Origin of the sequence: Pseudomonas sp. CFBP 8771, assembly GCF_014841695.1 — a bacterium.
GTDB classification, from domain to species: domain Bacteria; phylum Pseudomonadota; class Gammaproteobacteria; order Pseudomonadales; family Pseudomonadaceae; genus Aquipseudomonas; species Aquipseudomonas baltica.
In genome coordinates this window covers 54607-111381 of the sequence record NZ_JACYUJ010000007.1, presented here as the reverse complement: position 1 = coordinate 111381, position 56775 = coordinate 54607, and the positions used below count along the sequence as shown (strand labels likewise).

General features: G+C 62.7%; 60 protein-coding genes and 1 pseudogene (2 of these 61 cut by a window edge). 57 read left to right on the top strand and 4 right to left on the bottom strand.

Features of this window, described 5'->3' with window-relative positions; genetic code table 11:
- On the top strand, positions 1-421 hold the final stretch of the coding sequence (locus tag IFT80_RS17155; RefSeq protein ID WP_185794497.1) for an MFS transporter. Its footprint begins 872 nt before the window's first position; only the last 421 of its 1293 coding nucleotides appear in the window; the start codon falls outside the window, past its left edge; its stop codon occupies positions 419-421.
- A gap of 36 nt (positions 422-457) precedes the next feature.
- Here IFT80_RS17155 and IFT80_RS17150 read toward each other — a convergent pair whose 3' ends face one another.
- From IFT80_RS17150 to flgA, 4 genes are all read right to left on the bottom strand, one after another.
- Positions 458-1204, bottom strand: coding sequence for a flagellar brake protein (locus IFT80_RS17150; protein ID WP_192137939.1), 747 nt, complete (start codon positions 1202-1204; stop codon positions 458-460).
- Positions 1205-1233: 29 nt separating this feature from the next.
- Positions 1234-1701 carry a flagella synthesis protein FlgN gene (locus IFT80_RS17145; protein ID WP_192137938.1) on the bottom strand — a complete coding sequence of 156 codons (468 nt, stop codon included), beginning with the start codon at positions 1699-1701 and terminating at the stop codon, positions 1234-1236.
- A gap of 49 nt (positions 1702-1750) precedes the next feature.
- Complete coding sequence (flgM, locus tag IFT80_RS17140; RefSeq protein WP_122475953.1) at positions 1751-2056, bottom strand: flagellar biosynthesis anti-sigma factor FlgM; 306 nt, start codon at positions 2054-2056, stop codon at positions 1751-1753.
- A gap of 149 nt (positions 2057-2205) precedes the next feature.
- Entirely contained in the window at positions 2206-2958 is a 753-nt protein-coding gene (flgA, locus tag IFT80_RS17135) for a flagellar basal body P-ring formation chaperone FlgA (RefSeq protein WP_185794498.1), read from the bottom strand.
- Between the two features lie 58 nt (positions 2959-3016).
- Between flgA and IFT80_RS17130 the strand changes: the two genes are divergently transcribed.
- From IFT80_RS17130 to IFT80_RS16860, 56 genes and pseudogenes are all read left to right on the top strand, one after another.
- Positions 3017-3943 (top strand): chemotaxis protein CheV, encoded by a 927-nt coding sequence (locus IFT80_RS17130; protein WP_122475949.1) that lies wholly within the window; start codon positions 3017-3019, stop codon positions 3941-3943.
- Between the two features lie 48 nt (positions 3944-3991).
- Positions 3992-4819, top strand: coding sequence for a protein-glutamate O-methyltransferase CheR (gene cheR, locus IFT80_RS17125; protein WP_122476757.1), 828 nt, complete (start codon positions 3992-3994; stop codon positions 4817-4819).
- Positions 4820-5054: 235 nt separating this feature from the next.
- Positions 5055-5462, top strand: a complete 408-nt coding sequence (gene flgB, locus IFT80_RS17120; protein WP_122475947.1) for a flagellar basal body rod protein FlgB — start codon at positions 5055-5057, stop codon at positions 5460-5462.
- A gap of 3 nt (positions 5463-5465) precedes the next feature.
- Entirely contained in the window at positions 5466-5909 is a 444-nt protein-coding gene (gene flgC, locus IFT80_RS17115; RefSeq protein ID WP_192137937.1) for a flagellar basal body rod protein FlgC, read from the top strand.
- A gap of 15 nt (positions 5910-5924) precedes the next feature.
- On the top strand, positions 5925-6626 hold the full coding sequence (flgD, locus tag IFT80_RS17110; protein ID WP_122475944.1) for a flagellar hook assembly protein FlgD: 702 nt from the start codon (positions 5925-5927) through the stop codon (positions 6624-6626).
- Positions 6627-6654: 28 nt separating this feature from the next.
- A complete protein-coding gene (gene flgE, locus IFT80_RS17105) occupies positions 6655-7965 on the top strand; it encodes a flagellar hook protein FlgE (protein WP_192137936.1) in 1311 nt (436 codons plus the stop codon).
- 13 nt (positions 7966-7978) lie between these two features.
- Positions 7979-8164: a hypothetical protein gene (locus IFT80_RS17100; protein WP_122475940.1), complete on the top strand. Its 186-nt coding sequence runs from the start codon at positions 7979-7981 to the stop codon at positions 8162-8164.
- 233 nt (positions 8165-8397) lie between these two features.
- The gene (locus tag IFT80_RS17095) at positions 8398-9135 is read left to right on the top strand and encodes a flagellar basal body rod protein FlgF (protein ID WP_122475939.1); all 738 of its coding nucleotides are present in this window, start codon (positions 8398-8400) and stop codon (positions 9133-9135) included.
- Between the two features lie 49 nt (positions 9136-9184).
- The gene (gene flgG, locus IFT80_RS17090) at positions 9185-9970 is read left to right on the top strand and encodes a flagellar basal-body rod protein FlgG (protein WP_043186004.1); all 786 of its coding nucleotides are present in this window, start codon (positions 9185-9187) and stop codon (positions 9968-9970) included.
- 70 nt (positions 9971-10040) lie between these two features.
- Entirely contained in the window at positions 10041-10736 is a 696-nt protein-coding gene (gene flgH / locus IFT80_RS17085; protein WP_043186005.1) for a flagellar basal body L-ring protein FlgH, read from the top strand.
- Positions 10737-10748: 12 nt separating this feature from the next.
- A complete protein-coding gene (locus IFT80_RS17080) occupies positions 10749-11858 on the top strand; it encodes a flagellar basal body P-ring protein FlgI (protein ID WP_122475937.1) in 1110 nt (369 codons plus the stop codon).
- A gap of 11 nt (positions 11859-11869) precedes the next feature.
- Positions 11870-12400 (top strand): annotated as a pseudogene (locus tag IFT80_RS21920) (rod-binding protein); the annotation flags it as partial.
- Entirely contained in the window at positions 12380-13072 is a 693-nt protein-coding gene (gene flgJ / locus IFT80_RS21915) for a flagellar assembly peptidoglycan hydrolase FlgJ (protein WP_446731002.1), read from the top strand. The pseudogene IFT80_RS21920 and the gene flgJ, both read left to right, overlap by 21 nt.
- 11 nt (positions 13073-13083) lie before the next feature.
- Positions 13084-15126 carry a flagellar hook-associated protein FlgK gene (gene flgK, locus IFT80_RS17070; RefSeq protein ID WP_122475934.1) on the top strand — a complete coding sequence of 681 codons (2043 nt, stop codon included), beginning with the start codon at positions 13084-13086 and terminating at the stop codon, positions 15124-15126.
- A gap of 13 nt (positions 15127-15139) precedes the next feature.
- Positions 15140-16723, top strand: coding sequence for a flagellar hook-associated protein 3 (locus IFT80_RS17065; RefSeq protein WP_192137934.1), 1584 nt, complete (start codon positions 15140-15142; stop codon positions 16721-16723).
- Between the two features lie 270 nt (positions 16724-16993).
- Entirely contained in the window at positions 16994-17920 is a 927-nt protein-coding gene (locus IFT80_RS17060) for a ketoacyl-ACP synthase III (protein WP_122475930.1), read from the top strand.
- Positions 17921-18450: 530 nt separating this feature from the next.
- Positions 18451-19908: a flagellin gene (locus IFT80_RS17055; RefSeq protein ID WP_122475929.1), complete on the top strand. Its 1458-nt coding sequence runs from the start codon at positions 18451-18453 to the stop codon at positions 19906-19908.
- A 72-nt stretch (positions 19909-19980) separates the two neighbouring features.
- Positions 19981-20325, top strand: coding sequence for a flagellar protein FlaG (locus tag IFT80_RS17050; protein ID WP_122475927.1), 345 nt, complete (start codon positions 19981-19983; stop codon positions 20323-20325).
- Between the two features lie 80 nt (positions 20326-20405).
- On the top strand, positions 20406-21860 hold the full coding sequence (fliD, locus tag IFT80_RS17045) for a flagellar filament capping protein FliD (protein WP_192137933.1): 1455 nt from the start codon (positions 20406-20408) through the stop codon (positions 21858-21860).
- A gap of 206 nt (positions 21861-22066) precedes the next feature.
- Positions 22067-22474 (top strand): flagellar export chaperone FliS, encoded by a 408-nt coding sequence (fliS, locus tag IFT80_RS17040; protein WP_122475924.1) that lies wholly within the window; start codon positions 22067-22069, stop codon positions 22472-22474.
- Positions 22475-22484: 10 nt separating this feature from the next.
- Positions 22485-22778, top strand: coding sequence for a flagellar protein FliT (locus tag IFT80_RS17035; protein ID WP_122475922.1), 294 nt, complete (start codon positions 22485-22487; stop codon positions 22776-22778).
- 151 nt (positions 22779-22929) lie between these two features.
- The gene (locus IFT80_RS17030) at positions 22930-24411 is read left to right on the top strand and encodes a sigma-54 dependent transcriptional regulator (protein ID WP_122475920.1); all 1482 of its coding nucleotides are present in this window, start codon (positions 22930-22932) and stop codon (positions 24409-24411) included.
- Positions 24412-24669: 258 nt separating this feature from the next.
- On the top strand, positions 24670-25854 hold the full coding sequence (locus IFT80_RS17025; protein ID WP_244652478.1) for a sensor histidine kinase: 1185 nt from the start codon (positions 24670-24672) through the stop codon (positions 25852-25854).
- Positions 25851-27260, top strand: a complete 1410-nt coding sequence (locus IFT80_RS17020; protein ID WP_192137931.1) for a sigma-54-dependent transcriptional regulator — start codon at positions 25851-25853, stop codon at positions 27258-27260. The genes IFT80_RS17025 and IFT80_RS17020 overlap by 4 nt, the downstream gene beginning before the upstream one ends.
- Positions 27261-27411: 151 nt before the next feature.
- Positions 27412-27738, top strand: a complete 327-nt coding sequence (gene fliE, locus IFT80_RS17015) for a flagellar hook-basal body complex protein FliE (RefSeq protein ID WP_122713706.1) — start codon at positions 27412-27414, stop codon at positions 27736-27738.
- A gap of 14 nt (positions 27739-27752) precedes the next feature.
- The gene (fliF, locus tag IFT80_RS17010; RefSeq protein WP_192137930.1) at positions 27753-29540 is read left to right on the top strand and encodes a flagellar basal-body MS-ring/collar protein FliF; all 1788 of its coding nucleotides are present in this window, start codon (positions 27753-27755) and stop codon (positions 29538-29540) included.
- The gene (gene fliG / locus IFT80_RS17005) at positions 29533-30552 is read left to right on the top strand and encodes a flagellar motor switch protein FliG (protein ID WP_043193255.1); all 1020 of its coding nucleotides are present in this window, start codon (positions 29533-29535) and stop codon (positions 30550-30552) included. The genes fliF and fliG overlap by 8 nt, the downstream gene beginning before the upstream one ends.
- A 99-nt stretch (positions 30553-30651) precedes the next feature.
- Complete coding sequence (gene fliH / locus IFT80_RS17000; RefSeq protein ID WP_122475912.1) at positions 30652-31419, top strand: flagellar assembly protein FliH; 768 nt, start codon at positions 30652-30654, stop codon at positions 31417-31419.
- Positions 31409-32767: a flagellar protein export ATPase FliI gene (fliI, locus tag IFT80_RS16995; RefSeq protein ID WP_122475911.1), complete on the top strand. Its 1359-nt coding sequence runs from the start codon at positions 31409-31411 to the stop codon at positions 32765-32767. Before fliH ends, fliI begins: the two co-directional genes overlap by 11 nt.
- 6 nt (positions 32768-32773) lie before the next feature.
- Complete coding sequence (fliJ, locus tag IFT80_RS16990; protein ID WP_122475909.1) at positions 32774-33223, top strand: flagellar export protein FliJ; 450 nt, start codon at positions 32774-32776, stop codon at positions 33221-33223.
- An 84-nt stretch (positions 33224-33307) separates the two neighbouring features.
- Positions 33308-33631, top strand: a complete 324-nt coding sequence (locus IFT80_RS16985; RefSeq protein WP_122475908.1) for an STAS domain-containing protein — start codon at positions 33308-33310, stop codon at positions 33629-33631.
- Positions 33631-35340, top strand: coding sequence for an ATP-binding SpoIIE family protein phosphatase (locus tag IFT80_RS16980; RefSeq protein ID WP_185794508.1), 1710 nt, complete (start codon positions 33631-33633; stop codon positions 35338-35340). The genes IFT80_RS16985 and IFT80_RS16980 overlap by 1 nt, the downstream gene beginning before the upstream one ends.
- A gap of 66 nt (positions 35341-35406) precedes the next feature.
- On the top strand, positions 35407-35751 hold the full coding sequence (locus IFT80_RS16975; protein ID WP_185794565.1) for an Hpt domain-containing protein: 345 nt from the start codon (positions 35407-35409) through the stop codon (positions 35749-35751).
- Positions 35752-35841: 90 nt separating this feature from the next.
- The gene (locus IFT80_RS16970; protein WP_192137929.1) at positions 35842-37185 is read left to right on the top strand and encodes a flagellar hook-length control protein FliK; all 1344 of its coding nucleotides are present in this window, start codon (positions 35842-35844) and stop codon (positions 37183-37185) included.
- Between the two features lie 118 nt (positions 37186-37303).
- Complete coding sequence (fliL, locus tag IFT80_RS16965) at positions 37304-37813, top strand: flagellar basal body-associated protein FliL (protein ID WP_122475903.1); 510 nt, start codon at positions 37304-37306, stop codon at positions 37811-37813.
- A 9-nt stretch (positions 37814-37822) separates the two neighbouring features.
- The gene (gene fliM / locus IFT80_RS16960; RefSeq protein ID WP_043186057.1) at positions 37823-38791 is read left to right on the top strand and encodes a flagellar motor switch protein FliM; all 969 of its coding nucleotides are present in this window, start codon (positions 37823-37825) and stop codon (positions 38789-38791) included.
- 42 nt (positions 38792-38833) lie between these two features.
- On the top strand, positions 38834-39304 hold the full coding sequence (fliN, locus tag IFT80_RS16955; RefSeq protein ID WP_122475901.1) for a flagellar motor switch protein FliN: 471 nt from the start codon (positions 38834-38836) through the stop codon (positions 39302-39304).
- Entirely contained in the window at positions 39304-39747 is a 444-nt protein-coding gene (gene fliO, locus IFT80_RS16950) for a flagellar biosynthetic protein FliO (RefSeq protein ID WP_192137928.1), read from the top strand. Before fliN ends, fliO begins: the two co-directional genes overlap by 1 nt.
- A complete protein-coding gene (fliP, locus tag IFT80_RS16945; protein ID WP_192137927.1) occupies positions 39747-40499 on the top strand; it encodes a flagellar type III secretion system pore protein FliP in 753 nt (250 codons plus the stop codon). The genes fliO and fliP overlap by 1 nt, the downstream gene beginning before the upstream one ends.
- 27 nt (positions 40500-40526) lie before the next feature.
- Positions 40527-40796, top strand: a complete 270-nt coding sequence (gene fliQ, locus IFT80_RS16940; protein ID WP_043186065.1) for a flagellar biosynthesis protein FliQ — start codon at positions 40527-40529, stop codon at positions 40794-40796.
- Positions 40796-41581 (top strand): flagellar biosynthetic protein FliR, encoded by a 786-nt coding sequence (gene fliR, locus IFT80_RS16935; protein ID WP_122475893.1) that lies wholly within the window; start codon positions 40796-40798, stop codon positions 41579-41581. The genes fliQ and fliR overlap by 1 nt, the downstream gene beginning before the upstream one ends.
- Before the next feature lie 3 nt (positions 41582-41584).
- The gene (gene flhB / locus IFT80_RS16930) at positions 41585-42721 is read left to right on the top strand and encodes a flagellar biosynthesis protein FlhB (RefSeq protein WP_122713695.1); all 1137 of its coding nucleotides are present in this window, start codon (positions 41585-41587) and stop codon (positions 42719-42721) included.
- Between the two features lie 193 nt (positions 42722-42914).
- Positions 42915-45044 (top strand): flagellar biosynthesis protein FlhA, encoded by a 2130-nt coding sequence (gene flhA, locus IFT80_RS16925; protein WP_122476754.1) that lies wholly within the window; start codon positions 42915-42917, stop codon positions 45042-45044.
- Between the two features lie 11 nt (positions 45045-45055).
- On the top strand, positions 45056-46375 hold the full coding sequence (gene flhF, locus IFT80_RS16920; RefSeq protein WP_192053342.1) for a flagellar biosynthesis protein FlhF: 1320 nt from the start codon (positions 45056-45058) through the stop codon (positions 46373-46375).
- A gap of 118 nt (positions 46376-46493) precedes the next feature.
- The gene (gene fleN, locus IFT80_RS16915; RefSeq protein WP_122475888.1) at positions 46494-47327 is read left to right on the top strand and encodes a flagellar synthesis regulator FleN; all 834 of its coding nucleotides are present in this window, start codon (positions 46494-46496) and stop codon (positions 47325-47327) included.
- Positions 47321-48067, top strand: a complete 747-nt coding sequence (fliA, locus tag IFT80_RS16910) for an RNA polymerase sigma factor FliA (protein WP_240998692.1) — start codon at positions 47321-47323, stop codon at positions 48065-48067. Before fleN ends, fliA begins: the two co-directional genes overlap by 7 nt.
- Before the next feature lie 213 nt (positions 48068-48280).
- A complete protein-coding gene (locus IFT80_RS16905) occupies positions 48281-48655 on the top strand; it encodes a chemotaxis response regulator CheY (protein WP_090362272.1) in 375 nt (124 codons plus the stop codon).
- Positions 48656-48674: 19 nt separating this feature from the next.
- A complete protein-coding gene (locus IFT80_RS16900) occupies positions 48675-49463 on the top strand; it encodes a protein phosphatase CheZ (protein WP_192137926.1) in 789 nt (262 codons plus the stop codon).
- 58 nt (positions 49464-49521) lie between these two features.
- A complete protein-coding gene (locus tag IFT80_RS16895; RefSeq protein ID WP_192137925.1) occupies positions 49522-51696 on the top strand; it encodes a chemotaxis protein CheA in 2175 nt (724 codons plus the stop codon).
- Positions 51697-51712: 16 nt separating this feature from the next.
- Positions 51713-52837 carry a protein-glutamate methylesterase/protein-glutamine glutaminase gene (locus tag IFT80_RS16890; RefSeq protein WP_122475881.1) on the top strand — a complete coding sequence of 375 codons (1125 nt, stop codon included), beginning with the start codon at positions 51713-51715 and terminating at the stop codon, positions 52835-52837.
- A complete protein-coding gene (locus tag IFT80_RS16885) occupies positions 52837-53577 on the top strand; it encodes a flagellar motor protein (protein WP_122475880.1) in 741 nt (246 codons plus the stop codon). The genes IFT80_RS16890 and IFT80_RS16885 overlap by 1 nt, the downstream gene beginning before the upstream one ends.
- A gap of 11 nt (positions 53578-53588) precedes the next feature.
- Entirely contained in the window at positions 53589-54473 is an 885-nt protein-coding gene (gene motD / locus IFT80_RS16880; RefSeq protein WP_185794517.1) for a flagellar motor protein MotD, read from the top strand.
- A gap of 55 nt (positions 54474-54528) precedes the next feature.
- Complete coding sequence (locus tag IFT80_RS16875) at positions 54529-55317, top strand: ParA family protein (protein ID WP_122475877.1); 789 nt, start codon at positions 54529-54531, stop codon at positions 55315-55317.
- Positions 55317-56186 carry a CheW domain-containing protein gene (locus IFT80_RS16870; RefSeq protein ID WP_192137924.1) on the top strand — a complete coding sequence of 290 codons (870 nt, stop codon included), beginning with the start codon at positions 55317-55319 and terminating at the stop codon, positions 56184-56186. Before IFT80_RS16875 ends, IFT80_RS16870 begins: the two co-directional genes overlap by 1 nt.
- A gap of 40 nt (positions 56187-56226) precedes the next feature.
- The gene (locus tag IFT80_RS16865; RefSeq protein ID WP_043186096.1) at positions 56227-56706 is read left to right on the top strand and encodes a chemotaxis protein CheW; all 480 of its coding nucleotides are present in this window, start codon (positions 56227-56229) and stop codon (positions 56704-56706) included.
- Positions 56707-56775, top strand: the 5' portion of a protein-coding gene (locus IFT80_RS16860; protein ID WP_049858773.1) for a DUF2802 domain-containing protein. 324 nt of this gene lie beyond the right edge of the window; the window shows 69 of its 393 coding nt (coding positions 1-69); the start codon lies at positions 56707-56709; the stop codon falls past the right edge of the window.

The following is a 56775-nucleotide window of genomic DNA, read 5'->3' as shown; positions in this document are numbered from 1 at the left end:
GTTCGCCGCCGGCTTTCTGGTGTCGCTGCTGCAGTTCTCGCTGTACCCGTTGGCCGTGGCGTTTTCCAACGACCATGTGGAGGCCGATCGGCGTGTTTCGCTGACCGCCATGCTGTTGGTGACCTACGGTGTGGGCGCCTGTATCGGCCCACTGGTGGCAGGGGTGCTGATGAAGCAGTTCGGCAGCCAGATGCTGTATGCCTTTTTCAGCTTTTTCGCCGTGGTGCTGGTATGGCGGATCAGGCCGAAGGCAGTGACCAACCTGCACGTCGTGGACGACGCACCGTTGCATCACGTGGCCATGCCGGCCGCCAACTCGCCGTTGGCCGCAGCGTTGGACCCGCGGGTGGATGAGCACATGGTGCAGGAACAGATGCAGAACACCGAACCTGCCGAAGAAGAGCCGGTCAAGGCTGGCTAGGGTGCCGCCGGGCCGCACTCGAGGCGCGGCCCGGGTTTAGAAATCGTCCCGGTCGAAGCGCTGTGCGTCGCGCTGCAACTGATGCACGAAGCGCTCGAGCTGCCGCTGCATCAGCCCCGGGATATTGTGGAAGCGCACGCCCACGAAAGTGGTGTCGATGCGCTCCTCGAAATGCAGATGGCGCAGCTCGACCGCCGTATTCATGGCGCCGAAGGGAAGGCCGGCGCTGAAGCGCTCGTAGATCTGCCCCAGCTGTAACCGCTCGGCGATGTCGCCCTCGAAGCGCAGCTTGCAGCCATGGGCCGAGATGTCCAGCAGCTTGCCCACCAGGGTGCTCTTCAGCCGACTGCCAGCGATTTCCACGTCGACCAGTTGCGACAACTTGAGTGCGGCACGAAAGGCATTGCGGCGCTGGTGGTAGACCACCTGGCCAGGCAGCGCGCCGACATAGCAGCGGCTGCCCTGCTTCTGGGTGATGGTCCAGTTGCCATGGCTTTCCCAGGCAACGCGTACGCCGTCATGAAAGCCTTCGACCTTGAACCCTTCACCTGCTTCCAGGTATTTCTCGCCTTCGCGGGGAATCATTTCATCAAGGACTATGCGCAGGTTGTCCCGGTCCACTTCCACCAGAAAGCTCTGGCAGCGCAGGGTGCGCTCGTGAAAAGTGATGATCAGGGGGTCGTGGCTTTCCTGGAGCATGCGCAGGTTGGCGGCGACTTCCAGGGGTGTGGCAAGCACCTTGGGCGGTTGCGGTGCGTCTTCCACGTTCGATGCGTTTGACACGTTCTGGTCTACTCCGGGGAACACACAGGTCAGGCCTGGCTGAGGGCGCGGTAGGTGGCCATTCGCGCAGTCGAGCCACGGCTGTTGTAGAGCGACGGTGGCTCGGCGCCAGTAAGTATGCGGATCTGGTTGGCGGTCGCCACCTGCTGGCGCACGATGCCTTGGCCCACCTCTGCATTGATGGCCTGGCACTGTGCGAGCAACTGACTCAACGCATCGCCCCGGGCCAGCAACGCATCGCCCAGGTGCGACTGGCGTGCCAGTGCCTGCAGGCCGTCGCGATCGGCGGACAGGCCGAGCTGCATGAGCAGGTGGCTGCGCCGGCGTCCGTTCTGCTCGAGCAACACGATCAACGACTGCTTCTGCGCCAGAATCGTTTCCAGAAGCTCCATGTCGCGGCTTTGCAACGCCAGCGACTCGTCGCGCAGCAGCTCGAGCAGCTGCCCTGCGTACGGGAGGTCTTCTTCAATCAGCTGCAACAGCGTTTGATCGTGCATGGTGAGCCCTGGCGTTGACGCGTCCAGAAACCCCGGCGCCTAGACTGGGCTAGCGCTGGGCTTCGAAATTGAGCATTTTGCTGGCAACGCGCTCGCTGTCGACTTTATAGCTGCCCTCGGCGATAGCCTGCTTGAGCTCGGCGACGCGGGCGCTGTTGACAGTGGGCTGATCGCTCAGCTTGTCGGTGATTTTCTGCATTTGCTGGGCCTGATCGCTCAAGGTGACCGGTTCCCCGCTCTTCACGGCGGGCGTGCTTGGCACGGCCGTGTCGGCGGCCACTTCCTTGGCAGGGCTGGTACGCGAAGTACCCTGCACTGACGGCGAGTTGCCCACTCGGTTGAAGTCGATAACCATTGTTCTGAACCTCTGGGTATTTGGACGCTTGCCTTGTTTTCGGCCAAATCCCGATTAACTTTAGGCGCTGTTTCGCAAATGCCCGATGCCGCGGCTACGGGCCCGTGTAGGCCCCTAGTGTAGGAAAACTCCGGTTCGCCGGCCAGCTTTTACATCGCCACTTCCACTTGTCCAGGCCCGGTGACGCGCGCCTTGACCACCCGTTTGGAGTTCAGGTTGCGTACGCGTATCTGCTCGCTCATGCCGCCCTGCGCCAGCGCTTCGCCCGGCATGCGGACCGCCAGGGTGCCGCTGCGGGCAATGATCACCACCTGATCACCCTTGAGCACCAGGGCCTGTTGTTCGAGGAATACCGGCGTGAGCACCTGGTCGATCACCGTCGGTCGGATCAGCTTCATGCCCACGGCCTCGTCCAGCGAGACCAGGAAGCCTTGACCCATCGCGCCGACGTCGCGTTCGCGCAACGCCACGTCGGCCTCCGTCAACACGCTGTCGCGCTTCAACGGCCGAGTGGTGGTCACCACCTCGCGAAACAGCCGGACCTGCGCCGGAACGAATACCGTCCACGGCGCAGCGCCTTCGCAGCGCACTCGCACGGTCACCCGGCCCATGGGTTGCGCCGGGCTTTCCAGGCTGGCCGACAGTTGCCGGTCGCAACCGGGCATGCGCAGACGCGGGTCGAGATTGTTCACTTCGATCTCGTAGCGGCCCTGGATTTGCGAGGTCGCCAGATAATCTTCAACAGTGAACTCAAGAAAACCCTGGGTGACACCGATAAGCTGTTCGGGCAATGTGACATTGTCGGCGCGCGCCGCACTGCCGAGCACCGCGCCACCCACCGTGGCAACGGCCCAGAATAAATACGCGGCGATGTGTCGAGAAACTGTCGTTTTTGCGTTCATGCAGTGCTAATAGCAAGGCCCGTGCCGATATCGAGCGGGTCGCAAGAGGAGTTTGGGCATGGCGGGTGTAATGGATTCGGTGAACCAGCGCACGCAGCTGGTTGGGCAGAATCGCCTGGAGCTGTTGTTGTTTCGCCTCAATGGCAAGCAGCTCTACGGGATCAACGTCTTCAAGGTCAGGGAGGTGCTGCAATGCCCCAAACTGACGGTATTGCCGAAGTCCAACCCGGTGGTTCGCGGCGTGGCCAACATCCGTGGCGCGACCATCCCGATCCTCGATCTGGACATGGCCACGGGTGCTGCGGGCCTTGTCGCATCGACCGATACCTTCGTCATCATCACCGAGTACAACACCAAGATTCAGGGCTTTCTGGTGCATTCGGTGGAACGTATCGTCAACATGAACTGGGAAGAGATCCATCCGCCACCCAGGGGCACCGGCCGCGATCACTACCTGACGGCCGTCACCCGCGTGGATAACCAGTTGGTGGAGATCATCGACGTCGAGAAAATCCTCGCCGAAGTAGCGCCGACCTCCGAAGCGATCTCGGTTGGCGTGGTCGACGAGGAGACGCACAGCAAGGCCGTTTCCCTGCGCGTGTTGACCGTCGACGATTCATCGGTGGCACGCAAGCAGGTGACCCGTTGCCTGCAGACCGTGGGGGTAGAAGTGGTGGCCTTGAACGACGGCCGCCAGGCGCTGGAATACCTGCGCAAGATGGTCGACGAGGGCAAGCGTCCAGAGGAGGAATTCCTCATGCTGATCTCCGACATCGAGATGCCGGAGATGGACGGCTACACGCTGACCGCCGAGATCCGCAGCGACCCACGCATGCAGAAGCTGCACATCATTCTGCATACGTCGTTGTCAGGGGTGTTCAACCAGGCCATGGTCAAGAAGGTCGGCGCCGACGATTTCCTTGCCAAGTTCCGCCCCGACGACCTGGCGGCACGGGTCGTCGATCGCATCAAGGCAGCAGTATGAATGCCGGGCGCCAGCGCCCGGCCTACCGAACCAGCAAGAGGCGGCACCGTGTCTACGGGTAATTTGGATTTTGATCAGTTCCGGGTCTTCCTGGAAAAAGCCTGTGGCATTCTCTTGGGCGAGAACAAGCAGTACCTCGTTGCCAGCCGCCTGAACAAGCTGATGGAGCAGCAGGGCATCAAGTCCCTGGGCGAACTGGTGCAGCGTATCCAGACCCAGCCGCGCAGCGGTCTGCGCGAGCAGGTGGTGGACGCCATGACCACCAACGAAACCCTGTGGTTTCGCGACACCTATCCCTTCGAAGTGATGAAGAACAAGGTTTTGCCCGAAAGCATCAAGGCCAGCCCCGGCGCACGCCTGCGTATCTGGTCGGCGGCGTGCTCGTCCGGCCAGGAACCCTATTCGCTGTCGATGACCATCGACGAGTTCGAGCGCAGCAACCTGGGACAGCTGAAATCGGGCGTGCAGATCGTTGCCACCGACCTGTCCGGCAGCATGCTGACCAACTGCAAGAGTGGTGAGTACGACAGCCTGGCGATCGGCCGCGGCCTTTCCCAGGAGCGCCTGCAGCGCTATTTCGATCCCAAGACGCCAGGGCGCTGGGCGGTCAAGGCGCCCATCCGCAGTCGCGTCGAGTTTCGTGCGTTCAACCTGCTCGACAGCTATGCGGCGTTGGGCAAGTTCGACATCGTGTTCTGCCGCAACGTGCTGATCTACTTTTCCGCACAGGTCAAGAAAGACATCCTCACCCGTATCCATGGCACCCTCAAGCCGGGCGGCTACCTGTTCCTGGGTGCATCCGAAGCCTTGAACGGCTTGCCCGAGCTGTATCAGATGGTGCAGTGCAGCCCCGGCATCATCTACCAGGCCAAGTGACCTTGCGCCTGGCGCGCCTCCTTCACCCAGGCGTGCGAACAAGGCGCACGGGCGGCAATTTTTCTGGCGCCAGCGTTGCCGCTTTTCCCCTCCAGCGGAAATTTCTTGCCGCTTTTCTGGCATCACCCAACGCCTGATAGGCCCGCAACCCGCATGGGACGGGCTTTTTGAGACTTGGCACACTGATTGCTATCTATCCTGCACGAACCATCTGGTCTGCCGCATAGGTACCAACATGAGCATCAGTTTCGACAAAGCGCTGGGCATTCACGAGCAGGCCTTGGGCTTTCGCGCCAAGCGCGCCGAAGTGCTGGCCAACAACATCGCCAACGCCGACACGCCCAACTACAAAGCTCGGGACCTGGACTTCGCCTCGGTGCTGGCAGCGCAGAACGAGCAGAACGGCAAAGGTGCCTTCGGCCTGCAGACCACCAGCAGCAAGCACATCGCCGCCCAGGGCTTCAGCTCGGGCGACGAGACCTTGCAGTACCGCATTTCCACGCAGCCTTCGCTGGACCAGAACACCGTCGATGCGCAGATCGAGCAGTCGAACTACGCCGAGAACTCGGTCAACTTCCAGGCCAGTTTCACCCTGCTCAACAGCAAGTTCAAAGGGCTGGTATCGGCCCTTCGCGGAGATTAAGCCATGTCCCTTGCCAGCGTCTTCAACATTGCCGGTAGCGGCATGAGTGCGCAGACCACGCGCCTGAACACCGTGGCGAGCAACATCGCCAACGCCGAAACCGTGTCGTCCAGCATCGACCAGACCTACCGCGCACGGCATCCGGTGTTCGCCACCATGCTTCAGGGCCAGCAGGCCGGCGACAGCGGTTCGCTGTTCCAGGAGCAGGATTCGGCGGGGCAGGGTGTGCAGGTCACCGGCGTGGTCGAGGACCAGAGCGATCTGGAAGCGCGCTACGAGCCCAATCACCCGGCGGCGAACAAGGATGGCTACGTCTACTACCCGAACGTCAACGTGGTCGAGGAAATGGCCGACATGATCTCGGCCAGTCGTTCCTTCCAGACCAACGCCGAACTGATGAATACCGCAAAGACCATGATGCAGAAGGTGCTGACCCTGGGTCAGTGATAGAGGCGAGCGCAGATGACGACTACCAGCATTAACAATGGCGTGAGCGCCTCGGTCCTGGACTCATTGCAGAAGACCACCAGCAGCACCGACAGCTCGACCGGCACCGCCGGCAGTGCGTTGGGCAAGGACGCGTTCCTGCAGCTGCTGGTGACCCAGATGCAGAACCAGAACCCCCTCGATCCCCAGGACAATGGCGAGTTCGTCGCTCAGCTGGCGCAGTTCAGCAGCCTGGAAAGCATGCAGAGCCTGAATGCGTCGGTGGGCACCATCGTCAACAACTACCAATCGTCCCAGGCGCTGCAGGCCTCGTCGCTGGTCGGCCGCTCGGTCATCGCCCAGACCGATACCGCCGTGGTCGACCCCACCAAGGGCCTCACCGGCTCGGTGGCGCTGACCTCGTCGAGCAGCAACACCACGGTCGGCGTCTACGACGCCAAAGGTGACCTTGTGCGCAATATCGATCTGGGTAGCCAGTCCGCCGGCAACGCCGCCTTCACCTGGGATGGCAAGGACAGCAACGGCGCGGTTGCCGCTGCCGGCACCTACACCTTCAAGGCTGCAGCCACCGTCGACGGTACCGCCACGGCCATGAGCACCTACCTTCCAGCCACGGTGAACAGCGTCACCATGGGCACCAACGGCGGTGAATTGACCCTCAACCTCGCTGGACTGGGTAGCGTTGCGCTGTCGAAAGTCCAAACCATCGGAATTTGAGCCGCTTCGTCCGGCGCAGGAGTACAGCATGACTTTCAATATCGGCCTCAGCGGTCTTTCGGCAGCTAACAAGGCGCTCAACGTCACCGGCAACAACATTGCCAACGTCGCGACCACCGGCTTCAAATCCTCGCGCGCGGAATTCGCCGACCAGTACGCCGCGTCCATTCGCGCCACGGCCGGCAAGACCAGCGTGGGCAGCGGTGTGACCACCGCTGCCGTGTCGCAGCAGTTCACCCAGGGCAACATCGCCTCGACCGGGCAGAGCCTCGACCTGGCGATCAACGGCAACGGCTTCTTCGTGCTCAACGATGGTGGCCAGAAGCTCTACACCCGTGCCGGTGCCTTCTACAGCGACAAGGACGGCAACGTCGTCGACGTGAGCGGCAACAACCTGCAGGGCTACAACGCCCAGGACGGCGTAGTGCAGACGGGCGTCTTGACCAACCTGAAAATCGACTCCGCGAACCTGCAGCCCAAGGCGACCTCGAAAATCGCCGAAACGGTCAATCTCAACTCCAGCGCGCCGCAGGCGACCATTACCCCGTTCGACCCGGGCAACGTCAAAAGCTACAACTACACCTTCAACACCGATGTGTACGACAGCCTGGGCAACGCCCACCAGATGAACCAGTACTTCGTCAAGGATGCCACGGCCAACAGCTGGACCATGCACACCACCATCGACGGTCGCAATCCGTCCGATCCGACGGCCACCACGCCGTTGGTTAATACCTTGAGCTTCAAGTCCGACGGCAGCCTCATCGTGCCCGCTCAGGGTAACGTGCCTGGTGGCCTGGGCATCAACGCCGACAAGAGCTTCAACCTCGCCGGCTGGGTGCCTTCCACCCGTGGCGCCGATGGAACCTGGACACCCAACGGCGCGACGGCCAATGCCGGTGGCGTGGCGTTGGACATGCTGGCGACCACGCAATACAACTCGGCATCGGCCACCTCGGCCAAGACCCAGGACGGCTACGCCACGGGTGAGCTGACCGGTCTGTCGGTGGACGGCACGGGCAACATGTTCGCCAACTTCACCAACGGCCAGAACAAGGTCATCGGTCAGGTGGCCATGGCCAGCTTCGCCAACATGCAAGGCCTGGCGCCCAATGGCGGCACCAACTGGAAGGAGTCGTTCGCTTCCGGTACCGCCGTGATCGGTACGCCCGATACCGGTGTCATGGGCAACCTGCAGTCCCAGGCGCTGGAAGACTCCAACGTCGACCTGACGGCCGAGCTGGTGAACCTGATCAAGGCGCAAAGCAACTACCAGGCGAACGCCAAGACCATTTCCACCGAAAGCACCGTGATGCAGACCATCATCCAGATGACCTGATGAGGGCAGGGCAGTGATCCGGTGTCTGTGTGCAGCCCTGGCCATCGCCGCAACCTGCGCGATGGCCGTGGCGGCGCCCGCGCCCTGGTACACCTACCAGAGCCTGGCGAGCGGCCGCTACCTGTGCAGTCAGGTCGACCCTGGCCCGCATTACCGTCGCTTCGCCGGGCCGTTCAGCAACGCCGGCTGCCGTCGTTGAACACGGCGCCGTCGAGCCTCGCCCTGATGTCGCGACGTAAATCCATTCTCCCGTTGCCGCTAGCGGCAATCCGGCGCCGACTTTTCGGCGTCAAGCTTTCAGTCCGCTTCGGCCGCACCGCTGCAACCCCCGTCCTAGAGGGGCTGTAGCCGTATTGGCAAAGTTGGCCCGCATATTGCTCTACCTCTCTCAGTACAGCAGTAGACGGCATTCGCCCGTCGAGGGAGACAACTGTGGACAAGATGCTCTATGTGGCAATGACCGGTGCCAGCCAGAACGCGCTGGCGCAGAAGGCGCATGCCAACAACCTGGCCAACATTTCCACCACCGGCTTCAAGCGTGACCTCGAACAGGCGCGTTCCATGCCGGTGTTCGGCGATACCTTTCCTTCGCGGGCCTATGCCCTGACCGAACGTCCGGCCACCGATTTCAGTGGCGGCGCGCTGCAGGAAACCGGCCGGGACCTGGACGTCGCGGTGGGCGGCAACGGCTTCATCGCCGTACAGACACCCGACGGCGGCGAAGCCTACGTCCGCACCGCCAGCATGAACGTCGACGCGCTCGGTGTGCTGCGCGCCGGCAATGGTTTGCCGGTCATGGGCAACGGCGGTCCGATCGCCGTGCCGCCCGACGAGAAAATCGAAATCGGCATGGACGGCACCATCAGTATTCGTGGTCTGGGGCAGGCCCCCAACGTCATGGCCCAGGTCGACCGCATCAAGCTGGTCAATCCGGACGTGAAAACCCTGACCAAGGGCCTGGACGGTCTGATCCACACCTCCAGCGGCCAACCGGCACCTGCCGACGCTGCGGTCCGCGTCGAGTCCGGCTTCCTGGAAGCGAGCAACGTCAATGCGGTCGAGGAAATGACCTCCGTGCTGGCGCTCTCCAAGCAGTTCGAACTGCACATCAAGATGATGAGCACCGCCAAAGAAGGCGACGAGGCCATGGCCCGGGTCTTGCAAATCTAATTCCAGCGTAGCGATCGCGCCGTAAACCAGGCGCTCCAGGAGAAGACACATGCTTCCAGCACTATGGGTCAGCAAGACCGGCCTCCAGGCTCAGGACACCAACCTGACCACGATTTCCAACAACCTGGCGAACGTGTCGACCACGGGTTTCAAGCGCGATCGCGCCGAATTCCAGGACCTGCTCTACCAGATCAAACGTCAGCCCGGTGCCCAGTCGACCCAGGACAGCGAACTGCCGTCGGGCCTGCAGGTCGGTACCGGTGTGCGCATTGTCGGCACCCAGAAGAACTTCACCGCCGGCAGCCTGCAGACCACCGACCAGCCGCTCGACATGGCTATCAACGGTCGCGGCTTCTTTCAGGTGATGCAGCCTGACGGCACCGTTTCCTACACGCGTGACGGTACCTTCCACCTGAACTCCGACGGCCAGATCGTCACCGCCCAGGGCCTGGCGCTGGAACCTGCCATCGTCGTTCCCAACGAAGCGCAGACTTTCACTGTAGGAACCGACGGCACCGTGTCCATCACCACCGCCGGCAACGCCGCTTCGCAGGTGATCGGCAACCTGCAGACCGCCGACTTCATCAACCCGGCCGGCCTGCAGGCCATCGGTGGCAACCTGTTCCTGGAAACCGCCTCCAGCGGCGCGCCGCAAGTGGCAACGCCCGGCCTGAACGGCGCCGGTACGGTACTGCAGAACACCCTGGAAAACTCCAACGTGAGCACTGTGGAAGAGCTGGTCAACATGATCACCACCCAGCGTGCCTACGAGATGAACTCCAAGGTCATCTCCACTGCCGACCAGATGCTGCAGAACCTGACCCAGAACCTGTAATTCGGGTCCATCCGTAATCCCCAAGCTACCTGGGCGCCGCGTGCGCCGGCTACACCGTGAGGTCTGTGTCATGCGTCGTGTCTCGATTGTTCTTGCCCTGAGTGGAATGGCCTTGCTGACCGGTTGCGTCGCGCCGCCGGCCAAGCCCAACGACCCGTACTACGCCCCGGTGCTGCCGCGCACTCCGATGCCTGCCGCCGCCAACAATGGCTCGATCTACCAGGCCGGCTTCGAGCAGAACCTGTACAGCGACCGCAAGGCGTTCCGCGTGGGCGATATCATCACCATCACCCTCAACGAGCGGACCAGTGCCAGCAAGAGCGCCAACTCCAAGGTCGGCAAGGACAGCAACAACAGCCTGGGCCTGACCTCGCTGTTCGGAGCGGGTGTGAACACCAACAACCCGCTGGGCAGTGGCGACCTGAGCCTCAATGCAGGCTACAGCGGCACTCGCGCCACCAACGGCACCGCGGCGGCAGCGCAGAACAACAGCCTGACCGGTTCGGTCACGGTCACGGTGGCCGACGTGCTGCCCAACGGCATCATCTCGGTTCGCGGGGAGAAGTGGATGACGCTCAACACCGGCGAAGAGCTGGTGCGCATTTCCGGTCTGGTCCGCGCCGATGACATCGCCACCGACAACACCGTGTCCTCGACGCGGGTAGCCGATGCGCGCATCACCTATTCGGGCACCGGTTCGTTTGCCGAGGCCAGTCAGCCGGGTTGGTTCGACCGGTTCTTTGCCAGTCCACTGTTTCCTTTCTGAGTGCGCCCGTCCATGCTCAACTTCAAACACCTGATCGCCGCTGCCCTGCTGTTGTCCGCCGCGTTCGGCGTTCAGGCCGAGCGCCTCAAGGACATCGCCAGCATTTCCGGCGTGCGCACCAACCAGCTGATCGGCTATGGCCTGGTCGTGGGCCTCAATGGCACCGGCGACCAGACCACGCAGACGCCATTCACCCTGCAGACCTTCAACAACATGCTCTCCCAGTTCGGCATCAAGGTGCCGCCGGGCTCGGGCAACGTGCAGCTCAAGAACGTTGCCGCCGTGTCGATCCATGCCGACCTGCCGGCGTTCGCCAAGCCGGGACAGGTGGTCGATATCACCGTGTCGTCCATCGGCAACTCGAAAAGCCTGCGCGGTGGCAGCCTGTTGATGACCCCGCTCAAGGGTATCGATGGCAACGTCTATGCCATCGCCCAAGGCAACCTGGTCGTCGGTGGTTTTGACGCCGAAGGCCGCGACGGGTCGAAAATCACCGTCAATGTGCCGTCGGCAGGACGGATTCCTGGCGGTGCCAGCGTCGAGCGTGCCGTGCCCAGTGGCTTCAATCAGGGCAACAGCCTGACGCTGAACCTCAACCGCTCGGACTTCACGACCGCCAAGCACATCGTCGACAAGATCAACGAGCTTCTTGGCCCGGGAGTTGCACAGGCTATTGACGGGGGCTCGGTGCGCGTCACTGCTCCGGTCGACCCCAGCCAGCGCGTGGACTACCTGTCGATCCTCGAGAACCTCGATGTCGACGTAGGGCAGGCGGTGGCCAAGGTGATCATCAATTCGCGCACCGGCACCATCGTGATTGGCCAGAACGTCAAGGTATCGCCTGCGGCAGTGACCCACGGCAGCCTGACGGTGACCATTACCGAAGACCCGATCGTCAGCCAGCCAGGGCCTTTGTCCGGTGGCGAAACGGCGGTGGTGCCACGTTCGCGGGTCAGCGCCCAGCAGGAAGCCAAACCGATGTTCAAGTTTGGCCCTGGCACCACGCTCGACGAGATCGTCCGCGCGGTCAACCAGGTGGGGGCAGCGCCCGGTGACTTGATGGCCATTCTCGAAGCCCTGAAACAGGCCGGCGCATTGCAGGCCGACCTGATCGTGATTTGAGGTAACAGCTGATGGAAATGCCGAATGGTGGAGTATCGGGAACACGGGATTCGGGGGCTTACACAGACCTCAATCGCCTGAGCTCGTTGAAAGTCGGGGATCGCGACAGCGAGGCCAACCTGCGCAAGGTGGCCCAGGAATTCGAGTCGCTGTTCCTCGGTGAAATGCTCAAGTCCATGCGTTCGGCAAATGACGTGTTGGCCAAGGACAACCCGCTGAACACCGAAACCACCAAGCAGTACCAGTCGATGTACGACCAGCAGCTGTCCGTGACCCTCTCCAAGGAAGGTGGCGGTATCGGCCTGCAGGACGTGCTCATGCGCCAGTTGTCCAAGACCAAGGGCGTGGCCCGTGCCGGCGCGAACCCGTTCGCCCATGCCGACAACAGCTTGAACAAGCCGCTGGGTGCCACTCGCGACGCCTCGGCCGATGCCAAGGCCGCCGGCAGCGTCGGCCACAACGACATGGCCTTGCTCAACCAGCGTCGGCTGTCGTTGCCCAGCAAGCTTGCCGACCGTCTGGTGGCCGGCATCGTGCCGTCGGCGGCCACCGAAGCAGGGGCAGCCAGCGGCAGCAAGAACCTCATCAACGTTGCGGCCGATGCACCGCTCAACAGCCTGGCCAAGACCGTGCGCAGTGGCGCTGCGGTCGAGGGCAGCAGCCTGGCGAAGAGCGTCGCCCAGCCGCCCCTGGCCCCGGCCAAGCGCGCGTTCGCCTCGTCCGACGAGTTCATCGCGACCATGCTGCCGATGGCCGAAAAAGCCGCTGCTCGCATCGGTGTCGACCCCAAGGTGCTGGTCGCCCAGGCGGCGCTGGAAACCGGCTGGGGCAAATCGATCATGCGCGCCGACGACGGCAGCAGCAGCCACAACCTGTTCGGCATCAAGGCCACCGGCAACTGGAAAGGCGAGAACGCCCGCGCGATCACCAGCGAATTCCGCGACGGCCAGATGGTCAAGGAAACCGCCGATTTCCGCTCATACACCTCGTACGAAGACAGCTTCCACGACCTGGTCAGCCTGTTACAGAACAACGATCGCTACCAGGGCGTGGTCAAGTCCGCGGACAACCCCGAACAATTCGTCAAGGAACTGCAGAAGGCCGGCTACGCCACCGACCCGAACTACGCCAGCAAGATCTCTTCCATCGCCAAGCAGATGCAAGGCTATGAGAACTACGCTCGCAGCAGCACCAGCGCTACCACGAATCTATAAGGTTTGAACCCATGTCGAATCTGATCTCCATTGGGCTGTCCGGTCTGGCGTCCAGCCAGGCATCCCTGGCGACCACCGGTAACAACATCGCCAACGTCGCGACTGCGGGCTATTCCCGGCAGTCGGTGGTGAACACTGCCAGTGGCTTGCAGAACATCGGCGTGGGCTATCTGGGCACCGGCACCACGATCTCCGACGTGCGCCGTATCTACAGCAGCTATATGGATACCCAACTGCAGACCAGCACTGCGTTGAGCAACGACGCGAGCGCGTACAGCACCCAGATCAACAGCATCGACAAACTGCTGTCCGATGGCAGCACGGGTATCAGCGCCGTGCTCAGCAGCTTCTTTTCCGCCGTGCAGACCGCAGCGGCGAACCCGAGCGATACCTCGTCGCGGCAACTGCTGCTGACCCAGGCGCAAACCCTGAGCAATCGCTTCAATTCGATTTCGTCGCAGTTCAGCCAGCAGAACGACAGCATCAATGCGTCGTTGACCACCCTGACCGGCCAGGTCAACAAGCTGAGTGGCAACATCGCCGAACTCAACCGGCAGATCACCGAGATGTCGGGCACCGGTTCCACGCCCAACAGCCTGCTCGATGCGCGCAACGAAAACGTTCGCCAGCTCAACGAGCTGGTCGGTGTGAGCGTGCAGCAGCGTGACGGCAACTACGACGTCTACCTGGGCTCGGGGCAGTCGCTGGTGACCGGCAGCTCGGCCAATTCGCTGGTGGCCACACCCGGTGTGGCCGACAAGAGCCAGTATGGCCTGACCATCCAGTATCAGGGCTACAGCACCGACGTGACTTCGGTCACCACCGGCGGCGAGATCGGCGGCCTGCTGCGCTTTCGCAGCGATGCGCTGAACCCGGCAATCAACGAGCTGGGGCGCACCGCCATTGTCGTGAGCGACACCTTGAACGGCCAGTTGGGCAAGGGTATCGACCTCAACGGTGACTTCGGTTCGTCGGTATTCGCCAGCATCAACAGCGCCACCGCCACGGCCAACCGCAGCCTGGCGGCGTCCACCAACAGCGCAGGTTCGGGCAACCTGAGCGTTACCGTTGCCGACTCCAGCAAGCTGAGCATCTACGACTACAACGTCAAGTTCAGCAGCACCACCGCCTACAGCGTGACCCGTTCGGACGGCACCTCGATGGGCAGCTTCGACCTGGGCAGCAATCCTGCACCCGTGATCGACGGTGTCACCCTGGGCCTGAACGGCAAGGTTGCCAGCGGCGACAGCTTCGTCGTCACACCGACGCGCAGCGGCGCGAGCGCTATCACCACCACACTCACCGATTCGAACAAGCTGGCTTTTGCCGCGCCGCTCACCGGCACGGCGACCGTCGGCAACTCGGGCACCGGCACCTTCACCCAGCCGGTGCTGGGCAGCAAGCTGGACATCTACAGTGGCACGGCCCTGAGCCAGTTGCAGAGCGGCATCGAAACCTCGTCGCCGGTCAAGCTGGTGTTCGGCAAGACCACCGACGGTGCGCAGAGCTACAGTCTGTTCAACGCGTCAGGCACCAGTATTGGCAGCGGTACCATCGTGCCTGGCCAGAGCAACAACCTGAGCCTGACCGTGCCGGTGGTAGGTGCCGACGGCAAGCCCGTCAACGGCGCCGACGGCAAGCAGCTCACCTTCAGTTTCGACACCACCGTGGGCGGCACCCCTGCGGTCAACGACAGCTACACCGTGTCGTTCAACGCCGATGGCAAGTCCGACAACCGCAATGCCACGCAATTGCTGGCGTTGCAGACCAAGGCCACGGTTGGCGCCACGGCGGGCAACCCCGGCATGAGCTTCACCAGTGCCTACGCATCGCTTGTGGAGCGGGTTGGCGCCAAGGCCAGCCAGGCCACCGTCGACACCAAGGCCACCGGTGCGGTGCTGACCCAGGCCAAGACCAACCGCGACTCGGTATCGGGTGTCAATCTGGACGACGAAGCCGCCTCCCTGGTGAAGTTCCAGCAGTACTACACGGCGTCCTCGCAGATCATCAAGGCTGCGCAGGAAACATTCAGCGTCCTGATCAACGCCCTCTAAGGAATAGTCGACCATGCGAATTTCCACTTCTCAGTATTTCGAGACCAGCGCGACCGGCTATTCCAAGAATTTCTCGGACACCGCCAAGACCCAGGCGCAGATCAGCTCGGGCAATCGCATCCAGAGTGCCGGAGACGACCCGGTCGGTGCCGCCAAACTGTTGCAACTGCAGCAGCAGAGCAGCTTGCTGACCCAGTACAGCGGCAACATGACCAGCGTTACCAACTCGCTGACCCAGGAAGAGAGTGTGCTCGACAGCATCACTACGGCCTTGCAGCGGGCCCAGGAATTGACGATTCAGGCCGGTAACGGCGGCCTGAGCGATGCCGACCGCACCTCGATTGCCAGCGAAATCGGCGAGATCGAGAAAAACGTCCTTGGCCTGCTCAACACCAAGGATGCCAACGGCCAGTACATGTTCTCCGGATCCAAGACCAGCACGCCGCCTTATGTGCAGAACAGCGACGGCAGCTATACCTACCAGGGCGACCAGACCCAGCTCAGCCTGCAGGTGTCCGATACCCTGCAACTGGCGACCAACGACACCGGTTACGGCATCCTGGAAACAGCGGTGAACACCAGCCGTACGCAAACCACCATGACCGCACCGGTGGTGGACGACGGCCTGCTGACCGTGTCCGATGGCCGCCTCGAATCGCTGACCACCTACAACAAGGCGTTCACCGACGGCCAGCCGTACAAGCTGACGTTCACCAGCAGCACCCAGTTCACCCTCACCAACAGCAAGAACCAGGATGTGACCTCGCAGGTCACTGGCAACGGCACCTTTGACCCGAAGGCCGACGGTGGTACCACTATCAGCCTGTACGGTGTGGAGTTCGACATCGACGTGGCGGCCAAGCAGAGCGCGCTGGGCACCGTTGCCGATGCCGACATGGCAGGGCGCACGTTCAGCCTGGGCAGCAAGCCGGACAGCATCAGTTCGACGCGCAACGCGGCCAACACCTCCACGGCGCAGCTGACCAGCGCGAACGTGACCGATGCCGATCGCTATTCCGCAGCTTTCCCGGCTGGCGGGGCGGTGATCAAGTTCACCAGCGACAGCGAGTACGAGGTCTACGCCCAACCACTGACCGATTCCAGCCAAGCCATCGGCAAGGGTGCAGTGGTTGTCGGTGCCGCTGGCAGCTCGATCACGGCGGCGGGGGTGACCTTCAATGTTTCGGGCCAGGCTGGCGCGGGCGACAGCTTCAGTGTCAACGCGAACAGCCACAAGACCCAGAACGTGCTGGATACGCTGCATCAGCTCAAGTCAGCCCTTGAGCTACCGGTGACCGACGCCAGATCCGCGCTGGCATTGAAGAACGCCACCGACTCGGCGTTGGGCAACCTGGCCAGCGCCAACGAGAACATCGACATCTCTCGTGGGCAGATCGGTGCGCGGCTCAACTCGCTGGCTATCCAGAACGACGAGAACGTCAGCCTGGCGTTGGCCAACAAGAGCACGCAGTCGGCGATTTCCGACACCGACTTTGCCACCGCATCGGTGACCTTGAGTCTGCAACAGACCATGCTGCAGGCTTCGCAGCTGGCCTTCGCGAAGATCTCCCAGCTGAGTCTGTTCAACAAACTCTGATCTGCGGGGCGCAGGCCCCGTCTCGCACGACCCCACCGCGCGCCATTTCCTACCGCCTATGGCACAATACCTGTGTGACCAATGGGTCGAATCGTGCATCTTCACACTTATGTATTGCCGGGCCGCTGAATCAGCGGCCTGCAGCTGCTTCGTTTCTGGCAGCAGTGGCGCCGTCTTACCTGGGCCGACGCCGCCTGACACCCTTTTCGATGGCATTGCGCAAACGCTCCGCGTAATGGCCTCCAGCTACCTTTGTATTGGGAAGCCACAATGATTGGCATAAAAAGCATCGCGAGTTACGTGCCTGCCGAAGGCCTGGACAACTACGCCCAAGGTGCCAAATTCGCCAAGGATGAAGATTTCATCATCGGCAAGATCGGTTCGGCCTTCCTGCCGCGCAAGTCCGACGACCAGGAAACCTCCGACCTCTGCGTGGAAGCGGCCAACGCCTTGTTCGCCAGCAATCCGCAGCTGTCCCGCGAGTCCATCGACGCCTTGATCGTCGTCACCCAGAACGGGGACGAGGAGGGCCTGCCACACACCGCAGCTATCGTTCAGGACAAGCTCGGCCTGTCGACCAACGTTGCGGCGTTCGACATCAGCCTGGGTTGCTCGGGCTATGTGTACGGCATCTATGCGCTCAAGGGCTTCATGGAAGCGGCTGGCTTGAAGAACGGCCTGCTGATCACCGCCGACCCGTACTCCAAGATCGTCGACCCCGAGGATCGCAACACCACCATGCTGTTCGGCGACGCGGCCACCGCCACCTGGATGGGCGAGGACGCGCCCTGGCAGCTGGGCAAGGCCAAGTTCGGTACCGATGGTTCCGGCGCCCCACACCTGAAGGTCACCGATGGCGTGTTTTTCATGAACGGTCGGCAGGTGTTCAACTTCGCTCTGCTGAAAGTCCCGGCGCATCTGCACGAATTGCTCGATGAGTCGGGCCTGACCAGCGCCGACGTCGACGCCTACTGCATCCACCAGGGCAGTGCGGCGATCGTCGATGCGGTAGCCCGGCGTTTCGAGGAAGAGCCGGAGAAGTTCATCAAGGACATGGTCGAAACCGGCAACACGGTGTCCAGCAGTATCCCGCTACTGCTGGAAAAGCACATTCTCGACTCCGCCTGGAAGCGCGTTGCCCTGAGCGGCTTCGGTGTCGGCCTGTCCTGGGGCTCGGCGCTCATCTACCGCCCCTGATCCACCGCGTTGCCCCCAGACGCGGCTTGCGCCGCTGCTACAAATGCGGCGTTGTCCGTTGACGCGGCTTGAGCTGCTGCTGCGGATACCACGTTGCCCGCCGACGCGGCTTGCGCCGCTGCTAAAAATGCGGCGTTGCCCGCCGACGCGGCTTGCGCCGCTGCTACAGATACCGCAATCCCCTGTAGCAGCGGCGCAAGCCGCGTCCGGGCTCGCCGCGCTCTTGCATGCACACGGCGGCAACCGTGACGCGATTCGGGTCACTGCTACCGTTGATCCGTTGACGCCAGAAATTCGCGCTATCGCTGTCCATTCCCCTCAAGTTCCCCCTTCCTCGGACGAAACAGTTATCAAGAGAGATCAAGCCAACGCTTGCTTTTTCCGGCTACAGCGGCTTGAAGGCGAAAAAACATTGCAATCGCCCTCAAGCAAAGCGCTGAACCGACGATAACTACTACGAAGGTTCTCTAGGCCACACCCGGCGCTCGCCAGGGCCGGAAGCCACAGCTAACAACCCCGAGGAATTTGTCATGGCCTTATCCGTAAACACCAACACCGCTTCCTTGACCGTTCAGAAAAACCTGAACAAGGCTTCCGATGCGCTGAGCACCTCGATGACCCGTCTTTCCTCGGGCCTGAAAATCAACAGCGCCAAGGACGACGCCGCCGGCCTGCAGATCTCCAACCGTCTGACCAGCCAGATCAACGGCCTGTCGGTCGCAGTGAAGAACGCCAACGACGGTATCTCCATCGCCCAGACCGCTGAAGGCGCGATGCAGGAATCCACCAACATCCTGCAGCGTATGCGTGAACTGGCCCTGCAGTCGGCGAACGGTTCGAACAGCGGCGATGACCGGACTTCGCTGCAGTCCGAGTACACCCAGCTGACTTCCGAGCTGACCCGTATCGCCAACACCACCACCTTTGGTGGTCGCAACCTGGTCGACGGCTCGTTCGGTTCCACCGCCTTCCAGATCGGCGCCAATGCCAACGAAACCATCAACGTCACGTTGGGCGATGTGTCTGCCAACGCTATCGGTTCGCAGCAGGTCAAGAGTATCGGTGTAGCCGTGTCGGCTGCCGGGGTTGCAGGTGGTGCAGTCAAGGTTACAGGCGGGGGTGAGACCAAAGATGTGACCATCGACGCCAAAGCGTCAGCCAAGACTATCGCCAGCCAGCTTAACGGTTCAGTACCCGGTCTGACCGCCAAGGCAAGCACCGAGGCATCTTTCGTCGTAGGCGCAGGTGCCGCAGCCGCTCCGGCAACCTTCACTATGAAGGTCGGCAGCAGCGAAACCGTCAGCATGGTTGGCGTGACCGATACCGCCTCGCTTGCCGATCAGTTGAACTCGAACGCGGCGAAACTGGGTATCAGTGTCAACTACGACAGCAAGGCAGGCACGCTGTCGGTCAAATCCGACACCGGTGAAAATATCGTGTTCGGCGTTGATACCACCGTCACCGGTGCCGCCGCCGCTGCTGCGAACGTGACGGTAGCTACCAAAGACGCTAGCGGTACTCCAGGCACTGCGGTAGGCGTTGCAGACACCTTCATCGCCACCGGTGCTGTCTCGCTTGATTCGTCCAAAGGCTACTCGGTCGCTGGTGTAGGTGTTACCGGCCTGTTCGCCACCGGTACTGCCGGTGCTTCGTCCAGCAAGGCCTCCGAGCTCACCTCGGTCAGCGAAACCGACATCACCACTGCATTCAACGCTCAGAACGCAATCGCTGCACTGGACAAGGCCATCTCCAACATCGACGCCCAGCGCGCCGACCTGGGTGCGGTGCAAAACCGTTTCGACAGCACTGTGTCGAACCTGCAGAGCATCTCCGAGAACTCGTCGGCCGCTCGTAGCCGTATCCAGGACGCCGACTTCGCTTCGGAAACCGCCGAGCTGACCAAGCAGCAAACCCTGCAGCAGGCATCCACCGCGATCCTGTCCCAGGCCAACCAGCTGCCATCGTCCGTACTGAAGCTGCTTCAGTAATACGGCCCCTGGCTGACTGACGGAAGGGTGCCCACGCGCCCTTCCGTTTTTTGATTTTCGGGGTGATCAAACATGGACATGAGCGTTACTGCAAGATTGCCTCTTGCCGCCACGTCAGCGCCAGCGAGCGCCGCCTCCCTGCCTGCCCGGCAGGTCAAGCAGGATGAACCCGCGGTCGAGTCGGTGACTCCCGAGCGGGCCGAATTGGAACAAGCGGTGAAGGACCTCCAGGCGCATGTGAATACCGCACAGCGCAACCTGGAATTCTCCATCGACGACTCGACGCATGCCGTCGTGGTCAAGGTCATCGCTACGGACAGCGGTGAAATCATTCGTCAGTTGCCAACCGAGGCCGCGCTCAAGTTGGCGCAGAGCCTGGCAGACGGTCGCAGCGGTCTGCTCGACGCGACCATCTGAGCTGGCACGAAAAATGTAGCTGGGTGTGCTTGGGGCGGTATCCGTCAAAAACACGCCTGACTCGATTCTAGGAGATACCGATGGCTACTGTTTCCTCCACTACCGGCACCACCGCCGCCACCACGACTGCCAGTACTTCAAGCACCACCACCTCAAGCACCAGCGGCGCGATCAAGTCCAGCGGCGTGGGCACGGGTATCGATACCGATGCCATCGTCAAGGCCCTGGTGAATGCCGAGAAAGCGCCCAAGCAAAAGCAGATCGATACCCAGACGCTGACCACCACCACCACCTTGACCGCCGTTGGCACCGTCAAGAGCTCGCTGGAAACCTATCGGGCCGCCGTCGCGGCAATGAACAAGGCCTCGGCGTTCAGCGGCTTGACCGGTGCCTCGTCCAACGACAAGGCGGCTTCGGTGACCGTGACCGATTCCGCCTCCGACGGTACGTACTCGCTTGAAGTAACGACCCTGGCGACTTCCTCGAAGATTTCTTCCGGCGTCTACGCCGACAAGAGCGCAGCCGTGGTCAATGCTACGTCTTCCGCCCAGACCTTGACGATCACTCAGTCATTCAAAGACAGCAAGATCAGCATTCCGGCGGGTGCGACGTTGGCGCAGACCCGCGATCTCATCAACACCCAGCTGGTCGGTCGCGGTATCAGTGCCAACATCCTGACCGACGCCAGTGGCTCGCGCCTGGTCCTGAGTTCGTCGACCACCGGGAAGGGTACCGAGATTTCCATGACCGCCGATGCGGGCAGCGGCCTCGACAAGCTGACTGCCTCCACCACTGTGAACGAGCCCACCAATGCGACGTACAAGATCGACGGCATCGAGATGGAGTCGTCGACCAATACGGTCGCCGCGGCTATCAGCGGCGTGTCAATCAAACTGTTGGAAGCAGGGGCCGCCAAGACGACCATCTCGGTCAGCACCAACACTGACACCCTGAAAAAAGCCACCACTGGCTTCGTCGATGCCTACAACGCGCTGATGACCCAGCTCAACACCCTGACCAAGGTCAGCACCGGGGCCGACGGCACGACCAGTGGGGGAGGGCTGACCGGTGACTCCACCGTGCGCCACCTGATCCAGTCGATGCGCAACGAGCTGGTCACCTCCTCGGGCTCGAGCAAGCTGACCCTGTCGCAGTTCGGCATCAACACCGACCAGAAGACCGGTCTGCTGGCAATGGATGACGCCAAATGGAACACGGCCATGGCCGATCCCGCCAACGTGGCAGCCATCCAGGACATGTTCACCGGTAAGGACGGTCTGCTTTCGCGTATGACCACCGCGACCGACTCCTATGCGGTGAAGGGCGGCATTCTCGCCTCGCGTTCGGATTCGCTCTCCGGCACGCTGACCAAATTGACCGAGCAACAGCAGGCCCTGGATCGCCGGATCAAGAACCTGACGGACACCTTGAATGCCAAGTACACCGCCATGGACACCCTCGTCGCGCAACTCAATGCCACCAGCAAGAGCATCATGACCACGCTCAACGCGCTGAACAAAGCCGACAGCGATTGACGAAAAAGTGCCAATCACGGGGCCCGGTCTATGCCGGGCCTTTGCTTATCCGTCATTTGCACGAATGCTTCCAGATCGACGGCGTTCGTTACCTGATACCACGTTACTTTGCATATTCCATCAGGCTCACTAAAGTTTTCCCCAACCGCGACGACATAGTAACCAAGCGATACAACATCAAATCATGTGTTACGAGGTCCGCCACAATGAACGCCATGAGAGCGCTGAGCCAATACCAGAAGGTCGATTCCCATGCCCAGACATCCGAAGCCACGCCGCATCGGCTGGTGCAGATGCTGATGCAGGGCAGTCTCGATCGCATGGCCCAGGCCAAGGGTGCGCTGAGCCGTGGTCAGGTGTCGCAGAAGGGCGAGATGCTCGGCAAGGCCGTGGCCATCATTGGTGGCCTGCGCCAGGGGCTGGATCCAAGCAAGGCCGGCGAGTCGCAATCCATCAAGGACCTCGACGACCTTTACGCCTACATGTCCGGTCGCCTGACCGAAGCGAACATCAAGAATGATCCGCAGTTGATCGACGAAGTCGCCCGGCTGATGATCACCGTCAAGAGCGGTTGGGACGCCATCGCCAGCCACGAATCGGCACAGCCGGCCTGAGGAGTTTGCCATGAGTGCACTACAGCGGATTCAGCAGACTCGCCACGCCTTGGTAGACGCCATGCAGGCAGGCGATTGGGACGCGATCGGCGTTCTGGACATCGAATGCCGGGCTTGTGTCGACAGCGTATTGCAGGAAGTCCCGGAAGACCCAGTGCAATTGCGCAGTCACCTTGAGGATCTGCTCGAGGTCTACCGTCAATTACTCAACGTCACTCGATTAGCGCGTCAGTCAGTTGTCGACGAAATGTCACAGTTCACCCAAGCGAAGAACGCTGCAAAGGTTTACCATCTGTTCCGCTGACAGCCATTGCGCCATAAATTTGACTAAGTCGATTTTTTTGCCTTTACTAGTGGCTGTTACGATTCGTCTGGCGTCTGTTAGCTGAAACCATGGCCAAAAACGTCGAAAGCGCCCTTTCGGGCTTCGAGTTGACTAGGGAAGTTGCTATTGCATGTGGCGTGAAACCAAAATTCTGCTGATCGATGACGATAGCGTTCGCCGCCGGGATCTGGCGGTCATCCTGAACTTTCTTGGCGAAGAGAACCTGGCCTGTGGCAGCGCTGACTGGCAGATGTCGGTCGACGCGCTGTCGTCCAGCCGCGAGGTGCTCTGCGTCCTGGTGGGGGAGGTGTCTTCGGGCAACCTTGCCGGCCTGCTGAAGACGCTCGCCAACTGGGACGAGTTCCTGCCGGTGCTGCTGCTGGGCGAGCCAGGTGCCGTCGAGCTGCCCGACGACCTGCGTCGTCGCGTGCTGTCGCACCTGGAGATGCCGCCCAGCTACAGCAAGCTGCTCGATTCGCTGCACCGTGCCCAGGTCTATCGCGAGATGTACGACCAGGCCCGCGAGCGCGGCCGTCAGCGCGAACCCAACCTGTTCCGCAGCCTGGTGGGCACCAGCCGCGCCATCCAGCATGTGCGCCAGATGATGCAGCAAGTGGCCGATACCGATGCCAGCGTACTCATCCTCGGCGAGTCAGGTACCGGCAAGGAAGTGGTCGCGCGCAACCTGCACTACCATTCCAAGCGTCGCGATGCGCCGTTTGTGCCGGTGAACTGTGGCGCGATTCCGGCCGAGTTGCTCGAAAGCGAGCTGTTCGGTCACGAGAAGGGCGCCTTCACCGGCGCGATCACCAGCCGCGCCGGCCGCTTCGAGTTGGCCAACGGCGGTACCCTGTTCCTCGACGAAATCGGCGACATGCCGTTGCCGATGCAGGTCAAACTGCTGCGAGTGTTACAGGAACGGACATTCGAGCGCGTGGGCAGCAACAAGACCCAGAGCATCGATGTGCGCATCATTGCGGCCACGCACAAGAATCTGGAAAGCATGATCGAGGTCGGCACGTTCCGTGAAGACCTGTATTACCGCCTCAACGTGTTCCCCATCGAGATGGCCCCGCTGCGCGAGCGCGTGGAAGACATCCCGCTGCTGATGAACGAGCTGATCTCGCGCATGGAGCATGAAAAGCGTGGGTCGATCCGCTTCAACTCGGCAGCCATCATGTCGCTCTGCCGCCATGGCTGGCCGGGCAACGTGCGTGAATTGGCCAATCTGGTCGAGCGGATGGCGATCATGCATCCGTATGGTGTGATTGGCGTGGTCGAGTTGCCGAAGAAATTTCGCTACGTCGACGACGAGGACGAGCAATTGGTCGACAGCCTGCGCAGCGATCTGGAAGAGCGTGTGGCAATCAACGGCCATACGCCCGACTTCGCTTCCAGCGCCATGCTGCCGCCCGAGGGGCTCGACCTCAAGGACTACCTGGGCGGATTGGAACAGGGTTTGATCCAGCAGGCGCTGGACGATGCCAATGGCATCGTCGCGCGCGCCGCGGAACGTCTGCGCATCCGCCGTACCACCCTGGTGGAGAAGATGCGCAAGTACGGCATGAGCCGACGCGAAGGCGAGGGCGAAGAGCAACAGGCAGACGATTGACGCCTGCGGCTCGACCGGCCGCTGCCCTCCAGGCAGTGGCCATGCTTCATACAACATCTGCCGTTTCCGGCAAAGCGCGCCAAGCGCTTGAACTCCCAAACTTTCCCTGCGCCATCCGACTGTTCCTTGCGGCGCTCGCAGCCCGCAGGGTTTCATCCGGCACGGCTATTGCTTTTATCCCTTTCACGATACCGTTTTTGACGGTGAGCCAAGTGAGAGAGACCCATGCCACAGGCCGCTATCCAGCCCTCCGCGCCCATGCCCCGCAGCGACGCTTCCGTGTCCGTAACGCCATCCGACAGCCGCCAGGGGCTGGACCAGGCGTTCGTCCTGTTCGACCAGATGTCCGACCGCTTGAGCGACTCCTACAGCCTGCTCGAGGCGCGCGTGGCATCGCTCAAGGGTGAGCTGGAAGTGGTCAGCGCCCAGCGCCTGGCCGAACTGGCGGAAAAGGAACGGCTTGCCAATCGCCTGCAGAACCTGCTCGATCTGTTGCCCGGCGGCGTCATCGTCATCGATGGGCATGGTCGTGTGCGCGAAGCCAACCCGGCAGCCGCGAATATGCTGGGTGCGCCTCTGGAAGGCGAACTGTGGCGCGAGGTGATCGTCCGCAGTTTCGCGCCACGCCGCGACGACGGTCATGAAATCTCTTTGATCGATGGGCGGCGTCTGTCGATTTCCACCCGCTCGCTGGACGCCGAGCCTGGTCAATTGGTGTTGCTTACCGATCTGACCGAGACCCGCCGTCTGCAGAGCGAAGTGGCGCGCAGTGAGCGCCTGTCGTCACTGGGCCGGATGATGGCCTCGCTGGCCCATCAGATACGCACGCCGCTGTCGGCAGCGCTGTTGTACGCCAGTCACCTGACCGAAAAACCACTGCCGGTGCAGACCCAGCAGCGCTTCGCTGGACGCCTCAAGGAGCGTCTGCATGAATTGGAAAACCAGGTTCGCGACATGCTGGTGTTCGCCCGCGGCGAGCTGCCGCTGCCCGATCGCCTCACGCCCCGCCAGTTGCTGCAGGCCCTGCAGGCCGCCGCCCAGCCCCATGTGCACAATGTTGCCGTGCGCTGGCAGTGCGACAGCCATGCCGGCGAGTTGCTGTGCAACAAGGACACCTTGGTGGGCGCGGTACTCAACCTGATCGACAACGCCATCCAGGCCAGCGCCGGCGAGGCGCGGCTGAAGGTCCATCTGTACGCGCGCGACGACACCCTGCGCCTGTGCGTCAGTGACGATGGGCCTGGCATGGCCCCGGCAACGCTGGCGCGGCTGGGCGAGCCGTTCTTCACCACCAAGCCCACCGGTACCGGGCTCGGCCTGTCGGTGGTCGAGGCCGTGGCAAGGGCGCATCAAGGCGAGTTGATACTGCGCTCCACCCTTGGCCGCGGCAGCTGCGCCACTTTGACCCTGCCATTGGTGGCCCTGCAGGAGCGTGCTCCATGAGCATCAAGGTGCTGTTGGTCGAGGACGACCGAGCCCTGCGCGAGGCGCTGGGCGATACGCTGGAGCTGGGTGGCTTCGAATTCGAGGCGGTGAGCTGTGCCGAGGAAGCATTGTTGGCAGTGGCGCGCGAGCCCTTCGGGATCGTGGTCAGCGACGTCAACATGCCCGGTATCGATGGGCACCAGTTGCTTGCCAGGCTACGCGCCCGGCAGCCGCAACTGCCGGTGTTGCTGATGACGGCCCATGGCGCCGTCGAGCGTGCGGTGGATGCCATGCGCCAGGGTGCGGCGGACTACCTGGTCAAGCCATTCGAGCCGCGCGCGCTGCTCGACCTGGTGACCCGGCATGGCCGCGGCCTGGTCCCGGCCGGTACCGATCACGGCCCGGTCGCATTGGAGCCGGCCAGCCTGGCCTTGCTCGAGCTGGCGGCACGGGTTGCACGCAGTGATTCCACGGTGCTGATATCCGGTGAATCAGGCACCGGCAAGGAGGTGCTGGCACGCTACATTCACCAGCAGTCGCGGCGCGCAGAACAGGCGTTCGTCGCCATCAATTGCGCGGCGATTCCCGACAACATGCTCGAAGCCACGCTGTTTGGCCACGAGAAGGGCGCGTTCACCGGCGCTGTCGCGGCGCAGGCGGGCAAGTTCGAGCAGGCCGATGGCGGCACCTTGCTGCTCGATGAAATTTCCGAGATGCCGCTGGGCCTGCAGGCCAAGCTGTTGCGCGTGTTGCAGGAGCGTGAGGTCGAGCGCGTCGGCGCGCGCAAACCCATCGCCCTGGACATACGCGTCATCGCCACCACCAACCGCAACCTGGCGGCCGACGTGGCGGCGGGGCGCTTTCGCGAAGACCTGTTTTACCGTCTTTCGGTCTTCCCGCTGGCGTGGACACCTCTGCGCGAGCGCCGCGCCGATATCCTGCCGCTGGCGCGACGCTTGTTGGACCGCCATGTCGACAAGATGAAGCACGCGCCTGTGCGTTTCTCGCCACTGGCCGAACAGTGCCTGCTCGATCATCCGTGGCCGGGCAACGTTCGCGAGTTGGACAACGCCATTCAGCGCGCCTTGATCCTGCAGCACGGCGGCTTGATCCAGGCAGCCGACTTCTGCCTGGCCGGGCCTGCAGGCGCGGCACCGTTGCCGCCGTTGAGCCTGGTGGTGCAAGCCCGTGCCCCGGCACTGCCGTTGGAAACCCAGGCGCCGGTCGGGCTGCCGGCCGGCGCGTTGGAGGACGATCTGCGCCGACGGGAATTCGAAATGATCATCGACACCCTGCGCAGCGAGCGCGGCCGCCGCAAGGAAGCCGCCGAGCGCCTGGGCATCAGTCCACGGACGCTGCGCTACAAGCTGGCGCAGATGCGCGATGCCGGAATGGACGTGGAGGCCAGTCTGTTCGCCTCGTGACTGACGCCCGCTGACCGGCAGCGGCTGCGGCGATTCGTCGCCATCGATCTGTTTCGCAAGCCTGCGACTGCAACTGGCACCCTCCTTGCTAATACCTCTGTAGTGAATGCAGCAGTGTCAAAAAAACGCAGGTCGTCGCAGAGGGTCACCCATGAGCCAAGGTATTGAATTCAACCGCTTGATGCTGGACATGCGCGCCATGCAGGCGGACGCCATGGCCAAGCCTGCGGCGGTTGCGGCGCCGGAAGTCGGCGCCAGCAGCTTTGCCGACATGCTCGGCGGCGCCATCAACAAGGTCGCGGACGTGCAGGGTGCTTCCAGCCAACTGGCCACTGCTTTCGAGATCGGCAAGAGCGGCGTCGACCTCACCGATGTGATGGTCGCCTCGCAGAAAGCCAGTGTCTCGTTCCAGGCCTTGACCCAAGTGCGCAACAAGCTGGTCCAGGCATATCAAGACATCATGCAGATGCCGGTCTGAGGACGAATTGAGTCATGGCTGAAGCGACCACCGATAACCTCCCTGCCAAGAGCGGCAACAAATCGCCGCTCATGGGCTTGTCTGTCCTGCAGAATCTGTCGCAGATGACCATGCTGCGTCAGGTCGGCCTGTTGGTCGGCCTGGCTGCGAGCGTCGCGATCGGCTTTGCCGTGGTGCTCTGGTCGCAGCAACCCGACTACCGGCCGCTGTACGGCAGCCTGGCGGGCATGGACACCAAGCAGGTGATCGACACCCTGACCACGGCCAACATTCCCTATACCGTGGAACCCAACTCCGGCGCCTTGCTGGTCAAGGCCGACGACCAGTCGCGTGCGCGCATCGCCCTGGCCTCGGCCGGCGTTGCACCCAGCGACGGCAACGTCGGCTACGAGTCGCTCGACAAGGAACAAGGCCTGGGCACCAGCCAGTTCATGGAAACGGCGCGCTACCGCCGCAGCCTGGAAGGCGAGCTGGCCCGTACCATCGGCAGCCTGAACAATATCCGGGCTGCGCGCGTGCACCTGGCCATCCCGAAGAGTTCGGTGTTCGTCCGTGACGAACGCAAGCCAACCGCCTCGGTGCTGGTGGAAATGTACCCCAACCGGACCCTGGACGCCGGCCAGGTCGCGGCCATCGTCAATCTGGTGGCGACCAGCGTCCCGGAACTGAACAAGTCCAACGTGTCGGTCGTCGATCAGAAGGGCACCCTGCTGTCGGCGCAGCTCGAAGACAACGCGTTGACCATGGCCGGCAAGCAGTACGACTACAGTCGCCGCATGGAAAGCATGCTGACCCAGCGTGTCCACAACATACTGCAACCGGTGGTGGGCAGTGATCGGTTCAAGGCCGAGGTGTCGGCGGACCTGGATTTCAGCGCGGTCGAGTCGACCTCCGAGCAGTTCAACCCGGACCAGCCGGCACTGCGCAGCGAGCAGTCCACCAGCGAGCAACGTTCCAGCGGTTCGGGCCCATCGGGTGTGCCCGGCGCCTTGAGCAACCAGCCACCGGGCCCGGCCACCGCACCGCAGAATGCCGCCCAGGGGCAGGCAGCCGCTGGCGCGATCCAGCCAGGCCAGCCGCTGCTCGACGCCAATGGCCAGCAGATCATGGACCCGGCCACCGGCCAGCCGATGCTGGCGCCGTATCCGGCCGACAAGCGTCAGCAGTCGACCAAGAATTTCGAGCTCGACCGCTCCATCAGCCACACCAAGCAGCAGCAGGGTCGCCTGACCCGGTTGTCGGTCGCCGTGGTGGTCGATGACCAGGCCAAGGTCAACCCGGCCGACGGCACCGTGACCCTGGCGCCCTGGAATGCCCAGGAGCTGGCCCGTTTCACCCGTCTGGTACAGGATGCCGTGGGCTTCGATGCGAGCCGTGGCGACAGCGTGACCGTGATCAACGTACCGTTCGCGCCCAACTCGGCGGAAGTCATCACCGAGCCTGCGTTCTACAAGGAACCCTGGTTCTGGGACATCATGAAACAGGCGCTGGGCGTGCTGTTCATCCTGGTCCTGGTGTTCGGCGTGTTGCGCCCGGTGCTGACCAACATCACCGGTGGTGGCAAAGCCAGGCCGGGCGATGGCGAACTTGGTGCCGCCGGCGGGCTGGGCGGTGTGGCCGCCCTGGGCATGGACAGCGAGCTGGCCAACGATCGGGTCAGCCTGGGTGGGCCGCAGAGCATTCTGCTGCCCAGCCCGACCGAGGGCTATGACGCCCAACTGAATGCAATCAAGAGTCTTGTGGCCGAAGACCCGGGCCGAGTGGCCCAGGTCGTGAAAGAGTGGATCAATGCCGATGAGTAGTTCACAAGCCGTCACCCCCAAGCTGACCAAGGTCGACAAGGCCGCCATCCTTCTGCTGTCGCTGGGTGAAACCGACGCGGCGCAGGTGCTTCGCCATATGGGTCCCAAGGAGGTCCAGCGCGTGGGCGTGGCCATGGCGCAGATGCGCAATGTGCACCGAGAGCAGGTCGAGCAGGTGATGAGCGAGTTCGTCACCGTGGTCGGCGACCAGACCGGCCTGGGCGTGGGTTCCGACAACTACATCCGCAAGATGCTCACCTCGGCCCTTGGCGAAGACAAGGCCAACGGCCTGATCGACCGAATTCTGCTGGGCGGCAACACCAGCGGCCTGGACAGCCTGAAATGGATGGAACCCCGCGCCGTGGCCGATGTGATTCGCTACGAACACCCGCAGATCCAGTCGATCGTCGTGGCCTACCTCGACCCCGACCAGGCTGGCGAAGTGCTGGCGCATTTCGAGCACAAGGCGCGCCTGGACATCATCCTGCGCGTGTCCTCGCTCAACACCGTACAGCCCGCGGCGCTGAAAGAACTCAACACCATTCTGGAGAAACAGTTCTCCGGCAACTCCAACGCCACGCGGACCACGCTGGGTGGGGTCAAGCGCGCCGCCGACATCATGAACTTCCTCGACAGCTCGTCCGAGGGCCAGTTGATGGACTCCATACGCGAGGTCGATGAAGAGCTGTCCGGGCAGATCGAAGACCTGATGTTCGTTTTCAACAATCTCAAGGATGTCGACGATCGCGGCATTCAGGCGCTGTTGCGCGAAGTCTCTTCCGACGTACTGGTGGTCGCGCTCAAGGGCGCCGACGAAGGCGTGCGCGAGAAGATCTTCAAGAACATGTCCAAGCGCGCGGCCGAACTGCTGCGCGACGACCTCGAGGCCAAGGGGCCGGTGCGGGTCAGCGATGTCGAGTCGGCGCAGAAGGAAGTGCTCACCATTGCCCGGCGCATGGCCGAGGCCGGTGAAATCGTGCTGGGTGGCAAGGGTGGGGAAGAGATGATCTAATCGTCCCTCTCCCGGACCTCTGTCGTGGAGGCTGGCCACCCTGGGGTGGTCGGCTCCGAGCGACCCCACTTCGCACCCAGGCGCCAGGAATCGCAAGCCATGTCCCGCCCCCCGCAAGAACCCGTCAGTGAACTGATCCGCGCCGTCGACGCGCGCAGCGCCGACCTGTGGGCGTTGCCCAGTTTCGATCCCGAACGGCCTGCCGTCGAGGTGGTGCTGGCGCCGGTGTCGGTCGAGGAGATCGAAGAGGTTCCCCTCGACGAGGTCCAGCCCATCACCCTGGAAGAACTCGAAGCCATTCGCCAGGAAGCCTACAACGAGGGTTTCGCCACCGGCGAAAAAGAAGGCTTTCACAGTACCCAGCTCAAAGTGCGTCAGGAAGCCGAGGCCGCACTGGCCAGCAAGCTCGTCCAGTTCGACCGGCTGTTGGGGCACCTGTTGACGCCCATCGCCGATCAGGACACCCAGATCGAAAAATCCCTGGTCGAGCTGGTAGGGCACATTGCCCGGCAGGTCATTCGCCGCGAATTGGTCACCGATTCCAGCCAGATCGAGAAAGTACTGCGTGAGGCGCTCAAGTTGTTGCCCATGGGCGCCAACAACATCCGCATCTTCATCAACCCCCAGGATTTCGAGCAGATCAAGTCATTGCGGGAGAAGCACGAGGAAAACTGGCGCATCCAGGAAGACGACGCGCTGCAGCCCGGTGGCTGCCGTATCGAAACCGAGCACAGTCGCATCGATGCCAGCATGGAGACGCGCATCACCCAGGCCATTGCCCAGCTGTTCGACCAACTGCACGAGCAGAACATGCACCCGGCCCCGGCCGACATCACCATCGAGCTGGGTGAGCCCGATGAAGCTTGATCGCACCAGCTTCGGCAAGCGCCTGGGCACCTACGAGGCGGCCATCGACCTGCCGCGCCAGCCAATCGTCGAAGGCCGCCTGCTGCGCATGGTCGGGCTCACCCTGGAGGCCGAAGGGTTGCGTGCCGCCATGGGCAGTCGCTGTGTGGTCATCAACGACGACAGCGACCAGCCGGTGCAGGTCGAAGCGGAAGTCATGGGCTTTTCCGGCAGCAAGATCTACCTGATGCCGGTGGGCAGCGTGAGCGGCATCGCGCCTGGCGCGCGGGTGGTGCCGGTTGCCGATACCGGGCGCCTGCCCATGGGCATGAGCATGCTCGGACGCATTCTCGACGGCGCCGGCCGTGCGCTGGACGGCAAGGGCGGCATGAAGGCCGAGGACTGGATCCCCATGGACGGGCCCACCATCAACCCGCTCAAGCGTGATCCCATCAGCCAGCCACTGGATGTCGGCATTCGCAGCATCAATGGCTTGTTGACCGTGGGCCGTGGCCAGCGCCTGGGTCTGTTCGCCGGTACCGGCGTGGGCAAGAGTGTGCTGCTGGGCATGATGACGCGCTTCACCGAGGCCGACATCATCGTCGTCGGGCTGATCGGCGAGCGCGGCCGCGAGGTCAAGGAGTTCATCGAACACACCTTGGGCGAGGAGGGCCTGCGCCGTTCGGTGGTGGTGGCATCGCCGGCCGACGAAGCCCCGCTGATGCGTCTGCGCGCGGCCATGTACTGCACCCGCATTGCCGAATATTTCCGCGACAAGGGCAAGAACGTCCTCCTCCTGATGGACTCGCTGACCCGTTTTGCCCAGGCCCAGCGGGAAATCGCCCTGGCTATCGGCGAGCCACCTGCCACCAAGGGCTATCCGCCCTCTGTTTTCGCCAAGCTGCCCAAGCTGGTCGAGCGGGCCGGCAATGCCGAGGCCGGGGGCGGCTCGATCACCGCTTTTTATACGGTGTTGTCCGAAGGCGACGACCAGCAGGACCCGATCGCCGACTCGGCACGGGGTGTACTTGATGGCCACATCGTGCTGTCGCGGCGCCTGGCCGAAGAAGGGCATTACCCGGCCATCGATATCGAAGCGTCGATCAGCCGGGTGATGCCCAGCGTGGTCAGCCCCCAGCATCTGGCCCAGGCCCAGCAGTTCAAGCAGCTGTGGTCGCGCTACCAGCAGAGCCGTGACTTGATCAGCGTCGGTGCCTACGTGGCCGGCGGCGATCGCGAGACCGACCTGGCCATTGCCCTTCAGCCGCAACTGGTGCGCTACCTGCGCCAGGGTCTGAACGACAATGAAAGCCTGCAGGCCAGCGCCGAGCGCCTGGCGGCAGTGTTCACGCCCGTGGCACCGGGGTAAGCGACCATGGCGATGAGTCGTGCGGCGCGCCTGGCGCCCGTGGTCGAAATGGCCGAAAGCACCGAGCGCAAGGCTGCCCAGCGGCTGGGGCATTTCCAGGGCCAGGTGAGCCTGGCCGAAGCCAAGCTGGCCGAGCTCGAACGCTTCCGCAACGACTACCAGCAACAGTGGATCAGCAACGGCAGTCGTGGCGTGTCCGGGCAATGGCTGTTGAACTATCAGCGCTTTCTCAACCAGTTGGAAACGGCCGTCGGCCAGCAGAAACAGAGCCTTGCGTGGCATCAGAACAACTTGAACAATGCGCGCGCCACCTGGCAACAGGCCTATGCTCGAGTGGAAGGGCTGCGCAAGCTGGTGCAGCGCTATATCCTCGAGGCCAGGCAGTTGGAGGACAAGCGGGAACAGCGGCTGCTCGACGAGTTGTCGCAACGCCTGCCCAGGCACGAGAACTTTTAACCGGAATTTGTCAGTACCCCGTTGAACGCTCTGCAGAGCGGTGCTACATCTGGCCTGCAAGGCACACCCAAGGAGCATTAATACATGGCTGTAACCCAGAGTTCTGTCACCCAGACCTTCGACCCTGAAAGCAATACGTCATCGGTGGCCATTTCGGGCCGGTTCGATTTCAGCCTGCACCAGCAGTTTCGCGAAGCCTACGAAGACGAGCGTGCCGGCAAGCCCAGCCGTTATGTCATCGACCTGAAGAACACCACCTACATGGACAGCTCGGCGCTGGGCATGCTGCTGCTGTTGCGCGACCACGCCGGTGGCGACAACGCCGACATCGCACTGATGAACATTTCTCCCGACGTGCGCAAGATCCTGGCCATCTCCAATTTCGACAAGTTGTTCAAGATCTCCTGATGCAGCCAGCCAACGAGGAAGCGCTGACGGTCCTGATCGCCGACGACAACATGACCGACCGCATGCTGCTGTCCAGCATCGTGCGACGTCAGGGGCATGCGGTGATCACGGCCAGCAACGGCCAGGAGGCGGTCGAAGTGTTCCGCCAGCAGCGTCCGCAGTTGGTACTGCTCGATGCCATGATGCCGGTCATGGACGGCTTCGAGGCTGCGCGTGCCATCAAACAGCTAGCCGGTGAGGCCCTGGTGCCGGTGATCTTCCTGACCTCGCTGACCGAAGAACAGGCGCTGGTGCGTTGTCTGGACGCCGGTGGCGACGATTTTCTGGCCAAGCCCTACAACCAGGTGATCCTGGCCGCCAAGATCAAGGCAATGGATCGCCTGCGCCGCTTGCAGGCCACGGTGCTCGAGCAGCGAGACCTGATCACCCGCCATCATGACTACCTGCTCAACGAGCAGCGCGTGGCCAAGGCGGTGTTCGACCAGATCGCCCATTCCGGATGCCTCGACGCTCCCAACGTGCGTTACCTGCAGTCGCCCTATGCGCTGTTCAATGGCGACCTGCTGCTGGCTGCCTACACGCCTTCGGGCGACATGCATGTGCTGCTCGGTGATTTCACCGGGCACGGGCTGCCGGCGGCGGTGGGCGCGATGCCCTTGGCCGAGGTGTTCTATGGCATGACGGCGAAGGGCTACGGGCTCAACGAGATTCTTCGCGAGATGAACGCCAAGCTCAAGCGGATCCTGCCGGTGGACATGTTCTGCTGCGCCACCATGTTGCGCCTGAGCTTCCAGCGTTGCACGGTCGAAGTCTGGAACGGCGGCATGCCCGACGGCTACCTGCACCGCCAGGATGGCTCGGCGCGTGTCGCGCTGGTGTCGCGTCATCTGCCGCTGGGCGTATTGCCGGCCACCCGTTTCGAGGACCAGACCGAGGTCTGGCCGCTGGCGCCTGGCGATCGAGTTCTGCTGCTGTCCGACGGCGTCATCGAAACCAGCAATGCGCAAGAGCAGTCTTTCGGCGTGGAGAGGCTCGAACGCGTCTTCGACACGCACAAGGACCCTGAGTCGCTGTTCGAAGGCATCCTGCAGGCTTTGCATGATTTCCGCGGTGAATCGCGCGACGATGTGAGCATGGTGCAGCTGGCATTGATCGACGCCGAGCGCCAGCCCCCGGCCAGCCTGATCTATTCCGACAGCGGCCAGTCGAGCCCGCTCGACTGGTCGGCCATGTTCGAGTTTCGTGCCGACACCTTGCGCCGCTTCAATCCCTTGCCGTACATCCTGCAATTGCTGCAGGAAATTCACGGCCTGCGTCCGCAGAGTGGAGAGCTGTACAGCGTGTTTGCCGAGTTATACTCCAACGCGCTGGAGCATGGCGTACTCGGCCTCGATTCCGCGCTCAAGTGCGATGCCACCGGATTCGCCCAGTACTACGCGTTGCGTAACGATCGCCTGGCGGCTTTGGAAGAGGGCTATATACGCATACACTTGCAGATACGCCCGCACGGGGTTGGCGGAGTCCTGAGAATCGTGGTCGAAGACAGCGGCAAGGGATTCGATCCGAAACAGGTCCTGGCGAAGCCGCCGAGCGTGCACGGACTGTCTGGGCGTGGTGTCAATCTGGTCCGCCAACTGAGCCACAGCGCGGGCTGGTCGGAAGACGGGCGCAGCGCGCACGTCGAATTTACCTGGGAGTCTCAAGCGTAATCGGCTTGATCAAGGAGCGAACAAGTGCCCATCGAACAATTGGCTGAAGAACAACTGGCTGAAGCACTGCAAAAGCCCCATGTAGACCCCACGGCCCTCGAGGCCCTGCAAGAGGTCATGGAGGATGAATACCCTCTGTTGCTCGACACCTTCCTGAGCGACTCGCAACTGCGCTTGAACGAACTGCACCGGTCCCACGATCTGGTCGAACTGGGCCATGCCGCCCACAGCTTCAAGGGCAGCAGCAGCAACATGGGCGCTCTGCGCCTGGCGCAGTTGTGCAGCGAGCTCGAGCAGTACTGCCGACAAGGTGCGCTGGAGGGTGTGGATGCTTATGTACAGCGGATCGACCGCGAATTCGTCCTGGTCCTTCAACTGTACTCGCAGGAGCGCGCGCGCTTTGCAGGTTGAGCGTCGTTGACGTTGCTGGTTCCTCGCTGGCCCGATACTTGCTTTCTCCATGGCAATCAGCGTTAACGCCACCGTATCGGGGAGATCTTCATGGCTGTCGCTTCAAACCCTTTGTTGCTGCAACTGGGCGCCGCTGCTCGCGCCACATCGGTCACCGGCGCGGCCAGGCCCAGTGCAGCGGACAACGATTCGGCGCCTCGTTTCGCCGATCTCTATGCCCGTCAAAACCACGAAGTCGCGGTCAAGCCGCGGACCGAGCCTGCGCCGAGTGCCCCACGGGAAACCGCCACGCCGCCGGCCTCGAAGGCGGCTGGCGCCAACCCGACGGTTGCCGATAGCGGCAAGAAGTTGCCAGTTGCCAAGGCCGACAAGCCTGAGAAGCTCGACAAGACCGACAAAACCGACAAGCCCGCCGCCAAGGACGACGACAAGGTCAGCGATACCGCCGACAAGGACGATCCCAGCGTTGGCGCTGCTGCGGCACCGGTCGATCCTGCCGCGGTACCCATCCCGGCCGATCCCGCTGCCAATCCGGCACTGGCCCAGGTGCCGCCACCGGCAGTGGCCGCTCTCAGCCCGGCGGACAGCGATAGCGTCGGCGCTGGCGAGGATTTCGATCCAGCTCAAGACGTGCTTGCCGATTTGCCGGCGCTGCGCCTGGCCCTGGAGCAGACGGCCAAAAATAATGGCACTACCTCTGCACATGCCAGCCAAACGTCATCGGGCGATCCCTCGAAGGCAGGCGAGCAGGGTATAGAAGGCAATTTCGTCAATGGTCTGGCGGCCATGGTGAGCAAGGAGTCGGCAGGCGAAGCGGGTGAGGGCGGCGATGACGGTTTTGCTGGTTTGATCGGCGGGGGCTTGAAGGATGCCGACGCAACGGCCAGCGACAGCCGCCTCGATAACTTCGCCGACCGCCTGCAGGCCTTGACCCAGTCGACCACGGCCAAGACCGGCACTGCGGCGCCGCTGGCCAGCCCGCTGGGCCAGCCGTTGGCCATGCAGCAGTCAGGATGGACCGAAGGCCTGGTCAACCGGGTCATGTACCTGTCCAGCCAGAACTTGAAATCAGCCGACATCCAACTGACACCGGCGGAACTGGGGCGCCTGGACATTCGCGTCGACATCACCCCGGACCAGCAGACCCAAGTGACCTTCACCAGCGCCCATATCGGCGTGCGTGAGGCATTGGAGAGCCAGCAGCATCGGCTCAAGGACATGTTCAACCAGCAGGGCATGGGGCAGCTGGACGTCAACGTTTCCGACCAGTCCCGTCAGTCCCAAGGCGAGCAGCAGGCGCAACAGAGCCGCCGCACGGGTGGCGCACGCTCTGGTGCGGACGCGCTCGATTCCGCCGAGCCCGCCGTCGCGGCTGCGCAGCCCCTGACCTCCGGCACGGTGCTGGGGACTAGCGCTGTGGATTACTACGCCTGACAGTGCCTGAAGGGGTCGGTTGCCAGGCTCGAAATCGAGCCCACAGGATTGTTGGCATAACCCTTGCTCCATCGTCGCCATGGGTACGCTTACCCCTCAATGGTGACGGATTATTGGCATGGCAAAGACCGAAGAAGCAAAGGAACCCGCAGCCAAGGAAGGCAAGGGCAAACTCAAGCTGATCATCCTGCTGGTCGTGGGCCTGCTGCTGGCCGTCGGCCTGTCGGTCGGGGCCACCTGGTTCCTCATGCACAAACCCGCCGAAGCGCCCGCGGACAAGGCCACGGCAGATGCTGCCCACACCAAACCTGCGGCGATCTACGAGCCCCTCACACCCGCCTTCGTGGTCAACTTCAAGCAGAACGGTCGTGATCGCTACATGCAGGTCAGCATCGTCCTGCAGGCGCGGGACAAGGCCGACATGGACGCCCTGAAGGTGCACACGCCGGTCATTCGCAATAACCTGGTCATGCTTTTTTCCGGGCAACCGTTCGAAACTTTGACCACGCCCATCGGCCAGGAAATGCTGCGCCAGAAAGCTACCGCGAGCGTTCAGGAAGTGGCGCAGAAAGAAGTGGGCAAGCCCGTGATCGACCAGGTGCTCTTCACTAACTTCGTATTGCAGTAGGAACAACTCATGGCCGTACAGGACCTGCTGTCCCAGGACGAGATCGATGCGCTGCTGCATGGCGTCGACGATGGCCTGGTGCAAACCGAAGGCAATGGCGAGCCCGGGGGGATCAGAAGCTACGACCTGACCACTCAGGATCGCATCGTGCGTGGGCGCATGCCGACGCTGGAAATGATCAACGAGCGCTTCGCCCGCTACACCCGCATCAGCATGTTCAATCTGTTGCGTCGTTCTGCCGATGTGGCGGTAGGCGGCGTGCAGGTGATGAAGTTCGGCGAGTACGTGCATTCGCTGTACGTACCGACCAGTCTCAACCTGGTGAAGATCAAGCCGCTGCGCGGCACTGGCCTGTTCATTCTGGATGCCAAGCTGGTGTTCAAGCTGGTCGACAATTTCTTCGGCGGTGACGGCCGCCACGCCAAGATCGAGGGCCGCGAGTTCACCCCTACCGAGCTGCGCGTGGTACGCATGGTGCTGGACCAGGCTTTTCTCGACATGAAGGAAGCCTGGCAGGCCATCATGGAAGTCAACTTCGAGTACATCAACTCGGAGGTCAACCCGGCCATGGCCAACATCGTCGGTCCCAGCGAGGCGGTCGTGGTCTCCACCTTCCACATCGAACTCGATGGCGGCGGTGGCGACCTGCACGTGACCATGCCGTACTCGATGATCGAGCCCGTGCGCGAGATGCTCGATGCCGGCTTCCAGTCCGACCTGGACGACCAGGACGAGCGCTGGAGCAAGGCCCTGCGCGAAGATGTCCTGGATGTCAGCGTTCCCCTGAGCGCCACCGTGGCGCGGCGTCAGCTCAAGCTGCGCGATATTCTCCACATGCAGCCCGGTGACGTGATCCCGGTGGAACTGCCGGAAGAGCTGATCCTGCGTGCCAATGGCGTGCCTTCGTTCAAAGCCAAGCTTGGCTCGCACAAAGGCAACCTGGCTTTACAAGTTATCGAACCGATCGAGCGTCGCTGATCGGTTTGACCTGATGATTTAGATGCCCGTCGAGGACCACTGATGGCTGATCAAGATGAGACAATTTCTGCCGAAGACCAGGCGCTCGCCGATGAATGGGCGGCGGCTCTGGATGAGTCCGGGGATGCCGGGCAGGACGATATCGACGCGCTGTTGGCCGCCGATACGCGCGGCAGTTCGAGTTCCTCCCGCCTGCCGATGGAAGAGTTCGGCAGTTCGCCCAAGTCGGGTAACGGCCCGGTCACGCTCGAGGGCCCGAACCTCGACGTGATCCTGGATATCCCGGTGACCATTTCCATGGAGGTTGGGGCGACCGATATCAGCATCCGCAATTTGCTGCAGCTCAACCAGGGCTCGGTGATCGAGCTCGACCGTCTGGCCGGCGAGGCGTTGGACGTGCTGGTCAACGGCACCTTGATCGCCCACGGCGAAGTGGTGGTGGTCAACGAGAAGTTCGGCATTCGCCTGACCGACGTGATCAGCCCCAGCGAACGCATCAAGAAGCTGCGGTGATGGGCCGGTTCCTGTGGGCCTTGCTGCTCTTGCCCGTGGTCGCCCTGGCAGCGCCGGAAGTGGCCCCTGCTGCGGCGCCGGTGGTGGCGTCGGGAGGCACTGGCCTGGCCGGTCAGTTGACCCAGACCGTGCTGGGGCTGCTGGCAGTGGTGGCCTTGATCTTCGCGCTGGCGTGGCTGATGCGGCGCGTGCAGCAGGCGGCGCCGCGCCAGGGCCAGGTCATCGACGTGATTGGCGCCAAGGCGCTGGGGCCACGTGATCGGCTGGTGCTGGTGCAGGTGGGCGAGGAGCAGATCCTGCTGGGTGTCAGCCCGGGGCGCATCAGCGCGCTGCACGTGATGAGCACGCCGGTGCAGCCACCCGACCGAACCACCCAGGCCACACCCGAATTCGCCCAGCGCCTGATGGAACTGCTGGGCAAGGACCAGAAGGATAAGAACTGATGGGTGTGTTTCGCACTGTCCTGCCACTGGGCCTGCTGTTGGTGGCGCCCCTGGCCATGGCCGCCGATCCGCTGCAGATTCCGGCATTGACCATGACCAGCGGTGCCAACGGCCAGCAGGAGTATTCGGTCAATCTGCAGATCCTGTTGATCATGACGGCGCTGAGTTTCATTCCGGCGTTCGTCATGTTGATGACCAGCTTCACACGTATCATCATCGTGTTTTCCATCCTGCGCCAGGCACTGGGCCTGCAACAGACGCCGTCCAACCAGCTGTTGACCGGCATGGCGCTGTTCCTGACCATGTTCATCATGGCGCCGGTGTTCGACAAGGTGAACCAGCAGGCCCTGCAACCCTATCTGAGTGAACAGCTCAGCGCCCAGGATGCCGTGGCACGTGCCGAGGGCCCGATCAAGGACTTCATGCTGGCTCAGACCCGGCAGAGCGACCTGGAGCTGTTCATGCGGCTGTCCAAGCGCACCGACATCGCCAGCGCCGACCAGGCGCCGCTGACCATCCTGGTGCCGGCGTTCGTCACCTCCGAGCTGAAAACGGCGTTCCAGATCGGCTTCATGATCTTCATTCCGTTCCTGATCATCGACCTGGTGGTCGCCAGTGTGCTGATGGCCATGGGTATGATGATGCTGTCGCCGCTGATCATCTCGCTGCCGTTCAAGATCATGCTGTTCGTGCTGGTCGATGGCTGGGCGCTGATCATCGGGACCCTGGCCGGGAGTTTCGGTGGTGTATGACTTTGCCTTTCACAGGAGCGTGAATCCATGACCCCGGAAGTCGCCGTCGACCTGTTTCGCGAAGCGCTGTGGCTGACCACCGTGATGGTCGCGATCCTGGTTTTGCCGAGCCTGATCGTCGGCCTGATCATCGCCATGTTCCAGGCCGCCACGCAGATCAACGAACAGACCCTGAGCTTCCTTCCGCGCCTGCTGGTCATGCTGGTGACGCTGATCGTCATCGGGCCATGGATGGTGCGCACCTTCATGGAGTACATCACTACCCTGTACTCCAATATTCCGCAGGTGATCGGCTGATGCAGCCGCTGCTGCAGTTGACCGATGCGCAGATCGGCGGCTGGGTGGCCAGCTTCATCCTGCCGCTGTTCCGCGTGGCCTCGATGCTGATGACCATGCCGATCTTCGGCACCCAGGTACTGCCGCAGCGCGTGCGCCTGTACGTGGCCGTGGCCATTACCGTGGTCATCGTGCCGGGATTGCCGCCAGCGCCCACGGTGGATGCGATCAGCGGCCAGGCGCTGCTGCTGGTGGCCGAACAGATCATCATCGGCGCGCTGTTCGGTTTCTCGCTGCAGTTCCTGTTCCAGGCCTTTACCGTTGCCGGGCAGATTCTCGCGATCCAGATGGGCATGGCCTTCGCGTCCATGGTCGACCCCACCAACGGCGTGTCCGTGGCCGTGATCGGCCAGTTCTTCAGCATGCTGGTGACCCTGGTGTTCCTGTCCATGAACGGCCATCTGGTGGTGTTCGAGGTGCTCACCGAGAGCTTCACCACGCTGCCCATCGGCGGCGGCCTGCTGACCGCGCACTACTGGGACGTGGTGCTGCGCATGGGCTGGGTGCTGGGCGCCGGGGTGTTGCTGGTGCTGCCTGCCATCACAGCCTTGCTGGTGGTCAACATTGCCTTCGGCGTGATGACCCGCGCGGCGCCTCAACTGAACATCTTTTCCATCGGTTTCCCGCTGACCCTGGTGCTGGGGATGTTCATCCTGTGGGTCAGCCTGGGCGACATTCTCAACCAGTATCAGCCGCTGGCGGCCAACGCCCTGCAGTGGCTGCGCGAATTGGCGCGAGCGGAGTAGGCAATGGCCGAAAGCGAAAGCGGTGCGGACAAGACAGAAGACCCCACGGACAAGCGCAAGAAGGATTCGCGCGAGAAGGGCGAGATCGCCCGTTCCAAGGAGCTCAACACGCTGGCAGTGATGGTCGCCGGGTGCGGCGCGCTGCTGGCGTTCGGCGGCCATCTGGCGCAAAGCCTGCTGGAACTGATGCGCAGCAACTTCACCTTGAGCCGCGAGGTGTTGCTCGATGAGCGCTACATGGGCATTTTTCTGCTGCAGTCGGGCAAGGTGGCGATTCTGGCGACCCAGCCGATTCTGCTGACCTTGCTGCTGGCGGCGCTGATCGGCCCGGTCGCGCTGGGCGGCTGGTTGTTCGCCGCCAGCTCCATGGCTCCCAAGTTCAGCCGCATGAACCCGGCCGCCGGCCTCAAGCGCATGTTCTCCATGCATGCATTGACCGAATTGCTGAAGGCGCTGGCCAAGTTCGCCATCACCCTGATCGTTGCCATGATGGTGCTGGCCAAAGACCGTACCGACCTGCTTGCGATTGCCAACGAGCCGCTGGAAATGGCGATCATCCACAGCGTGCAGCTGGTCGGCTGGAGCGCCTTGTGGATGTCCTGTGGGCTGGCGTTGATTGCCGCCGTGGACGTGCCGTTCCAGCTCTACAGCAGCAAACAGAAGCTGATGATGACCAAACAGGAGGTCAAGGACGAGCACAAGGACTCCGAAGGCCGCCCCGAGGTAAAGGGGCGGGTACGCCAGTTGCAGCGCGAAATGTCGCAGCGCCGGATGATGACGGCGATTCCCGAAGCGGACGTGATCATCACCAACCCGACTCACTACGCGGTGGCGTTGAAATACGATCCGGAGAAGGGCAATGCGCCGGTATTGCTGGCCAAGGGCTCGGACTTCATTGCCTTGAAGATTCGCGAGATCGGCAACGAGCATCGCATCCAGGTGCTGGAGTCACCGGCCCTGGCGCGTTCGATCTTCTATTCCACCGAGATCGAACAGCAGATTCCTGCGGGGTTGTACCTGGCGGTGGCGCAGGTGCTTGCCTATGTCTACCAGATCCGCCAGTACCAGGCCGGGCGAGGCAAGCGTCCCGACCCGTTGCAGGACCTGCCGATCCCGCCGGATCTACAGCGGGACAGTTAGGCCGCGGCGAGCCCCCTGTGGGAGCGGGCTCTGCCCGCGAAGGCCGCGCCCCCGATAGATCGATTTCACTCCATCTCGGCAGCCCTTCAATAATCTTTAACCCCCTCCGGCAAAAGTTGGACCCCTTCTTGCACTACCCCTTGGCAAGACGCCTGGCGCGTCAAAAGTTCGCTTGGGGAAGTGGGGAATGTCGGTGGATCGCTCTCAATTAATCAACACCGCTCGCAGCAACATCGTCGGCCTTGGCCGCGGCAACCTTGGCGTGCCGCTGCTGTTGCTGGTGATGCTGGCGATGATGATGCTGCCGATCCCGGCACTGCTGCTGGACGTGTTCTTCACCTTCAACATCGCCTTGTCCATCGTCGTGCTGCTGGTGTGCGTGTACGCGCTGCGTCCGCTGGACTTCGCCGTGTTCCCGACCATCCTGCTGGTGGCCACGCTGCTGCGCCTTGCGCTCAACGTGGCGTCGACGCGGGTGATCATGCTGCACGGCCAGGAAGGCCATGCCGCCGCAGGTAAAGTGGTTCAGGCATTCGGTGAGGTGGTGATCGGCGGTAACTACATCGTCGGTATCGTGGTGTTCGCCATCCTCATGATCATCAACTTCGTGGTGGTCACCAAGGGCGCCGGGCGCATCTCCGAAGTGAGCGCGCGGTTCACCCTGGATGCCATGCCCGGCAAGCAGATGGCCATCGACGCCGACCTCAACGCCGGCCTCATCGATCAGAACCAGGCCAAGGCGCGTCGTACCGAAGTGGCCGCCGAAGCCGAGTTCTACGGCTCGATGGACGGTGCCAGCAAATTCGTCCGTGGCGACGCCATCGCCGGTCTGCTGATCCTGTTCATCAACCTGATCGGCGGCATGCTGGTGGGCATGCTGCAACACAACATGCCATTCGCCGAGGCAGGCAAGGTGTACGCCCTGTTGACCATCGGTGACGGCCTGGTCGCTCAGTTGCCATCGCTGTTGCTGTCCACCGCGGCAGCCATCATGGTGACCCGTGCTTCAGGCTCCGAAGAGATGGGCAAGCAGATCCAGCGGCAGATGTTCGCCTCGCCCAAGGCGCTGGCCGTCTCCGGCGCGCTGATGGTGATCATGGGCATGGTGCCTGGAATGCCGCACATGGCCTTTATCACCTTGGGTGCCATCGCCGGTGGTGGTGCCTACCTTTTGTGGAAAAAGCAGAACGACGTCAAGGTCCAGGCCCAGGCCGAAGTGCAGCGCCAACAAGAGCTGCTGCCTTCACCGACGCGCACCCAGGAAACCAAGGAACTGGGCTGGGATGACGTGACGCCCATCGACATGATCGGCCTGGAAGTTGGCTATCGTTTGATCCCGCTGGTGGACCGCAATCAAGGCGGCCAATTGCTGGCGCGGATCAAGGGCGTACGCAAGAAGCTGTCCCAGGACCTGGGCTTCCTGATGCCTACCGTGCATATTCGCGACAACCTCGACCTGGCGCCCAGCGCCTATCGTTTGACGCTCATGGGGGTGATCCTCGCCGAAGCCGAGATTTACCCGGATCGCGAGCTGGCAATCAACCCCGGGCAGGTGTTCGGCTCGTTGAACGGCATCACCGCCAAGGATCCGGCGTTTGGTCTGGACGCGGTCTGGATCGACGTCAACCTGCGCAGCCAGGCCCAGTCGCTGGGCTACACGGTGGTCGATGCCAGTACGGTAGTGGCCACGCACTTGAACCAGATTCTGCAGAAGCATGCCCATGAGCTGATCGGCCACGAAGAAGTGCAACAATTGCTGCAAGTTCTGGCAAAAGGCTCGCCCAAGCTGGCCGAAGAGCTGGTTCCGGGCATCCTTTCGCTGTCTTCGCTGCTCAAGGTCCTGCAGGCCCTGCTGGCTGAGCAGGTACCCGTACGCGACATCCGCAGCATCGCAGAAGCGATCGCCAACAACGGGCATCGGAGTCAAGATACCGCCGCGCTGGTTCAGGCCGTCAGGGTCGGTTTGTCCCGCGCAATCGTGCAAAGCATTGTAGGCATTGAGTCGGAGCTGCCTGTCATCACGCTGGAACCAAGGTTGGAACAGATATTGCTAAATAGTCTTCAGAAGGCTGGTCAGGGTCAGGAAGAAGGCGTTTTGCTGGAACCGAGCATGGCGGAAAAACTGCAGAGATCCCTGATCGATGCGGCGCAGCGGCAGGAGATGCAGGGCCAACCGGTGATACTGCTGGTAGCCGGTCCGGTCCGCGCGATGCTGTCACGCTTCGGTCGCCTGGCGATCCCCAACCTTCATGTGCTGGCCTATCAGGAAATTCCTGATAACAAGCAAGTCACCATCGTTGCGACAGTAGGGCCCAACGGCTGAGGTAGTGGGTTATGCAAGTGAAGCGATTTTTCGCCGCCGACATGCGTCAGGCCATGAAATTGGTCCGCGATGAGCTGGGCGCCGACGCTGCCATCATTGGCAACCGTCGCATCGCCGGCGGCGTCGAGCTGACCGCAGCGCTGGACTACAAGCTGTCGGCCCTGGCGCCGCGCGTGCCCAACCTGGAGTTGGAAGAAGAGCTGCGCAAGACCCAATCGCGCATCGTTTCGGCCCAGGCCGAGCTGAGCACCCGTGGCGAGAGCGATGCGGCCACCAACCGCCAGCTGGTTGCCGGCCTGCCGTTGACCGCCGCCGAGCCGCTGGTCGAGCCGCGTCGCGAAGAGCCACCGCGTGTGCAGGCGGCCCCGGCGCCACAGCCTGCCGTCGACCAACGTCTTTTCGATTCCATGCGCTCCGAACTCAACGGTTTGCGCCAACTGCTGGAAGTGCAACTGGGCTCCCTGGCCTGGACCCAGCTGCAAGGCAGCAAGCCGGCGCAGGCGAATCTGTGGCGTCGTTTGCAGCGCATCGGCTTGTCCGGCCCGATCGCTCGCGAGCTGCTCAGCCTGACCAGCGAAATCAACGAACCTCGGCAGGCATGGCGGATGCTGCTGGCGCACTTGGCGCGTATGATCCGTACACCGGAAGTGGAACCGCTCGAAGAAGGTGGCGTGATCGCCATGGTCGGCCCGGCTGGCATGGGCAAGACCACCACTCTGGCCAAGCTGGCGGCCCGCTATGTGCTCAAGTACGGTTCCCAGAGCGTGGCGCTGGTGAGCATGGACAGCTTTCGCATCGGTGCCCAGGAACAACTCAAGACTCTGGGCCGCATTCTCAATGTATCGGTGACTCAGGTCGATCCGGGCCAGTCATTGGTACAGGCCCTGGAACCCCTGCTGCGCAAGCGCGTGGTATTGATCGACACCGCTGGCCTGCAAGCCAGCGATCCGGCCCTGCGCATGCAGCTCGAAAGCCTGGCCGGACGCGGGATCAATGCGCGCAATTACCTCGTGCTGGCTACTACCAGCCAGAAGCAGGTGCTCAGCGCGGCGTACCATAGCTACAAGCGTTGCGGTCTGGCCGGGTGCATCCTGACCAAACTGGATGAAACGGCCTGTCTCGGCGAAGTGCTGAGCCTGGCCATCACTCAGGAACTGCCGATTGCCTATCTTACCGATGGGCCGCGCATTCCCGATGACTTGCATTTGCCGCGCCGGCACCAGTTGGTCAGCCGCGCAGTGAGCGTGCAAATGCAAGAAGAGCCCAGCGAAGAGGCCATGGCCGATATGTTCGCGGGTCTCTACCACAGCCCCGACAAGCGAGTTGGCTGAGGTGAAGAACGTTATGCAAACACACTCTTCCTGCATCGTAGGGTTGCCAGGAAACACTCGAGCAATCGAACTGGCAGCCACTCGTGTGGCCTCGGTCTAGACAAGGTAAAGAACGAACATGGGCAGCATGCATCCCGTACAGGTGATCGCGGTGACCGGCGGCAAAGGTGGCGTCGGCAAGACTAATGTGTCAGTGAACTTGTCCCTGGCGTTGGCCGAGCTCGGCCGCCGGGTCATGTTGCTGGACGCCGACCTTGGCCTGGCCAACGTCGACGTGTTGCTGGGCCTGACCCCCAAGCGCACCCTGGCCGATGTGATCGAAGGTCGCTGCGAACTGCGCGACGTGATGTTGCAGGGCCCCGGCGGCATCCGTGTCGTGCCGGCAGCCTCGGGTACCCAGAGCATGGTGCAGTTGAGCCCGGCCCAGCATGCCGGCCTGATCCAGGCCTTCAGCGATGTGGGCGACAACCTCGACGTACTGATCATCGACACCGCCGCCGGTATCGGCGAATCGGTAGTGAGCTTTGTACGCGCCGCCCAGGAAGTCCTGCTGGTGGTATGCGATGAGCCCACCTCGATCACCGATGCCTACGCCTTGATCAAGCTGCTCAACCGCGATTACGGCATGAACCGCTTCCGGGTCCTGGCCAACATGGCGCAGAGCCCCCAGGAAGGGCGCAATCTGTTCGCCAAGCTGACCAAGGTGACCGATCGCTTCCTCGACGTTGCCCTGCAGTACGTCGGCGCCGTGCCCTACGATGAGTCGGTGCGCAAGGCCGTGCAGAAGCAGCGCGCCGTGTACGAGGCGTTCCCCCGTTCCAAATGCTCGCTGGCCTTCAAGGCGATCGCGCAGAAAGTAGACACCTGGCCTTTGCCGGCCAACCCCCGTGGCCACCTGGAGTTCTTCGTCGAACGCCTGGTCCAGCAAACCAGCGCAGGGCCCGTATCATGAGTGCCAGCGGATACCGTATGTACAGCAAGGCGTCGCGCGACTCGCAGCAGCATCAGCTGATCGAGCAATACGCGCCGCTGGTCAAGCGTATCGCCTATCACCTGCTGGCGCGTCTGCCAGCCAGCGTGCAGGTGGAAGACCTGATCCAGGCCGGCATGATCGGTCTGCTGGAGGTCTCGACCAAGTACGACTCGAGCAAGGGGGCCAGTTTCGAGACCTACGCCGGTATTCGTATCCGCGGCGCCATGCTCGACGAAGTGCGCAAGGGCGACTGGGCGCCGCGTTCGGTGCACCGCAATACCCGCATGGTCAGTGATGCCATTCGCCGAATCGAGTCGAAAACCGGTCGCGACGCTAAAGATCACGAGATCGCTGCCGAACTTAGTCTGAGTCTGGATGATTACTACGGGATCCTGAACGATACCCTGGGCAGCCGCTTGTTCAGTTTCGACGATCTGCTGCAGGACGGTGAGCACGAGGGCCTGCACGAAGACGGCGCCAGCGGCTCGCTGGAGCCCTCGCGGGATCTCGAGGACGAACGCTTTCAAGGCGCGCTGGCCGAGGCCATCGCCAACCTGCCCGAGCGCGAGAAGCTGGTCTTGTCGTTGTATTACGACGAAGAGCTGAACCTCAAGGAAATCGGCGAGGTACTGGGTGTCAGCGAATCGCGGGTAAGCCAGTTGCACAGCCAGTGCGCGGCGCGACTTCGCGGGCGCCTGGGGGAATGGCGGGCACGCTGAAGGAACGGCAAGACCGGTGCGGGCTTTGTCGCGGGCAGAGCCCGCTCCCACACAGGTCGAGACCGTGGAAGCGGGCTCTGTCCGTGAAGAGGCCCGCTGGCGTAGCGCGGGTAGGCGATCTGCAGCGGCAAGTGGCTCAGGCGAATTCGATTGTTATGCACGTCCAGGGGCTGGGCGTGTTCAAGACTGCTGGAGGTCTAATTGGACAAGAACATGAAAATCCTCATCGTCGACGATTTCTCGACGATGCGGCGCATCATCAAGAACCTGCTGCGTGACCTGGGCTTCACCAACACCGCCGAGGCCGACGATGGCAACACCGCCTTGCCGATGTTGCACAGCGGCAACTTCGATTTTCTCGTCACCGACTGGAACATGCCTGGCATGTCCGGCATCGACCTGCTGCGCCAGGTGCGCGCCGACGATCGCCTCAAGCACCTGCCGGTGCTGATGGTCACCGCCGAGGCCAAGCGCGAGCAGATCATCGAGGCCGCCCAGGCCGGGGTCAACGGGTATGTGGTCAAGCCTTTCACTGCGCAAGTGCTGAAAGAAAAAATCGAAAAGATTTTCGAGCGCGTCAATAGCTGAAGTCTGCAATGGGGGCGCAATGGACCACAAACAAAGCACGTTGGGGGACTTCGAGTCGACCCTGAAAAAACACGCAGTGGAGCTGGTCGACAGCCTTGAAAAAGGCCGTTTCGGCGACGCGGTGCAATTGATCCACGAACTGAACCAGACCCGCGATCGCGGCCTGTATCAGGAAGTGGGCAAGCTTACGCGCGAGCTGCACAGCGCAATCGTCAGTTTCCAGATCGATCCGAACATCCCCCAGGCCGAAGAGGTTTCGCAGATCACCGACGCGACCGAACGTCTGTCGTATGTGGTACGCCTGACCGAAAACGCGGCCAACCGCACCATGGATCTGGTCGAGCAGAGCACCCCGGTGCTCAATACGCTGAGTGCCGAAGCCAATGCCTTGAGCGCCGACTGGCAGCGCTTCATGCGCCGCGAAGTGGCCGCCGACGAGTTCCGCGAACTGGCGCGCCGGGTCGACAGCTTCCTGACCCGCAGCGAGCAGGGCAATCGCGAAGTCGCCAGCCACCTCAACGACATCGTGCTGGCCCAGGATTATCAGGACCTCACCGGCCAGGTCATCAAGCGTGTCACCGCGCTGGTCACCGAAGTGGAGAGCAACCTGCTCAAACTGGTCCTGATGGCCAGCCAGGTCGATCGCTTCGCCGGCATCCAGCATGATCACGAACAGCTCCGCGCCGAAAAAGATCAAGAAAAACATCCCGCCAAGGGTGAAGGTCCGCAGATCCATGCCGATAAACGTGAAGACGTCGTATCCGGTCAGGACGATGTCGACGATCTGCTGTCCAGTCTGGGCTTCTAGGCCATCGCCTGCGCCTGACTGTGTTGACCGTTAATCACGTATTCCAGGGAGCATCCACATGAGCTTCGGCGCCGACGAAGAAATCCTTCAGGATTTCCTGGTAGAGGCCGGCGAAATTCTCGAGCAACTGTCCGAACAACTGGTCGAGCTGGAAAGCCGTCCCGATGATGCCGACTTGCTCAATGCAATTTTTCGCGGTTTTCACACTGTAAAAGGCGGCGCCGGCTTCCTCCAGCTCAACGAGCTGGTGGAGTGCTGCCATATCGCCGAGAACGTCTTCGACATCTTGCGCAAAGGTGAGCGCCGGGTCGACGCCGAACTCATGGATGTCGTTCTCGAAGCGCTGGACGCGGTCAACGGCATGTTCACCGAGGTGCGTGAACGCGCCCCGGTCACGCCGGCCAGCCCCCAGTTGCTCGATGCCCTGGCGCGCCTGGCCGAACCGGCTGCGGCGGTCGTTGCGCCGTCCGTGGCGGTGCCCGTTGCGGCGCCAGCCTCGACGCCGGGCGAAGACATAACCGACAGCGAGTTCGAGCAATTGCTCGATTCCTTGAGCGCGGCCAAAGCGCAGGCCGCCGCGCCCACCGCGTCCGCTGCTGCACAGCACGGTGCGGCCAGCGACGATATCACCGACGACGAATTCGAGTCGCTGCTCGACCAGCTGCACGGCAAGGGTCAGTTCGCGGTCGATGCGCTGGCGCCGGCTGCGGCATCGCCAGCCGCTTCGGCGCAGGCTGCCGTGGGTGCGTCTGGCGACGAGATCACCGACGACGAGTTCGAGGCGCTGCTCGACCAGTTGCATGGCAAGGGTACGTTCACTGCCGATGCGGTCACGCCACCGCCTGCCCAGGCGCAGGCGCAGGCTCCCACGAGCGACCAGATCACCGACGACGAGTTCGAATCACTGCTCGACCAACTGCATGGCAAGGGCAAGTTCAGCGATGTCGCCAGCCTGCCCGAGACGCAGCCGGCTCCGGCCGCGCCCGCGCCGGTGGCGGCACCGCGCAAGGTCGAGGCAGCCCCTGCACGTGCACTGGTGGCCGAGAAGCCGGTTGCCAGCGAAGCCGAGACGACCGTACGCGTCGATACCGCGCGCCTGGACGAAATCATGAACATGGTCGGCGAGCTGGTGCTGGTGCGTAACCGCCTGGTGCGCCTGGGCGCCAACAGCAGCGACGAAGCCATGTCCAAGGCAGTCTCGAACCTCGACGTGGTGACGGCCGACCTGCAGACGGCCGTCATGAAGACGCGCATGCAGCCGATCAAGAAGGTCTTCGGGCGTTTCCCGCGGCTGGTCCGCGACTTGGCCCGGCAGTTGAAGAAGGAAATCAACCTGGAACTGGTCGGTGAAGAAACCGACCTGGACAAGAATCTGGTCGAGGCCCTGGCCGACCCGTTGGTGCACTTGGTGCGCAACGCCGTCGACCACGGCATCGAGACGCCGGAAGAGCGCGAACGCAACGGCAAGGCGCGCGGTGGGCGCGTGGTGTTGTCGGCGGAGCAGGAAGGCGACCATATCCTGTTGTCGATCAGCGATGACGGCAAGGGCATGGACCCTGCGGTCCTGCGCGCCAAGGCCGTGGAAAAGGGCCTGATGGACCGCGACGCCGCCGACCGCCTCAGCGAGTCCGACTGCTACAACCTGATTTTCGCACCGGGTTTTTCCACCAAGACGGAAATCTCCGACGTGTCGGGCCGCGGCGTCGGCATGGACGTGGTCAAGACCAAGATCAGCCAGCTGAACGGCTCGATCAACATCTACTCGGCCAAGGACCAGGGCTCGAAGATCGTCATCAAGGTGCCGCTGACCCTGGCAATCATGCCGACGCTGATGGTGATGCTGGGCAACCAGGCGTTCGCCTTCCCGCTGGTCAACGTCAACGAGATCTTCCACCTGGACCTCTCGCGTACCAACGTTGTCGACGGCCAGGAAGTGGTCATCGTGCGCGACAAGGCGCTGCCGTTGTTCTACCTCAAGCGCTGGCTGGTCAAGTCGGCGGCCCACGAGGAGCAGGGCGAGGGCCACGTGGTCATCCTGTCGGTCGGCACTCAACGCATCGGTTTCGTGGTCGACCAGTTGGTCGGGCAGGAAGAAGTGGTGATCAAGCCGCTGGGCAAGATGCTGCAGGGCACGCCCGGCATGTCCGGCGCGACCATCACCGGTGACGGCCGAATCGCCTTGATCCTCGATGTACCGAGCATGCTCAAGCGCTACGCCGCACGGCGTATCTGATCGTAGTGGAGTGTTTATGGCAGTCAAGGTCCTGGTGGTGGATGATTCCGGTTTTTTCCGCCGCCGCGTCTCGGAAATTCTTTCGTCGGACCCCACCATCCAGGTGGTCGGGACCGCTACCAATGGCCGCGAAGCGATCGATCAGGCCCTGGCGCTCAAACCCGATGTGATCACCATGGACTACGAGATGCCGATGATGGACGGCATCACTGCCGTGCGTCATATCATGCAGCGCTGTCCCACCCCGGTCCTGATGTTTTCCTCCCTCACCCACGAGGGCGCGCGGGTAACCCTCGACGCCCTCGACGCGGGGGCGGTGGATTACCTGCCGAAGAATTTCGAAGACATTTCTCGCAACCCCGAGAAGGTCAAGCAGATGCTCTGCGAGAAGATCCACACACTCTCGCGCAGCAACCGCCGGCTGGGTGCGCACATGGCCACGCCCGCTCCGGCGCTCGCGGCCGCGGCCTCTCCAGCCGCCTTGACACCGTCGCGGCCCGTGCCGACGCGTACGCCCGCACCGGTGACGCCGGTACGGGCGCCGGCGCCGACCGCCAGCAGTGCGACGCCGCGGCGCAAGCCTTACAAACTGGTGGCCATCGGCACTTCCACCGGAGGGCCGGTGGCGCTTCAGCGCGTGCTGACCCAGCTGCCGGCACATTTTCCAACGCCGATCGTGCTCGTCCAGCACATGCCGGCCGCCTTCACTCGCGCGTTCGCCGAGCGCCTCGACAAGCTGTGCCGGATCAGCGTCAAGGAAGCCGAGGACGGCGACGTGCTGCGTCCCGGGCTGGCATTGCTGGCGCCCGGCGGCAAGCAGATGATGATCGACGGCCGCGGCGCGGTGAAGATTCTGCCCGGTGACGAGCGCCTGAACTACAAACCTTGCGTGGACATCACGTTTGGTTCGGCGGCCAAGTCCTACGGCGACAAGGTCCTGGCGGTGGTGCTTACCGGCATGGGCGCCGACGGTCGAGAGGGCGCGCGCCTGCTCAAGCAGGGCGGCAGTCACATCTGGGCCCAGGACGAAGCAAGCTGCGTGATCTACGGCATGCCCATGGCCATCGTCAAGGCTGGCCTGGCCGACGCCATCTACAGCCTCGACGACATTGGCCGGCACCTGGTCGAGGCGTGCGGCTGATGGATGTACTCAGCCTGATCGGGATCATCCTCGCGTTCGTTGCCATCATCGGTGGCAATTTTCTCGAGGGTGGCCACCTGTCGGCGCTGCTCAATGGTCCTGCTGCGCTGATCGTGGTTGGCGGCACGCTGGCAGCGGCGCTGATCCAGTCGCCCATGAGTGCGTTCAAGCGCGCGCTGCACAATGTGCGCTGGATTCTTTTCCCGCCCAGGATCGACATGGCCGGCGGTATCGATCGTGTGGTGAACTGGAGCCTGGTCTCGCGCAAGGAAGGCTTGCTGGGGCTGGAAGCCAGTGCCGAAGCCGAGCCCGACGACTATGCGCGAAAGGGGCTGCAGTTGCTGGTCGATGGCGCCGAGGCAGCGGCCATCCGCAGCGTGCTAGAAGTCGATCTGTACAACCGCGAAACCCGTGATTTGCAGGCGGCCAAGGTGTTCGAAAGCATGGGTGGCTATGCGCCCACCATCGGCATCATCGGTGCGGTGATGGGCTTGATCCACGTCATGGGCAACCTGGCCGACCCCAGCCAGCTGGGCAACGGCATCGCGGTGGCGTTCGTGGCGACCATCTACGGTGTAGCCAGCGCCAACCTGCTTTTGCTGCCGGTGGCGCACAAGCTCAAGGCGCTCGCCCAGCGTCAGGCGGCCTATCGGGAAATGCTGCTCGAAGGGCTGCTGTCCATCGCCGAAGGCGAGAACCCACGCTCGATCGAAATGAAGCTGCAAGGCTACCTCGACTAGGAGAGCATGGCATGGCCCGTCGTCGTCGCCTCGAAGAGCCGGAAAACCACGAACGCTGGCTGGTGTCCTACGCCGATTTCATCACCCTGCTGTTCGCTTTCTTCGTGGTGATGTATTCGATCTCGTCGGTCAACGAAGGCAAGTACAAGGTCTTGTCGCAGGCGCTGGTCGGGGTGTTCAGCGACCCGGACCGTAGCGTCAGGCCCATCCCGATCGGCGAGGAGCGACCCTTGACCACACGTCCTGTGCAGCCGCTGGTCACCGACAGCGAGCAATCGGAAGCGGCCATCGGCGAGGCGGTCGACCCATTGCAGACCATTGCCGACAATGTCCGTCAGGCGTTCGGCGACCTGATTGCCTCGGATCAACTGACCGTGCGCGGCAACGAGCTGTGGATCGAGATCGAACTCAAGTCCAGCCTGCTGTTCGGCAGTGGCGATGCCATGCCCAGCGACATGGCGTTCGCCATCGTCGACAAGGTGGCGGGCATTCTCAAGCCTTTCGACAATCCGGTTCATGTCGAGGGTTTCACCGACAACCTGCCCATCAGCACTGCGCAGTTCCCGACCAACTGGGAGCTGTCGACCGCTCGGGCAGCGAGCATTGTGCGCATGATGGCCATGGAAGGCATCGACCCGCGGCGCATGGCGGCCGTCGGTTATGGTGAGTTCCAGCCAGTGGCCGACAACGCCAGCGCCGATGGACGAGGGCGCAACCGTCGGGTGGTGCTGGTCATTTCGCGCAACCTTGACGTGCGTCGCAGCATCACCAGTTCTGGCAGCGCCAACGCCCAGCCGGATGCAGCATTGCGCCGGGCTGGCACACAAACTGCAAAGACGCCCTTAACCGTGCCGTCCGCGCCTGGGTCTGTCAAAAGTCCGCCGCCCGGCCCATAACCCGAAAGCTTCACTATCTCGGTAGTGCGCCGTTTACCGAGGGGAAACCATCACCATGAGAGTCTGGGCAGTAGCCAATCAGAAAGGCGGGGTAGGCAAGACCACGACTTCGATCGCCTTGGCCGGTTTGCTCGCCGAGGCGGGCAAGCGCGTGGTCATGGTCGATCTTGATCCGCATGGCTCGATGACCAGTTATTTCGGGCACAACCCCGATGAACTGGCGCACAGCTGTTACGACCTGTTCCTGCACAAGGGCGCCGTGCCGCCAGGCCTGGCTCACCAACTGCTGCTGCCGACCGGCGAGGCCAACGTCTCGTTGCTGCCTTCGAGCACCGCACTGGCGACGCTGGAGCGCCAGCAACCGGGGCAGAGTGGCCTGGGCCTGGTGATTGCCAAGACCCTGGCGCAACTGTGGCAGGATTTCGACTACGCCGTGATCGACAGCCCGCCGCTGCTGGGCGTGCTCATGGTCAATGCATTGGCGGCGAGCCAGCAACTGGTGATCCCGGTACAGACCGAGCACCTGGCAGTCAAAGGCCTGGAGCGCATGGTCAGCACCCTGACCATGATCAACCGTTCGCGCCGTCAGGCCCTGCCATACAGCATCGTTCCGACGTTGTTCGACCGTCGTACCCAGGCGTCGCTGAGCACCCTGCGCACCTTGCGCGACGATTACCCGCAGCACATATGGCCGGGTTACATCCCGGTCGACACGCGTCTGCGCGACGCCAGCCGGGCCGGACAGACACCCTCGCGCTTCGACGGCAAAAGCCGCGCCGTGGTCGCCTACCGGGCCTTGCTCAAGCATTTGCTGGCCCAACAACTCGTCGCGCAGGTAGCCTGATGAACCGTCCCGTCGATATTGCCCAACGGCCCCAGGTGGCCTTGCAGTCCTACCTGGACGGCCTGTTGCATGAAGCCACCGAGGCGTTCGAAGCGCTCGATCTCGACGCCGGCCTGGACAGACTCGACGAGTTCCAGGCAGCCGTGCTCGAGGAACAGGTGCGCGATGCTGCAAGCCTGCAGCCGGTACCAGTGCCAGTGCCGGTGCCAGTGCTTTCGCCGCCGGTGCAGGGGCAGGTGCCCACGCCCATTATCGATTCAATCCCGTCGGCCGAGTCAGCGCTGGTCGCACCAGTGGTCGATGTCCATCTGCCGTCGGCAAGTCTGCAGCCGCTCTCGGCAACCGTAGATGGCCGCCCCAGCTGGGCCGCCGAGCCGTTCGAGTGCCTGCTGTTCGACGTTGCCGGGCTGACCCTGGCCGTGCCGCTGGTGTGCCTGGGTTCGATCTATGCATTGGTTGGCCAGACCCTGACGCCGCTGTTCGGCCAGCCCGACTGGTTTCTCGGCATCCTGCCCAGCAACAGTGGCAACCTGAAAGTGCTCGACACCGCGCGTTGGGTGATGCCCGATCGCTACCGCGATGATTTCCGCCAGGGGTTGCAGTACGTGATTTCGGTGCAGGGCTACGAGTGGGGTCTGGCCGTGCACCAGGTCAGCCGCTCGCTGCGCCTGGACCCAAACGAGATCAAGTGGCGCAGTCAGCGCGGTCAGCGGCCATGGCTGGCGGGAACCGTCATCGAACACATGTGCGCGCTGCTGGACGTCGCCGAACTGGCCGAGCTGATCGCCAGTGGCGGCGCACGCCATCTGCGTCCAGTCGCCTCGGCGCCAGGCAAGCCTGCCGCCACCACCGCTATCGTCAAGAATTGAATGAACACGCCGCCGTCATGGCATTTGAGGGGTTAGTAGCATGAAGAAGTCGTCCGCCCAAGGTTCCGAAGATCCGATCCTGCAGTGGGTCACCTTCCGTCTGGACAATGAAACCTACGGCATCAATGTGATGCAGGTGCAGGAAGTGTTGCGCTACACCGAAATCGCACCGGTGCCGGGTGCGCCCAGCTACGTGCTGGGTATCATCAACCTGCGCGGTAACGTGGTCACGGTGATCGATACGCGTCAGCGCTTCGGTCTGGATTCCAGCGATGTCAGCGACAATACGCGCATCGTCATCATCGAGGCCGACAAGCAGGTAGTAGGGATTCTGGTCGACAGCGTCGCCGAGGTGGTCTACCTGCGCCAGTCCGAAGTCGAAACGGCGCCCAACGTCGGTAACGACGAGTCGGCCAAGTTCATTCAGGGCGTGTGCAACAAGAATGGCGAACTGCTGATTCTTGTCGAGCTGGACAAGATGATGTCCGAAGAAGAGTGGTCCGAGCTGGAGAATATCTGATTGATCTTCGAGGTTGCAGTCGTCCTGCTGGCGGTGCTGTGGGTTGGAACGGTTTCGCTGTTCCTGTCC

Bases quoted from the DNA above. Each gene is read 5' to 3' on its own strand.
- IFT80_RS17145 (WP_192137938.1), bottom strand. From the start codon at position 1,701: ATGCACGATCAAACGCTGTTGCAGCTGATTGAAGAAGACCTCCCGTAC.
- flgM (WP_122475953.1), bottom strand. From the start codon at position 2,056: ATGGTTATCGACTTCAACCGAGTGGGCAACTCGCCGTCAGTGCAGGGT.
- flgA (WP_185794498.1), bottom strand. From the start codon at position 2,958: ATGAACGCAAAAACGACAGTTTCTCGACACATCGCCGCGTATTTATTC.
- IFT80_RS17130 (WP_122475949.1), top strand. From the start codon at position 3,017: ATGGCGGGTGTAATGGATTCGGTGAACCAGCGCACGCAGCTGGTTGGG.
- flgB (WP_122475947.1), top strand. From the start codon at position 5,055: ATGAGCATCAGTTTCGACAAAGCGCTGGGCATTCACGAGCAGGCCTTG.
- flgC (WP_192137937.1), top strand. From the start codon at position 5,466: ATGTCCCTTGCCAGCGTCTTCAACATTGCCGGTAGCGGCATGAGTGCG.
- flgD (WP_122475944.1), top strand. From the start codon at position 5,925: ATGACGACTACCAGCATTAACAATGGCGTGAGCGCCTCGGTCCTGGAC.
- flgE (WP_192137936.1), top strand. From the start codon at position 6,655: ATGACTTTCAATATCGGCCTCAGCGGTCTTTCGGCAGCTAACAAGGCG.
- flgG (WP_043186004.1), top strand. From the start codon at position 9,185: ATGCTTCCAGCACTATGGGTCAGCAAGACCGGCCTCCAGGCTCAGGAC.
- flgH (WP_043186005.1), top strand. From the start codon at position 10,041: ATGCGTCGTGTCTCGATTGTTCTTGCCCTGAGTGGAATGGCCTTGCTG.
- IFT80_RS17080 (WP_122475937.1), top strand. From the start codon at position 10,749: ATGCTCAACTTCAAACACCTGATCGCCGCTGCCCTGCTGTTGTCCGCC.
- flgK (WP_122475934.1), top strand. From the start codon at position 13,084: ATGTCGAATCTGATCTCCATTGGGCTGTCCGGTCTGGCGTCCAGCCAG.
- IFT80_RS17065 (WP_192137934.1), top strand. From the start codon at position 15,140: ATGCGAATTTCCACTTCTCAGTATTTCGAGACCAGCGCGACCGGCTAT.
- IFT80_RS17060 (WP_122475930.1), top strand. From the start codon at position 16,994: ATGATTGGCATAAAAAGCATCGCGAGTTACGTGCCTGCCGAAGGCCTG.
- IFT80_RS17055 (WP_122475929.1), top strand. From the start codon at position 18,451: ATGGCCTTATCCGTAAACACCAACACCGCTTCCTTGACCGTTCAGAAA.
- IFT80_RS17050 (WP_122475927.1), top strand. From the start codon at position 19,981: ATGGACATGAGCGTTACTGCAAGATTGCCTCTTGCCGCCACGTCAGCG.
- fliD (WP_192137933.1), top strand. From the start codon at position 20,406: ATGGCTACTGTTTCCTCCACTACCGGCACCACCGCCGCCACCACGACT.
- fliS (WP_122475924.1), top strand. From the start codon at position 22,067: ATGAACGCCATGAGAGCGCTGAGCCAATACCAGAAGGTCGATTCCCAT.
- IFT80_RS17035 (WP_122475922.1), top strand. From the start codon at position 22,485: ATGAGTGCACTACAGCGGATTCAGCAGACTCGCCACGCCTTGGTAGAC.
- IFT80_RS17030 (WP_122475920.1), top strand. From the start codon at position 22,930: ATGTGGCGTGAAACCAAAATTCTGCTGATCGATGACGATAGCGTTCGC.
- IFT80_RS17025 (WP_244652478.1), top strand. From the start codon at position 24,670: ATGCCCCGCAGCGACGCTTCCGTGTCCGTAACGCCATCCGACAGCCGC.
- IFT80_RS17020 (WP_192137931.1), top strand. From the start codon at position 25,851: ATGAGCATCAAGGTGCTGTTGGTCGAGGACGACCGAGCCCTGCGCGAG.
- fliE (WP_122713706.1), top strand. From the start codon at position 27,412: ATGAGCCAAGGTATTGAATTCAACCGCTTGATGCTGGACATGCGCGCC.
- fliF (WP_192137930.1), top strand. From the start codon at position 27,753: ATGGCTGAAGCGACCACCGATAACCTCCCTGCCAAGAGCGGCAACAAA.
- fliG (WP_043193255.1), top strand. From the start codon at position 29,533: ATGAGTAGTTCACAAGCCGTCACCCCCAAGCTGACCAAGGTCGACAAG.
- fliH (WP_122475912.1), top strand. From the start codon at position 30,652: ATGTCCCGCCCCCCGCAAGAACCCGTCAGTGAACTGATCCGCGCCGTC.
- fliI (WP_122475911.1), top strand. From the start codon at position 31,409: ATGAAGCTTGATCGCACCAGCTTCGGCAAGCGCCTGGGCACCTACGAG.
- fliJ (WP_122475909.1), top strand. From the start codon at position 32,774: ATGGCGATGAGTCGTGCGGCGCGCCTGGCGCCCGTGGTCGAAATGGCC.
- IFT80_RS16985 (WP_122475908.1), top strand. From the start codon at position 33,308: ATGGCTGTAACCCAGAGTTCTGTCACCCAGACCTTCGACCCTGAAAGC.
- IFT80_RS16980 (WP_185794508.1), top strand. From the start codon at position 33,631: ATGCAGCCAGCCAACGAGGAAGCGCTGACGGTCCTGATCGCCGACGAC.
- IFT80_RS16970 (WP_192137929.1), top strand. From the start codon at position 35,842: ATGGCTGTCGCTTCAAACCCTTTGTTGCTGCAACTGGGCGCCGCTGCT.
- fliL (WP_122475903.1), top strand. From the start codon at position 37,304: ATGGCAAAGACCGAAGAAGCAAAGGAACCCGCAGCCAAGGAAGGCAAG.
- fliM (WP_043186057.1), top strand. From the start codon at position 37,823: ATGGCCGTACAGGACCTGCTGTCCCAGGACGAGATCGATGCGCTGCTG.
- fliN (WP_122475901.1), top strand. From the start codon at position 38,834: ATGGCTGATCAAGATGAGACAATTTCTGCCGAAGACCAGGCGCTCGCC.
- fliO (WP_192137928.1), top strand. From the start codon at position 39,304: ATGGGCCGGTTCCTGTGGGCCTTGCTGCTCTTGCCCGTGGTCGCCCTG.
- fliP (WP_192137927.1), top strand. From the start codon at position 39,747: ATGGGTGTGTTTCGCACTGTCCTGCCACTGGGCCTGCTGTTGGTGGCG.
- fliQ (WP_043186065.1), top strand. From the start codon at position 40,527: ATGACCCCGGAAGTCGCCGTCGACCTGTTTCGCGAAGCGCTGTGGCTG.
- fliR (WP_122475893.1), top strand. From the start codon at position 40,796: ATGCAGCCGCTGCTGCAGTTGACCGATGCGCAGATCGGCGGCTGGGTG.
- flhB (WP_122713695.1), top strand. From the start codon at position 41,585: ATGGCCGAAAGCGAAAGCGGTGCGGACAAGACAGAAGACCCCACGGAC.
- flhF (WP_192053342.1), top strand. From the start codon at position 45,056: ATGCAAGTGAAGCGATTTTTCGCCGCCGACATGCGTCAGGCCATGAAA.
- fleN (WP_122475888.1), top strand. From the start codon at position 46,494: ATGGGCAGCATGCATCCCGTACAGGTGATCGCGGTGACCGGCGGCAAA.
- IFT80_RS16905 (WP_090362272.1), top strand. From the start codon at position 48,281: ATGAAAATCCTCATCGTCGACGATTTCTCGACGATGCGGCGCATCATC.
- IFT80_RS16900 (WP_192137926.1), top strand. From the start codon at position 48,675: ATGGACCACAAACAAAGCACGTTGGGGGACTTCGAGTCGACCCTGAAA.
- IFT80_RS16895 (WP_192137925.1), top strand. From the start codon at position 49,522: ATGAGCTTCGGCGCCGACGAAGAAATCCTTCAGGATTTCCTGGTAGAG.
- IFT80_RS16890 (WP_122475881.1), top strand. From the start codon at position 51,713: ATGGCAGTCAAGGTCCTGGTGGTGGATGATTCCGGTTTTTTCCGCCGC.
- IFT80_RS16885 (WP_122475880.1), top strand. From the start codon at position 52,837: ATGGATGTACTCAGCCTGATCGGGATCATCCTCGCGTTCGTTGCCATC.
- motD (WP_185794517.1), top strand. From the start codon at position 53,589: ATGGCCCGTCGTCGTCGCCTCGAAGAGCCGGAAAACCACGAACGCTGG.
- IFT80_RS16875 (WP_122475877.1), top strand. From the start codon at position 54,529: ATGAGAGTCTGGGCAGTAGCCAATCAGAAAGGCGGGGTAGGCAAGACC.
- IFT80_RS16870 (WP_192137924.1), top strand. From the start codon at position 55,317: ATGAACCGTCCCGTCGATATTGCCCAACGGCCCCAGGTGGCCTTGCAG.
- IFT80_RS16865 (WP_043186096.1), top strand. From the start codon at position 56,227: ATGAAGAAGTCGTCCGCCCAAGGTTCCGAAGATCCGATCCTGCAGTGG.